The organism is Amycolatopsis sp. NPDC101161, assembly GCF_044768185.1.
Classification (GTDB): domain Bacteria; phylum Actinomycetota; class Actinomycetes; order Mycobacteriales; family Pseudonocardiaceae; genus Amycolatopsis.
Window position 1 is genome coordinate 567729 of sequence record NZ_JBIWPI010000007.1, and the last position, 55698, is coordinate 623426.

General features: G+C 72.0%; 55 protein-coding genes (1 of these 55 cut by a window edge). 21 read left to right on the forward strand and 34 right to left on the reverse strand.

Going from position 1 to position 55698, the window contains the following annotated elements; translation table 11 throughout:
* Positions 1–109: 109 nt before the first annotated feature.
* Genes ACIRSS_RS45335 through ACIRSS_RS45350 form a run of 4 tightly spaced genes read right to left on the reverse strand, consistent with a single transcriptional unit; the run spans position 110 to position 2722 of the window.
* Positions 110–268 carry a DUF6760 family protein gene (locus tag ACIRSS_RS45335; RefSeq protein ID WP_086682608.1) on the reverse strand — a complete coding sequence of 53 codons (159 nt, stop codon included), beginning with the start codon at positions 266–268 and terminating at the stop codon, positions 110–112.
* Positions 265–705 (reverse strand): hypothetical protein, encoded by a 441-nt coding sequence (locus tag ACIRSS_RS45340; RefSeq protein ID WP_400907185.1) that lies wholly within the window; start codon positions 703–705, stop codon positions 265–267. The genes ACIRSS_RS45335 and ACIRSS_RS45340 overlap by 4 nt, the downstream gene beginning before the upstream one ends.
* A 4-nt stretch (positions 706–709) precedes the next feature.
* Positions 710–1153 carry a phage tail protein gene (locus ACIRSS_RS45345; protein WP_086842691.1) on the reverse strand — a complete coding sequence of 148 codons (444 nt, stop codon included), beginning with the start codon at positions 1151–1153 and terminating at the stop codon, positions 710–712.
* Between the two features lie 15 nt (positions 1154–1168).
* A complete protein-coding gene (locus ACIRSS_RS45350) occupies positions 1169–2722 on the reverse strand; it encodes a phage tail sheath family protein (protein ID WP_400907189.1) in 1554 nt (517 codons plus the stop codon).
* Between the two features lie 190 nt (positions 2723–2912).
* On the opposite strand from ACIRSS_RS45350, the gene ACIRSS_RS45355 reads away from it, so the two are divergent.
* Entirely contained in the window at positions 2913–6203 is a 3291-nt protein-coding gene (locus ACIRSS_RS45355) for a hypothetical protein (protein WP_400907192.1), read from the forward strand.
* A 111-nt stretch (positions 6204–6314) separates the two neighbouring features.
* Here ACIRSS_RS45355 and ACIRSS_RS45360 read toward each other — a convergent pair whose 3' ends face one another.
* From ACIRSS_RS45360 to ACIRSS_RS45380, 5 genes are all read right to left on the reverse strand, one after another.
* The gene (locus ACIRSS_RS45360; protein WP_400907195.1) at positions 6315–7052 is read right to left on the reverse strand and encodes a DUF4157 domain-containing protein; all 738 of its coding nucleotides are present in this window, start codon (positions 7050–7052) and stop codon (positions 6315–6317) included.
* Between the two features lie 103 nt (positions 7053–7155).
* Complete coding sequence (locus ACIRSS_RS45365) at positions 7156–9132, reverse strand: ATP-binding protein (RefSeq protein ID WP_400907198.1); 1977 nt, start codon at positions 9130–9132, stop codon at positions 7156–7158.
* Positions 9129–9785, reverse strand: coding sequence for a DUF4255 domain-containing protein (locus ACIRSS_RS45370; RefSeq protein WP_400907201.1), 657 nt, complete (start codon positions 9783–9785; stop codon positions 9129–9131). Before ACIRSS_RS45370 ends, ACIRSS_RS45365 begins: the two co-directional genes overlap by 4 nt.
* Positions 9786–9899: 114 nt before the next feature.
* Positions 9900–10598 (reverse strand): hypothetical protein, encoded by a 699-nt coding sequence (locus ACIRSS_RS45375; RefSeq protein WP_400907204.1) that lies wholly within the window; start codon positions 10596–10598, stop codon positions 9900–9902.
* A 63-nt stretch (positions 10599–10661) separates the two neighbouring features.
* Positions 10662–11153, reverse strand: a complete 492-nt coding sequence (locus tag ACIRSS_RS45380; RefSeq protein ID WP_400907207.1) for a hypothetical protein — start codon at positions 11151–11153, stop codon at positions 10662–10664.
* A gap of 38 nt (positions 11154–11191) precedes the next feature.
* Here ACIRSS_RS45380 and ACIRSS_RS45385 point away from each other — a divergent pair, with 38 nt between their 5' ends.
* Positions 11192–11665 (forward strand): hypothetical protein, encoded by a 474-nt coding sequence (locus ACIRSS_RS45385; RefSeq protein WP_400907210.1) that lies wholly within the window; start codon positions 11192–11194, stop codon positions 11663–11665.
* Position 11666: 1 nt separating this feature from the next.
* Here ACIRSS_RS45385 and ACIRSS_RS45390 read toward each other — a convergent pair whose 3' ends face one another.
* Positions 11667–13082, reverse strand: coding sequence for an amidohydrolase family protein (locus ACIRSS_RS45390; protein ID WP_400907212.1), 1416 nt, complete (start codon positions 13080–13082; stop codon positions 11667–11669).
* 131 nt (positions 13083–13213) lie between these two features.
* Here ACIRSS_RS45390 and ACIRSS_RS45395 point away from each other — a divergent pair, with 131 nt between their 5' ends.
* The 5 genes from ACIRSS_RS45395 (at position 13214) to ACIRSS_RS45415 (ending at position 17866) form a co-directional block, all read left to right on the forward strand.
* Entirely contained in the window at positions 13214–14023 is an 810-nt protein-coding gene (locus ACIRSS_RS45395) for an IclR family transcriptional regulator C-terminal domain-containing protein (protein ID WP_400907215.1), read from the forward strand.
* Between the two features lie 68 nt (positions 14024–14091).
* Positions 14092–15252 (forward strand): CaiB/BaiF CoA transferase family protein, encoded by a 1161-nt coding sequence (locus ACIRSS_RS45400; protein WP_400907218.1) that lies wholly within the window; start codon positions 14092–14094, stop codon positions 15250–15252.
* On the forward strand, positions 15245–16036 hold the full coding sequence (locus tag ACIRSS_RS45405) for a citryl-CoA lyase (protein ID WP_400907221.1): 792 nt from the start codon (positions 15245–15247) through the stop codon (positions 16034–16036). The genes ACIRSS_RS45400 and ACIRSS_RS45405 overlap by 8 nt, the downstream gene beginning before the upstream one ends.
* An 11-nt stretch (positions 16037–16047) precedes the next feature.
* Positions 16048–16908: a dioxygenase gene (locus tag ACIRSS_RS45410; protein WP_400907224.1), complete on the forward strand. Its 861-nt coding sequence runs from the start codon at positions 16048–16050 to the stop codon at positions 16906–16908.
* 4 nt (positions 16909–16912) lie between these two features.
* Positions 16913–17866 (forward strand): zinc-binding alcohol dehydrogenase family protein, encoded by a 954-nt coding sequence (locus tag ACIRSS_RS45415; RefSeq protein ID WP_400907227.1) that lies wholly within the window; start codon positions 16913–16915, stop codon positions 17864–17866.
* Here ACIRSS_RS45415 and ACIRSS_RS45420 read toward each other — a convergent pair.
* Together ACIRSS_RS45420 and ACIRSS_RS45425 are read right to left on the reverse strand one after the other, a co-directional pair.
* On the reverse strand, positions 17863–18396 hold the full coding sequence (locus ACIRSS_RS45420) for a carboxymuconolactone decarboxylase family protein (protein WP_400907230.1): 534 nt from the start codon (positions 18394–18396) through the stop codon (positions 17863–17865). The two genes, ACIRSS_RS45415 and ACIRSS_RS45420, sit on opposite strands and share 4 nt — an antisense overlap.
* A 102-nt stretch (positions 18397–18498) precedes the next feature.
* A complete protein-coding gene (locus ACIRSS_RS45425; protein WP_400907233.1) occupies positions 18499–20229 on the reverse strand; it encodes a glycosyl hydrolase family 18 protein in 1731 nt (576 codons plus the stop codon).
* Positions 20230–20516: 287 nt separating this feature from the next.
* On the opposite strand from ACIRSS_RS45425, the gene ACIRSS_RS45430 reads away from it, so the two are divergent.
* The 4 genes from ACIRSS_RS45430 (at position 20517) to ACIRSS_RS45445 (ending at position 24889) form a co-directional block, all read left to right on the forward strand.
* Positions 20517–23099, forward strand: a complete 2583-nt coding sequence (locus ACIRSS_RS45430; RefSeq protein ID WP_400907236.1) for an FtsX-like permease family protein — start codon at positions 20517–20519, stop codon at positions 23097–23099.
* Positions 23092–23784, forward strand: coding sequence for an ABC transporter ATP-binding protein (locus ACIRSS_RS45435; protein WP_400907238.1), 693 nt, complete (start codon positions 23092–23094; stop codon positions 23782–23784). Before ACIRSS_RS45430 ends, ACIRSS_RS45435 begins: the two co-directional genes overlap by 8 nt.
* Positions 23781–24449, forward strand: a complete 669-nt coding sequence (locus ACIRSS_RS45440) for an ABC transporter ATP-binding protein (protein ID WP_400907240.1) — start codon at positions 23781–23783, stop codon at positions 24447–24449. The genes ACIRSS_RS45435 and ACIRSS_RS45440 overlap by 4 nt, the downstream gene beginning before the upstream one ends.
* A 92-nt stretch (positions 24450–24541) precedes the next feature.
* Positions 24542–24889, forward strand: coding sequence for a VOC family protein (locus ACIRSS_RS45445; protein ID WP_400907243.1), 348 nt, complete (start codon positions 24542–24544; stop codon positions 24887–24889).
* Here ACIRSS_RS45445 and ACIRSS_RS45450 read toward each other — a convergent pair.
* Positions 24886–25725 carry an oxidoreductase gene (locus ACIRSS_RS45450; RefSeq protein WP_400907246.1) on the reverse strand — a complete coding sequence of 280 codons (840 nt, stop codon included), beginning with the start codon at positions 25723–25725 and terminating at the stop codon, positions 24886–24888. The two genes, ACIRSS_RS45445 and ACIRSS_RS45450, sit on opposite strands and share 4 nt — an antisense overlap.
* Positions 25726–25821: 96 nt before the next feature.
* On the opposite strand from ACIRSS_RS45450, the gene ACIRSS_RS45455 reads away from it, so the two are divergent.
* From ACIRSS_RS45455 to ACIRSS_RS45465, 3 genes are all read left to right on the forward strand, one after another.
* Positions 25822–26724 carry a LysR family transcriptional regulator gene (locus ACIRSS_RS45455; RefSeq protein ID WP_400907249.1) on the forward strand — a complete coding sequence of 301 codons (903 nt, stop codon included), beginning with the start codon at positions 25822–25824 and terminating at the stop codon, positions 26722–26724.
* A gap of 162 nt (positions 26725–26886) precedes the next feature.
* The gene (locus ACIRSS_RS45460; RefSeq protein ID WP_400907252.1) at positions 26887–28071 is read left to right on the forward strand and encodes a cytochrome P450; all 1185 of its coding nucleotides are present in this window, start codon (positions 26887–26889) and stop codon (positions 28069–28071) included.
* Between the two features lie 49 nt (positions 28072–28120).
* Positions 28121–29200 carry a GDSL-type esterase/lipase family protein gene (locus ACIRSS_RS45465; RefSeq protein WP_400907255.1) on the forward strand — a complete coding sequence of 360 codons (1080 nt, stop codon included), beginning with the start codon at positions 28121–28123 and terminating at the stop codon, positions 29198–29200.
* Positions 29201–29283: 83 nt separating this feature from the next.
* Here the strand turns inward: ACIRSS_RS45465 and ACIRSS_RS45470 are convergent, their stop codons facing one another.
* The 4 genes from ACIRSS_RS45470 to ACIRSS_RS45485 are packed head-to-tail and all read right to left on the reverse strand — an operon-like array spanning position 29284 to position 31435.
* Positions 29284–29583, reverse strand: a complete 300-nt coding sequence (locus ACIRSS_RS45470) for a hypothetical protein (RefSeq protein ID WP_086682453.1) — start codon at positions 29581–29583, stop codon at positions 29284–29286.
* Entirely contained in the window at positions 29570–29794 is a 225-nt protein-coding gene (locus ACIRSS_RS45475; protein ID WP_400873520.1) for a hypothetical protein, read from the reverse strand. Before ACIRSS_RS45475 ends, ACIRSS_RS45470 begins: the two co-directional genes overlap by 14 nt.
* 46 nt (positions 29795–29840) lie before the next feature.
* The gene (locus ACIRSS_RS45480; protein ID WP_400907257.1) at positions 29841–30296 is read right to left on the reverse strand and encodes an Lrp/AsnC family transcriptional regulator; all 456 of its coding nucleotides are present in this window, start codon (positions 30294–30296) and stop codon (positions 29841–29843) included.
* Positions 30293–31435 (reverse strand): M24 family metallopeptidase, encoded by a 1143-nt coding sequence (locus tag ACIRSS_RS45485; RefSeq protein ID WP_400907260.1) that lies wholly within the window; start codon positions 31433–31435, stop codon positions 30293–30295. The genes ACIRSS_RS45480 and ACIRSS_RS45485 overlap by 4 nt, the downstream gene beginning before the upstream one ends.
* Positions 31436–31619: 184 nt before the next feature.
* Here ACIRSS_RS45485 and ACIRSS_RS45490 point away from each other — a divergent pair, with 184 nt between their 5' ends.
* Positions 31620–32567, forward strand: coding sequence for a 5'-3' exonuclease H3TH domain-containing protein (locus tag ACIRSS_RS45490; RefSeq protein ID WP_400907263.1), 948 nt, complete (start codon positions 31620–31622; stop codon positions 32565–32567).
* Here ACIRSS_RS45490 and ACIRSS_RS45495 read toward each other — a convergent pair.
* The 4 genes from ACIRSS_RS45495 to ACIRSS_RS45510 form a co-directional block, all read right to left on the reverse strand.
* The gene (locus ACIRSS_RS45495) at positions 32564–33781 is read right to left on the reverse strand and encodes a GNAT family N-acetyltransferase (protein WP_400907266.1); all 1218 of its coding nucleotides are present in this window, start codon (positions 33779–33781) and stop codon (positions 32564–32566) included. The genes ACIRSS_RS45490 and ACIRSS_RS45495 overlap by 4 nt on opposite strands.
* 56 nt (positions 33782–33837) lie before the next feature.
* Positions 33838–35040, reverse strand: a complete 1203-nt coding sequence (locus ACIRSS_RS45500) for a GNAT family N-acetyltransferase (RefSeq protein WP_400907269.1) — start codon at positions 35038–35040, stop codon at positions 33838–33840.
* A gap of 72 nt (positions 35041–35112) precedes the next feature.
* Positions 35113–35883: a DUF4333 domain-containing protein gene (locus ACIRSS_RS45505; RefSeq protein ID WP_400907272.1), complete on the reverse strand. Its 771-nt coding sequence runs from the start codon at positions 35881–35883 to the stop codon at positions 35113–35115.
* A gap of 160 nt (positions 35884–36043) precedes the next feature.
* A complete protein-coding gene (locus ACIRSS_RS45510) occupies positions 36044–38842 on the reverse strand; it encodes a DEAD/DEAH box helicase (protein WP_400907812.1) in 2799 nt (932 codons plus the stop codon).
* Between the two features lie 149 nt (positions 38843–38991).
* On the opposite strand from ACIRSS_RS45510, the gene ACIRSS_RS45515 reads away from it, so the two are divergent.
* Positions 38992–39555, forward strand: a complete 564-nt coding sequence (locus ACIRSS_RS45515) for a hypothetical protein (RefSeq protein WP_400907275.1) — start codon at positions 38992–38994, stop codon at positions 39553–39555.
* Here ACIRSS_RS45515 and ACIRSS_RS45520 read toward each other — a convergent pair.
* The 7 genes from ACIRSS_RS45520 to ACIRSS_RS45550 all read right to left on the reverse strand — a co-directional run bounded on the left by ACIRSS_RS45520 (position 39552) and on the right by ACIRSS_RS45550 (position 44466).
* A complete protein-coding gene (locus tag ACIRSS_RS45520; protein WP_400907278.1) occupies positions 39552–40433 on the reverse strand; it encodes a diacylglycerol/lipid kinase family protein in 882 nt (293 codons plus the stop codon). The two genes, ACIRSS_RS45515 and ACIRSS_RS45520, sit on opposite strands and share 4 nt — an antisense overlap.
* Positions 40433–41407 carry a twin-arginine translocase subunit TatC gene (tatC, locus tag ACIRSS_RS45525; RefSeq protein ID WP_400907281.1) on the reverse strand — a complete coding sequence of 325 codons (975 nt, stop codon included), beginning with the start codon at positions 41405–41407 and terminating at the stop codon, positions 40433–40435. Before tatC ends, ACIRSS_RS45520 begins: the two co-directional genes overlap by 1 nt.
* A gap of 84 nt (positions 41408–41491) precedes the next feature.
* Positions 41492–41779 carry a Sec-independent protein translocase subunit TatA gene (tatA, locus tag ACIRSS_RS45530; RefSeq protein ID WP_400907285.1) on the reverse strand — a complete coding sequence of 96 codons (288 nt, stop codon included), beginning with the start codon at positions 41777–41779 and terminating at the stop codon, positions 41492–41494.
* Positions 41780–41840: 61 nt separating this feature from the next.
* A complete protein-coding gene (locus ACIRSS_RS45535) occupies positions 41841–42053 on the reverse strand; it encodes a bacteriophage holin (RefSeq protein ID WP_400907288.1) in 213 nt (70 codons plus the stop codon).
* A 10-nt stretch (positions 42054–42063) separates the two neighbouring features.
* Positions 42064–43044: a helix-turn-helix transcriptional regulator gene (locus tag ACIRSS_RS45540; protein ID WP_400907290.1), complete on the reverse strand. Its 981-nt coding sequence runs from the start codon at positions 43042–43044 to the stop codon at positions 42064–42066.
* A complete protein-coding gene (locus ACIRSS_RS45545; RefSeq protein ID WP_400907293.1) occupies positions 43041–44024 on the reverse strand; it encodes a helix-turn-helix transcriptional regulator in 984 nt (327 codons plus the stop codon). Before ACIRSS_RS45545 ends, ACIRSS_RS45540 begins: the two co-directional genes overlap by 4 nt.
* Before the next feature lie 10 nt (positions 44025–44034).
* Entirely contained in the window at positions 44035–44466 is a 432-nt protein-coding gene (locus ACIRSS_RS45550; protein WP_400907296.1) for a winged helix-turn-helix transcriptional regulator, read from the reverse strand.
* A gap of 107 nt (positions 44467–44573) precedes the next feature.
* Here ACIRSS_RS45550 and ACIRSS_RS45555 point away from each other — a divergent pair, with 107 nt between their 5' ends.
* Both ACIRSS_RS45555 and ACIRSS_RS45560 read left to right on the forward strand, forming a co-directional pair.
* Complete coding sequence (locus tag ACIRSS_RS45555) at positions 44574–45548, forward strand: NADP-dependent oxidoreductase (protein ID WP_400907298.1); 975 nt, start codon at positions 44574–44576, stop codon at positions 45546–45548.
* A 21-nt stretch (positions 45549–45569) separates the two neighbouring features.
* Positions 45570–46268 carry an SDR family oxidoreductase gene (locus ACIRSS_RS45560; RefSeq protein WP_400907301.1) on the forward strand — a complete coding sequence of 233 codons (699 nt, stop codon included), beginning with the start codon at positions 45570–45572 and terminating at the stop codon, positions 46266–46268.
* Here the strand turns inward: ACIRSS_RS45560 and ACIRSS_RS45565 are convergent.
* Positions 46265–47287 carry a WD40/YVTN/BNR-like repeat-containing protein gene (locus tag ACIRSS_RS45565; protein ID WP_400907304.1) on the reverse strand — a complete coding sequence of 341 codons (1023 nt, stop codon included), beginning with the start codon at positions 47285–47287 and terminating at the stop codon, positions 46265–46267. The genes ACIRSS_RS45560 and ACIRSS_RS45565 overlap by 4 nt on opposite strands.
* Positions 47288–47350: 63 nt before the next feature.
* Positions 47351–48709, reverse strand: a complete 1359-nt coding sequence (gene pafA, locus ACIRSS_RS45570) for a Pup--protein ligase (protein ID WP_400907307.1) — start codon at positions 48707–48709, stop codon at positions 47351–47353.
* Between the two features lie 199 nt (positions 48710–48908).
* Here pafA and ACIRSS_RS45575 point away from each other — a divergent pair, with 199 nt between their 5' ends.
* The 3 genes from ACIRSS_RS45575 (at position 48909) to ACIRSS_RS45585 (ending at position 52447) form a co-directional block, all read left to right on the forward strand.
* Positions 48909–50333: a bifunctional phosphatase PAP2/diacylglycerol kinase family protein gene (locus ACIRSS_RS45575; protein ID WP_400907815.1), complete on the forward strand. Its 1425-nt coding sequence runs from the start codon at positions 48909–48911 to the stop codon at positions 50331–50333.
* A gap of 103 nt (positions 50334–50436) precedes the next feature.
* A complete protein-coding gene (locus ACIRSS_RS45580; RefSeq protein WP_400907310.1) occupies positions 50437–51639 on the forward strand; it encodes an alpha/beta hydrolase in 1203 nt (400 codons plus the stop codon).
* Positions 51640–51670: 31 nt separating this feature from the next.
* Positions 51671–52447, forward strand: a complete 777-nt coding sequence (locus ACIRSS_RS45585; protein WP_400907313.1) for a class I SAM-dependent methyltransferase — start codon at positions 51671–51673, stop codon at positions 52445–52447.
* A gap of 37 nt (positions 52448–52484) precedes the next feature.
* On the opposite strand, the gene prcA is transcribed toward ACIRSS_RS45585, so the two are convergent.
* From prcA to dop, 4 genes are all read right to left on the reverse strand, one after another.
* Positions 52485–53288, reverse strand: a complete 804-nt coding sequence (gene prcA, locus ACIRSS_RS45590) for a proteasome subunit alpha (protein WP_400907316.1) — start codon at positions 53286–53288, stop codon at positions 52485–52487.
* Positions 53289–53342: 54 nt separating this feature from the next.
* Positions 53343–54197, reverse strand: a complete 855-nt coding sequence (gene prcB / locus ACIRSS_RS45595; protein ID WP_400907318.1) for a proteasome subunit beta — start codon at positions 54195–54197, stop codon at positions 53343–53345.
* 111 nt (positions 54198–54308) lie between these two features.
* On the reverse strand, positions 54309–54503 hold the full coding sequence (locus ACIRSS_RS45600) for a ubiquitin-like protein Pup (protein WP_013226725.1): 195 nt from the start codon (positions 54501–54503) through the stop codon (positions 54309–54311).
* Between the two features lie 86 nt (positions 54504–54589).
* A protein-coding gene (dop, locus tag ACIRSS_RS45605) for a depupylase/deamidase Dop (RefSeq protein ID WP_400907321.1) crosses the window boundary here: on the reverse strand, positions 54590–55698 show its 3' portion. Its footprint extends 394 nt past the window's final position; the window shows 1109 of its 1503 coding nt (coding positions 395–1503); its start codon lies off the right edge, out of view — the gene reads right to left on this strand; it ends in the stop codon at positions 54590–54592.

The following is a 55698-nucleotide window of genomic DNA, read 5'->3' on the forward strand; positions in this document are numbered from 1 at the left end:
CGGATGCTCGTCGAGCACCCGCTGGATCGGTGGCACACCGCGCCACTCCGCGCGCGTCACCGGCAACGCGGCCGGGGGCGCCTCCTTCCTGTTCCACCACATCGCCGTGTCACCGTCCCTGGCTCATCCGGGTGTTGATCCGGGCGATCTCGGCGACGTAGGTCAACCGGTCGGGGTGTTCGAGGTCGAGGATGTCGTCGAGCGACCAGTGCAGGTGGTAGGCGACGTACGCGACTTCCTCGTGCAGCCGGCCGGCCGCGTACGTCACGATTCCCCCAGGCGGCCACCGGCGACGTCGACGACGAAGCTGTGGCCGCACTCGGGGCACGCGACGCCCGCCCGGGTGTGGCCTTCGCTGTTGATCCGGCGGTACATGTCCTGCAGGAACGCCAGGTCCGAGGCGAACAGGTTCTCGATGACCCCGGCGTGCACGTCGGTGATGTCGCCGATCCGGGTGACGACCCGGGCCAGCAGCACCACGGTGAGGAACGCCGAGTTCTCGCGCACCCGGTCGTCGCGCAGCGGGATCAGCTCGTCCCGCGCGGTCGCCAGCCGCATCACCCCGGAGTGGTGGACCTTGCCCTCGTCGTCGACGTACCCGCGCGGGAGCTCGAACGCGAACTCCGTCCGCAGCTTCGGCCGCTCGGCCTGAGGCTCCTCCGAGGGGGCTTCCTCGAGCGGCGCCGACGCCATCACCCTGCGCATCGGCTCACTCGACTTCCATCTGCTCGTAGGTGATGACGAGCTTCTCGGTGAGCACGCTCGTGTCGCCGGCCTTCAGCGCGCCGATCTCCAGGCTCTTCGGCCAGGCGTTGGTGAGCTTGTAGCGCTTGAGCGCGGTGCCCTCGTAGTCGTAGACGATGATGGCGCCGCCCTTGCGGGCCGTCGCCATCTTGCCGAAGTGGGCGTCCTTGACCCACTTCTCGAAGCTGTTGTCCTCGGTGAGGCCGCGGGTCAGCGTGACCTCGCCCGCCTTCGGGCGGCCGGGCAGCTTCTTGATGACGTACTTGCCGTCGACGGTGTTCTGCTTGAGCTCGATGACGTCCTGCTCCATCTTGAGGCCGGAGACCTCGGAGATCTGCTTGATCTGGACGCCGTCGATCTCGAGCCCGAAGGAGTGGCCTACCGCCTTGTCAAGATCGGGAAGTGCCATTGCGAAGCCCTTTCATCACTCGTTGACGAGGCTGGTGCCGCCGGACATCTGGGCCAGCCGGAAGATCACGAACTCCGCCGGTTTCACCGGGGCGATGCCGACTTCGCAGATCACCTGGCCGAGGTCGATGCCCTCGGCCGGGTTGGTCTCGCGGTCGCACTTGACGAAGAAGGCCTCGTCCGGGGTGAGCCCGAACAACGCGCCTTTGCGCCACTCCATGACCAGGAACGCGCTGATCGTGCGCCGGATCCGGGCCCACAGCGCGTCGTCGTTCGGCTCGAACACGACCCACTGCGTGCCGCCGAGGATCGACTCCTCGAGGTAGTTGAACAGCCGCCGGACGTTGAGGTAGCGCCACGCCGGGTCGCTCGAGAGCGTCCGCGCGCCCCAGACCCGGATGCCCTTGCCCGAGAACGAGCGCACGCAGTTGACGCCGATCGGGTTGAGCAGTTCCTGTTCGGCCTTCGTCAGGTGCGTCTCGAGGGCGAGCGCGCCGCGGACGACCTCGTTGGCCGGTGCCTTGTGGACGCCGCGGGTGGCGTCGGTGCGAGCCCACACACCGGCCATGTGCCCGCTCGGCGGGATGTACGTATTGGTCCCGGTAGCGGGGTCGAGCACCTGGACCCAGGGGTAGTACAGGGCGGCGTACTTCGAGTCGTAGCCAGCCGCGTCCATCCGCCAGCTGCGGATCTCCTGCGGGTTGAGCGACGGCGGCGGGTCGATGATCGCCATCCGGTCGCCCATGAGCTCGCAGTGGGCGATCATCGCCAGCTGCACGGCCTTGACGGTGTCGAGGTCCAGCAGCTCGCGCTGGTAGGCGGCCATCAGGTCCGGCGCCGCGACCATGGTGATCTCGTCGATCGCTTCGAGGCCGCCGAACCCGGTGCGGTCGGCGACGTCGCCGACGTAGTCGCCGGCCCCGACGCGGCGCGGCACCGGCGGCTCCTGCGGTTCCTTCGGCGGCTCGGTGAGCGTCGCGGTGCCCTTCTCGGGCTTGGTGAGCGTGCCGCCGGTCGCCGCCTCTTCGACGGTGATGAAGCTCGACTTCTCCCGCACCGCCGTGACGACGTTCTCCTTGGTGCGCTTGGTCGTCACGTTGTGGGTTTCGACGACCTTGCCGTCCTGCTTGACGAGCACCGTGAACCGGTCGTCGGCGGGGTTTTCGCCGGTCGGCTCGGCCACCTCGACGGTGATCTCGCCGGCCTGCTTGCCCTCCGGCAACTCCTTGGCGACGAAGCGGTAGCCGCCGAGCACGGCCTGGCGCGCGGTGAGCTGCTTCGGCCCGGAGCCGTTGTCCTGGGCGCGCGAGCCGCCGACGCGGACGATGTAGCAGTTGGTGCCGCCGTTGAGGAAGTAGCCGTAGACGGACTGGGCCAGGTAGCAGCCTTCGACGAAGTCGCCGAAGGTCTGGGTGAACTGGCCCCAGTTGGAGACCAGCGTCGGGGTGTTGAAGGGACCGTCCGCCGCGAAGCCGACGAAGGCGGCGACGGCGGTGCCCACGCCCTCGATCGGCCGTGCGCCCGCCTCGATCTCCTCGACGTACACCCCCGGCGTGAGATAGGTGGGCATGCGGGCCTCCCTGGTCGACGCACAAGTCTTGACATCGGCGATCGTGCTGCCCGCGCGCCTGCGGCGGTACGACCGCACGGATAGGCCCGCGGGAACCGATCTCTGCCCTTAAAGGCAGCTGCCCGTTCGGGCAGGCCGGGCCGCCCGTCCGGCCGTTGGCAACCCGCCGCCGCGGGCCGAGAGTGGAGTCATGCCAACGCGGCGGGACAACGCGCCACGGGAACCGTCCGCGCAGCCCGCGCGGGCGGCCGGGCCCGCGCGCCGGGCGTCGCCGCCGGTGCTGCTGCGCCTGCAGGCCTCGGCCGGCAACGCCGCGGTGACGGGGCTGGTCGCGCTGCAGCGGCAAGGCTGTCCCGCTCCCCCGGTCGCGCCCCCCGGTGTCACGCCCGCGGCCGACCCGAAGTTCCAGTCGCTGGCGAAGGACGTCGGCGCGCAGGGCAAGGCGGCGAAGGCGCACCCGCCCGCCGGCGCGGAGGTCAAGAAGGCGCAGGACGCCGCCGTCGCGCCCGCCGACGACAAGGACGCGCAGGCCAAGGCCGCCCAGGCGGACAAGATGGCGGCGGCGAAACCGGCGGGGTTCGACAAGGCGGCGTTCATCGCCGCGGTGAACGCCGCCATCGCCAAGCAGGCGCCGAAGAACCTCGACGAGGCCGACAAGTTCGCCTCGTCCGGCAAGGCCGACCAGGTCAAGACCGAGGTGCTGGGCAAGGTCACCGGCGGCAAGGACGCTTCGGCCAAGGACGTCGCCGACCGGACGAAGGAAGCGCCGGACCCCAGCCGTGCGGTCGAAAAGCCGGTCACCCCGCTGCCGCCGGGCCCGGCGCCACCCGCGCTGGCGCCGCCGGACCCGCGCAAGGCCACCCCGGACAAGGCCCCGCCCGAGCAGACGGACCTGCGCGCCGACCAGTGCGAGACGCACGGGGCGATGGCCGCCGCGGGCGTCACCGACGAGCAGCTGGCGCAGTCCAACGAGCCGGAGTTCACCGGCGCGCTGGCGGCGAAGCAGGAAGGCGAGCAGCACACGGCGTCGGCGCCGGAGGCGGTCCGCTCGTCGGAGGCCGGGCAGCTGGCGGCCGTCACCGGCGCGGCGCAGGCGTCCGGGCAGGCCGCGATGGCGGGCATGACGGGCGCGCGTTCGTCGTCGGCCCAGCGCGGGCAGGCGGCCAAGTCGGCGACGAAGACGAAGGACGAGCAGGACCGGGCGCGGATCACCGGGGAGATCAAGGCGATCTTCGACGAGACGAAGACGAAGGTCGAGGGCGTGCTGGGCGCGCTGGACGACCAGGTGGCGAAGAAGTTCGAGGCGGGTGAGGCGCAGGCCAAGGCGGCGTTCACCGCCGACCACCAGGCCCGGATGAAGCGCTACAAGGACGAGCGCTACGACGGGATCACCGGCGCGGCGCGCTGGGCGTACGACCTGTTCGCCGACCTGCCCGCCGAAGCGAACAACCTGTTCCTCGAGGCCAAGAAGGTCTACGAGGTCAAGATGCAGGGGGTCATCGGCGAGATCGCGGACTTCGTCGGCGAGAGGCTGGGCGAGGCGAAACAGCTGATTCTCGACGGCCGTTCGAGGGTCAAGCAGAAGGTCGAGTCGCAGTCGCCGGCATTGCGCAAGATCGCGGGCGAGGCGGCGAAGGAGTTCGGCGGGCAGTTCGACGACCTGGAGAAGTCGGTCGACGAGAAGCAGCAGTCGCTGGTCGAAGACCTGGCGCAGAAGTACACCGAAGCCCGCACGGCCGTCGACGAGGAGATCAAGGCGCTGCAGGCGGAGAACAAGGGCCTGTGGAGCAAGGCGAAGGAGGCGGTCGGCGGCGCGATCGAGACGATCCTCTCGCTGAAGAACCTGCTGCTCGGAGTGCTGTCCCGCGCCGCGAACGCGGTCGAGCTGATCATCAGGAAGCCGATCGAGTTCCTCGGCAACCTGGTCAACGCGGTGAAGACCGGGGTGATGAACTTCGGCGCCAACATCGTCCAGCACCTCAAGGAGGGCCTGAAGGGCTGGCTGCTGGGCAACCTGGCGAGCGCGGGCATCGAGATCCCGGAGGCACTGGACGCGAAGGGCATCTTGAAGATGGTCCTGTCGATCCTCGGCCTGACGTGGGCGAGCGTCCGGGCGCGGATCCTGCGGTTCATCCCGGAGCCGGTGCTGGCCAAGCTGGAGCAGACGTTCGAGGTGGTCAAGATCCTGATCACCGAGGGCGTGCCGGGACTGTGGCGCTGGGTCGTTTCCAAGCTCGGTGACCTGAAGGAGATGGTGCTCGGCCAGATCAAGGAATTCGTCATCGAGAAGATCGTCAAGGCGGGAATCACGTGGATCATTTCCCTCCTCAACCCCGCGGCGGCGTTCATCAAGGCCTGCAAGGCGATCTACGACATCGTGATGTTCTTCGTGGAGAAGGCTTCGCAGATCAAGGAGTTCGTGGATTCGGTTTTGGACTCGGTGGAGTCGATCGCCCGGGGTGGGGCTGGGGCCGTGGCCGGGTTGATCGAGCGGACGCTGGGCAAGGCGTTGCCGATGGTCTTGGGGTTCTTGGCGAGTTTGCTGGGGTTGGGTGGGATTTCGGAGAAGATCAAGTCGGTGCTGGAGAAGGTCCAGGCTCCGGTGGGCAAGGTGATCGACTCCGTCGTGGGGACGGTCGTCAAGGCGGGGAAGAAAGTCTGGTCGAAGCTCAAGGGCAAGAAGAAGGAACAGAAAGATAGACCTGACGATGTCCGAACTCAAGTCAACGCGGAGATAGCGAGCAAGCTGCCCCGGTCTGCAGACGCGGGCGAAGTGCGGTCGATTCTGCAGGGGATCTACAACAAGTACCAGCCAAAAGGTCTCAAACGCCTGGCGCTCGAGCGTTCAGAAGGCAAGGCCGGCGTCTTCGACGTCATGGTCACCTGCTCGCCCTCCGCGGCAGCGGCAAAAGTACTCGCGAACATGCATCTGAAGCTTGATGATCTCGACTTCAGCGAAGGCACGACGTGCATCGCCACAGTCAATGGCCAGCACATCACGACCTCGCGCGCCAAGGGGCGCCACGCCGAGCGCAAGTGTCTGACCATGATCAACCGGAAGTGGAAGCATGTCACTACCCCGGGGAAGCCCGTTGACATCGTCCTACAAGTAACCCGATCGCCATGCAGTGAGTGCACGACCGCGATCATGAGCTTCAAGATGCTGAAGGAAGCAGGCCAAGACGAGAGAGGGCGAGTTCGGCCGAAGCATGACATCAACCTCACGATTCAGGTCGCGAGCATTTATGAAGGAGAAGGGAGCGCTGTTGGGTCCACCTCGAAGGAGGACCTCAGCGAGCTTCGTGATTCCCACAAGGTCAAGATCGAAGTATGGGACATTCTAGCGGCCATGAAGCAAAAACTTGGACGCGAAGTCGACGATAGCGATATCGGCACTGAGACCAAGCGCAAGCTCGCTCAAAAGGCGCAGACACTGAACGAAGAACTACAAAATCTAAGTGCCGTCCGCATCGGTCACTGAACCCTGCCAACTTGGGCACATCCGCCACGTCGATCCGTGCGACAGGCTGCCGTTTCGATTGTCCGCACTGAGCATCAACAGTAGAAATCCTGGCGAACAGATTCCGATCGACTATGAAGCGTCTTCTTCCGACTCTTCCTCACGCTGCACGAACGTCTGCGCCATCTTTTCCTCTTCGCCCTCTTCGGCGGCAGGAGCCTCTTCCTCGCGCTGAACAGTCATCCGCTGCACCGGCTCCTCGTGCGCCGCGCCGTCCTCGCAACGCTGGACCCCGGCCGGCGCCGACATCAGCCGATCCGCATTGGCCACTGCCTCGCGCTCAAACCGGTCCGACGGACTCGAAACCTTCACCCCGCCCCCGACATCCGTCCCCTCAACGGGACCACTCCGCTGCTGAACCACATGAGTCAACTCATGCGCCAGCATGTGCTGGCCACCCGCGGAAGACGGGTCGTACTGGTCCCGCTGGAAGACGATGTTCGACCCCACCGTGTAAGCCTGCGCACTGACCGACTTGGCCGACTCGTGCGCCGCTCCGTCGGTATGGACCCGGACGTCGGAAAAGTCCGCACCGAAGCGGGACTCCATGTCTGCGCGCGTCGAGGTGTCCAAAGGCGAGCCACCACCCGACGAGACGACGTCGTGGACCGGCGAACGCTCCTCCTCCACCAGGGACGCCGTCCCGGCGTTGCCGACCGCGCGCTGCAGGCCCAGCATCCCCTCCGGGCCCAGGACGTCGCACCGGCCGGCGGCCGCGGCGCGGCCGAGGATGTCCGAATCCTGCGAAACCCGATCACCCCGGGGTCGCGCACTCGGTTCGACGTCGTTCTCGTGACTGTGCCCGCGCATGGCCGCTCCCTCCGCCGCCCGTTCAGCTTGCCGCGACGACGATCGCCGCACCAGATTGGCGTGCGCGGCCACAAGGGCGGGAAACGCTGCCCGAATGGGCAGCTCAGCCCTCCGTCACCAGCGCCAGGTACGGCCCGAACTCGCGGTCCAGGCACAGCCGGCCCAGCTTGCGGTACTCCCGGGCGACCGCGCCGACCAGGTCGTTCATCGCCACCGGGCGGCCCGCCTCCGCCGCCAGGTACGCGCCCGTCACCGCGGCCGAGCGGATGTGCCCGCCCGCCAGCTCGAACGCCCCCGCCAGGAACCCCAGGTCCAGGTCCGACGCGCGCGGGAGCCGGGTGCCGAGGCAGCGGTCCCACAGCCGGTGGCGGAGCTCGACGTCCGGCAGCGGGAAGTCCACGATCACGTCGAGCCGCCGGGTGAACGCCTCGTCGAGGTTCGCGCGCAAGTTCGTCGCCAGCACCGCGATGCCGTCGAACGTCTCCATCCGCTGCAACAGGTACGCGCTTTCGATGTTCGCGTAGCGGTCGTGCGCGTCGCGGACCTCCGACCGCTTGCCGAAGATCGCGTCCGCCTCGTCGAACAGCAGCACCGCGTTGACCCCGGACGCCTCGGTGAAGATCCGCTCCAGGTTCTTCTCCGTCTCCCCGACGTACTTGTCCACCACCGTCGCCAGGTTCACCGTGTACAGGTCCAGCCCCAGCGACGCGGCCACGACTTCGGCCGACATCGTCTTGCCGGTCCCCGAATCCCCCGCGAACAGCCCCGTCACGCCCCGGCCGCGCCCGCCGCCCGGCCGCATCCGCCACTCGTCGAGCACCTGGTCGCGGTAGCGCGCCCGCGCGGCCAGCTCGTCCAGCAGCGACAGCACCCCGGCCGGCAGTACCAGGTCCGGCCAGCCGACCGCCGGTTCGATCCGCCGCGCGAGCCGCTGCAGCCCGGCGGCGTTCTGGCTGCGCGCGCCCGCGCGCAGGTGCGTCGTCCGGACGAGCCCGCCGTCGGCCAGCGCGGTCACCGACGCGGCCTTCGCCGCGCGCGCGATCTGCCCGGGCCCCAGCACGAAGTGCGCGGTGGCTTCTCCGGGGTCGACGTCTGGGGCGAGCTTGCCCTCGAGCCTGCTGCGCCACAGTTCCGCGCGCCGGGCGGCGGGCAGCGGCGACGCGTCGAGCTGCAACGGCGCGGTCGCGCTCCACCGCGGGTCCCACGCCCCCGTGCCGTGCACGACCAGCGGGACCGCCGGGTGTGCCAGGTCTTCCAGCCGCGGGTCCTCCACCGGGCCGAGCACGATTCCGGCGCCGCGCAGCAACGCTTCCCGCCGCAGCGACGGCGTCAGCTCGAGCTCGGCCTGCCAGCGCGCCGCGTCCACCACCAGCGCCGGGAATCCGGCCGCGGCCAGCGCGCCGACGCCCAGTTCTTCCGCGCCGCCCCCGGGGAGCTCCTTCAGGTAGACCAGCCCGACGCGGTCACCGATCGCGCGGGCGAGCCGGTCGCGGCCGGGCACTTCGACGAGCTCGGTGCCCAGGTGCGCGCAGCCGGCGAGCTCGGGCGCGAGGCGGTCGTCGCCCAGCAGGTGGTTCACCACCCGGTCGGGGACGCGCAGCGTACGGGAGAGGAACGGCCGGTCGTCGTCGCCGATGGTGAGCAGGCCGCAGGTGAGCAGCGGGGAGTCGGCGTCGAGCCGGGCGCGGCCGGCGGCCGAGGCCTCGGGGATCCCGCACAGGCGCAGCGCCAGCCCGGCGGTCGCGCGGCGCCGCGTCACGTCGTCGTTGAGGTAGCCGTAGAACTGCTCGAACCGGCTGTCCAGGTCGGGGGCCAGCGCGACGAGCAGCAGTTCGACGTCGACGCCGGTGAGGCCCGCGCGGTCGGCGAGCGGGCGCAGCCTGCCGTCCGGCACGGAGTCGGCGAACGGGGTGAACGGCTCCCGATGGCTGTCCAGCAGCGCGTCGATCGCCTCGTGCGACAGGTACAGCCCGCGGAACGGGTCGTCGGGGTTCTGGTCGGCCGCGCGGCGGCTGTCGACGGCGTCGCGGATGCGCTGTTCGAGCCGGGCGACCCGCTCGAACAGGTACCCCTGGCTCACCGGGACTTCCGGTGGTCCCGCGCCATGGCGACGCGGCGCTGGCCGTCGACCGCGCCGGCGTCGGACACGTGGTGCCCGACGCGGTCGCCGCCGGTGCCGAGCTGGAGGCCTTCCTTGGCCGGCGGTCCGGCGGGGTAGACGCGTCCACTGTGGATCGGCGCCGAGACGACGACGTCGAGCGACGGTTTGAGCTCGCCCCCGAGCGCGGTCCAGACGTCGGCGAACGCGCGGTCTTCCGGCGGCGGCAGCGCGACGGTCATCGGCACCGGCAGCCCCATTTCGGCCAGCGAGCCGGAGAGCACCTCGGCCGGGACGGCTTCGTGGCGCAGCAGGCCGAGCAGCAGGTCCGACAGCACGCGGTGTTCGTCTTCGGGGCGCTGGGTCCAGGCGGTGACCAGGTAGGACAGCTTGACGTGCTTGGGCGGCAGGTGCCGCGCGGCGATCTGGCCGCGCTGGTCGTACTCGCTGAGCAGTCCCCGCGAGCGGCGGCGCATGTCCTCGCGGACGTCGTAGAGGTAGATGTTGACGGTGGGGGCGTTGCGCCGGGCGGCCCAGTCCTTCGTCGGCGCCTCGAAGGCGATGTCGACCTCGCTGCCGCGCAGCGCCTCGTCCTTCACCAGCCGCCGCAGCGCCTCGTCGACCTCGTGGATCACCGGCGGACCTCCTCGGGCTGGCGGTCTATCCACGATGAGCGCTGAGCGGCCGGTCGGACAGCCGCGCAGCGGCAGACCTTCGGGTACGCCGGGCTGCCCGTACGGGCAGGGCGGTCACCGGACCGGCAGGTAGGCGGCGACGTCGGCGAGCGCGTCGAGGGTGTCGCCGCCGACGTGCCCGGTCGCGGTGTCGGCCTCCGCGACGACCATGCCGTGGCCGTCGGCCCGGGGCTGGTAGTGCAGCCCGGTCATCCGCACCCCGGCGACGCCGAGGACGGCCGCGATCTCGAGGGGCCGCACGTCGCCGCTGCCTTGGACGGCTTCGACCTTCTCGAACGCGGCGGCCTGCTTCGCCGACCGGAAGCCGACCCGCACGACCGAGATGACCGCGGCGTTGCCGTGGCCGTCCCCGACCGCGAGCAGCATCCGGTCCAGCGACGTGCACGGCGTCTTGGCCAGGAAGTCGTGGACCCGGTCGGTCGCGGCCGCGAGGCAGTCGCCCTCGTGCCGGGCCACGCGTTTGAGCTCCTTGAGCTTCAGCCGGCTCCAGGCTTCGTCGGCCTTGCCGCGCTTGGCCGACTCACGCGCCTCCCCACGGCGGGTCTTCAGCGACCGCCCCGGCAGCGAGTCGACGACGTCGCCGGCGGTGTTGCCCGCCAACGCCTCCGCCGCCCCGCCCCCGCCGGCCGCGCCACCGAGCACGCTCACCCCGCCGCCGGCGACCGCCAGGCCGATCGTCGCGGCGACCACGACGCCCGTCCCCTTGTCGCGGATGTAGATCCGCTTGCCGTCCTTGGTGATCCACCGCCCCACGCGCCCATCATCGAGGCGATCTCCGCGCTCGTGGCGCGTCGGCGTGGAACTGACCGGCATTTGTCACGTTCGGAGCAAGTCCAGGACCGCGGCGGACTTCGTCTCGTCGAGGAACCGCAGGCCCATGAAGTTGTCGCCGACGTTGAAGCCGGGCAACGCCCAGAGCTCCTCGTACGGCATCCCGACCCGCTCGTAGCGGCGGAGGCTGTAGACGTTGCTGAACAAGCACTTCCCGGGATCCGGGTTCCACAATCGACGCGCGAAGGCGGGGTTGCGGAAGCCGTGGCCGACTTCGGCGGTGGCCTGGACGTGCTTGCGGCCGGTGAACAGCACGACGTCGCCGGTGGTCACGGTGTCCATGCGGTGGTCGTACTTGTCCTTGGCGCCCCAGAACCGGGCCCGGCCGCCCGGGTGCAGCGCCTTCAGGCGGGCGAGGTCGGCCGGCTCGATCAGGTCGGCGTGCACGCGGAAGTCGACGGTCTTTTCGAGCGACTCGGCTCCGTAGCGGCGGGCGTCGGAGGTGCCGTAGGCGGGCTGGATGAAGACCTGGACCACTTCGGCACGGTACCCGCCGGGGCGGCAGAATATGCGGGGTGGGGATCACCGAACAGCTCGCCGTGCTCGTCGCCGGGCTGAGCAACCGGAACGAAGTCTTCGCCGTCTCCGGCGAGCGGGACGGCACCGCGCTGGCCGAGCACGTCCACGCCCTCGCCGCCGCCGGGGAGGAGCGCTGGGAACCGGAAATCGACCCCAGGAACAAGCCGATCTCCGTCGCGGATGTCGGCGCGGCACTCGAGCCCATCCCGCGCGAGCTGGCGGGACGACGTCTCACCGAGCTGGCCTCGCGCAGCATGGTCTACACCTACGACATCATGGACGGCGCCCGCGCGAAGAAGCTCACCGAAGAACTCGTGACGCTGCTCGGCGAGGACGCCGAGTGGTTCTCGAACCAGGATCCGGGCGGGGAAACCAGCTGGTCGCCGGTGACCCGCTGCACGTTCGACGGGGTGGTCGCCGGGGCGAACGCCACGCACTTCGCCATCCTGCTCCAGCTCGGCGAGGACTGACTCAGCCGCCGTGGGTGGCGTCGCTCTGGTAGTCCGTGTACGTGTACGGGTTGTCCAGGATCTTCGTCTCCGGCACGTCCGGGTTCATCCCCTGCTGCCAGGCCTCCTCCCCCAGCTGCCCGCGCAGGTACTCCACCGTCTCCTCGACGCGCTGCCGCACCGCGGGGAGGTCCACGTCGACCAGGCGGCCGTCGCGTTTGACGATGCGGCCGTTCACCAGCACCGTGTGGACGTCGCCGCGCTGGGCCTGGAACGCCACGTGGCCGTACGGGTTCAGCAGCGGGAACGACACCGGTGAGTGGTCGTTCTTCAGCAGCACCACGTCGGCCTTCTTGCCCACCTCGAGGGAGCCGATGTCCGTGCGCCCCAGGGCGGCCGCGCCGCCGCGGGTCGCCCACTCGACGACCTGCTCCGCGCGCAGCGCCGCGTGCGTCACCGTTTCGCCCTTCGCGTGCGCTTCCAGGTGCTCGCGGGAGCGGTCCGCGCCCAGCGTCGTGCGCATCGCCGAGAACAGGTCGCCGCTCCACCACACCGAGGTGTCCATCGACAGCGACACCGGGATCCCGTACTGCCGCAGCGCCCAGGTGGACGGGTAGCCCTGGCCCGCGCTCTGCTCGCTCTCGGTCGACACCGACGCCGAGCCGCCGGTCGCGGCGATCCGGTGGTAGGAGTCGGCCGACAGCGACGCGCTGTGGACGTAGATCGTCTCCGGGGTCATGAACCCGTGGTCGTGCATCAGGCGGATGCCGTCGTCGCCGGTCGCGCCCCAGACTCCGGCGTGCGTGGTGACCGGCACGCCCAGCTCGCGCGCCACCTCGAACGCCGGCTTCTCCGGGAACTCCGGGTCGCCGGTGACGTCGAAGGCGAGCTGGAAGCCCAGGTCGCCGCTGGTGCGGCGGGAGACGAAGTCGCGGAACTCCGGCGTGGCCGTCCAGTTCGCCGGGGCGTCCTGGATGTTGCCGTAGGCCAGGACGAACCGGCCGGGGACGGCTTCGAGCGCGTCGGCAGCCGCGTCGGCGTGCTGGGTCGTCCGCAGGCCGTGGGACCAGTCGACGGTGGTCGTGACGCCGGCTTCGAGGGCTTCCCACGCGCCGAGCAGGTTGCCCGCGTAGATGTCCTCGGGGCGGAACACCTTGCCCCATTCGAGGTAGTACCAGACGAAGTACTGGGTCAGCGTCCAGTCGGCGCCGTAGCCGCGCATGGCCGTCTGCCACAGGTGGCGGTGGGTGTCGATCATCCCGGGCATGACGATGCCGCCGGTCGCGTCGATCTCGGTCGTGCCCGCGGGGACGTCCAGGGCGGGGCCGATCGCGGCGACCTTCTCGTCGGTGACCAGGACGTCGGCGCCGGGCAGGACGCGGTGGGCGTCGTCGAGGGTCAGCACCGTGCCGCCCCGCAGGACGATCGATCCGGACATGGCTGCCTCCGGTTGCGTACACTCGTCCGCTCTACGGACACTGAAGGGGTGACGTCACCTTCGCCCAGTGCCGGGCCGGTGTCAATCCCCGCCGCTACGCTGCGGGGCAGGACTGCAGAGGGAGGTCGTGCATGCCACGCGAGGGAACGGGTCCCGACTTCATCGAAGCGCTGGCGCGCGGGCTCGAAGTGATCACGGCGTTCGGCCCGCACCAGGCGGAAATGACGCTGGCCGAGGTGGCCACCGCCGCCGGCCTGGCCCGCCCCACCGCGCGCCGGATCCTGCTCACCCTGGAGGAGCTCGGGTACGTCCGCGCCGGCGGGCGCGGCTACGCGCTGACCCCGCGCGTGCTCGACCTCGGCGTCGCCTACGTGCGGTCGATGGGGCTGTGGGACGTCGCCCGCCCGCACCTGGAACGCCTGGTCGCGCGCACGAACGAGTCGTGTTCGATCGCCCAGCTCGACGGGTCCGACATCGTCTACGTCGCCCGGGTCGCGGTGCCGAAGATCGTCGCGCTGGCCGTGCAGATCGGCACCCGCTTCCCCGCTCTGCCGACGTCGCTGGGCAAGGTCCAGCTCGCCGCGCTGGCCCCGGACGAGCTGGACGCGGTGCTGGCCCAGCCGACGCGCTCCGGGCTCGTCCCGCGCTGGCGGCCCGGCCGCGCCGAGCGCGACGCCGAGCTGCGCGAGGTCCGCGCCCGCGGCTGGGCCCTGACCGACGAGCAGCTGGCCCTGGGCATCCGGTCGGTCGCCGCGCCGCTGCGCGACGGCTCCGGGCGGGTCATCGCCGGGGTCAACGTCAACTGCCACGCCGCCGAGACGTCCGTGGACCGGCTCCTGGAGCACCACCTGCCGCTGCTGCTGCAGACCGCCGGGGAGATCAGCGCCGACTTCGCCCGGCTCGACGACGTCCCGCACGTCACCGTCCCCGCCGTGTCTTGACCACCGGGGCCCGCGGCGGCAAACTGCGGACAGACGTCCGTTGGACGGACAGGAAGTGAGGAACCCGGGTGGACACCAGCGCTGCCGGCCCGCTGACCGGGCTGCTGGTCGCGGACTTCTCCCGGGTGCTCGCCGGCCCCTACGCCACGATGCTGCTGGCGGACCTCGGCGCCGAGGTCGTCAAGGTCGAAGGTCCGCAGGGCGACGAGACGCGCACGTGGATGCCGCCGGTGCGCGGCGACGTTTCGACCTACTACCTCGGCGTGAACCGCGGGAAGCGTTCGATCGCGCTCGACCTGCGCGAAGAGGCCGACGCCGCCGTCGCCCGCGAGCTGGCGGCGCGGGCGGACGTGGTGATCGAGAACTTCAAGCCCGGCGGCCTGGCCAAGTACGGCTTGGACTACGACTCCGTGAAGACGACCAACCCGGGCAGCGTCTACGCCTCCATCAGCGGCTTCGGCTCGGGTGCAGGCCGGCACGTGCCCGGCTACGACCTGATGGTGCAGGCGATCTCGGGGCTGATGAGCCTGACCGGCGACCCGGACGGCCCGCCGTACCGGGCCGGGATCTCGGTGTTCGACGTGATGGCGGGCAACCACGCGGTGATCGGCATCCTGGCCGCGCTGCGCCACCGCGACGCGACCGGCGAGGGCCAGCACGTGGAGGTCAACCTGCTGTCCTCGGCGCTGACCGGGCTGGTCAACCACAGCTCGGCCTACGCCGCCGGCGGGGTGGTCCCCTACCGGATGGGCAACGCCCACCCGAGCGTCTTCCCCTACGAGCCGCTGCCGACGGCCGACGCCGACCTGATCGTCGCCGCGGCCAACGACGGGCAGTTCCGGCGGCTGTGCGAAGTCCTCGGCCTGCCGGACGTCCCGGACGACCCGCGGTTCTCCCGCAACGCCGACCGCACGAAGAACCGCGAGGAGCTGCGGCCGATCCTGGTCGAGCGCCTGAAGGAACGCACCGCGGTGGAGTGGTTCGACGCGCTGACGAAGGTCGGTGTCCCGTGTGGACCGATCAACACCATCGACGGCGGGTTCGCGATGGCCGAGCGCTTCGGCCTCGACCCGATCGTCGACGTCGGCGAAGGCGAGCGCGCCGTCCCCACGACCCGGCACCCGATCCGGTTCTCCGCGACCCCGGCCGCCTACCGGCTGCCGCCGCCGGAGCTCGACGAACACGGCGCGGAGCTGCGCGCCTGGCTCACGGAGACCCCGCATGACTGACCGCGTCTACGAGACCGCGCTCGGATCGTCCACGAAGGACAAGATCACCCTGCTCGGCCAGGACCTCGCCGAGGACGTCATGGGCAAGGTCGGGTTCGGCGAGCTGGCGTTCTGGCTGGCGACGCAGCGGCGTCCGTCCACAGGGGAGACTCGGGTCTTCGAGGCGGTGCTGGCGGCGTTGGCCGACCACGGCTTCACGCCGACCGCCATCGTCACGCGGCTGACGTACTTGTCCGCGCCCGACTCGGTGCAGGGCGCACTCGCCGCCGGGCTGCTCGGCGGCGGGTCGCGGTTCCTCGGCGTCACCGAGGACTGCGGCCGGTTCCTGCACGACGTCCTCGCCACCGCCGAAACCCCGGCCGACGAGGCGGGCTGGGACGCCCTGGCCCTGAAGACCGTCGAAAAGTCCCGTGCCGAGAAGAAGTTCATCCCCGGCCTCGGGCACCACGTCCACAAGGACGGCGACCCGCGCACCCCCCGGCTGTTCCGGATCGCCGACGAAGAAGGCCTGCGCGGCCCGCACCTGCAGCTGTTCGCCGCCATCGGCCGCGTCCACCCGCAGGTGCTCGGGAAGACGCTGCCGCTCAACGGCGCCGGCGTCTGCGGCGCGGCGCTGGCCGACCTCGGGCTGCCGCTGGAGCTGCTGCGCGGGTTCGCGCTGCTGGCCCGGACCGCCGGGCTCGTCGGGCAGCTGGCCGAAGAGCTGCGCCACCCGGTCGCCAACGACGTCTTCCTGTCGGTCGACCTGAACAACCGGCCGGTCCCGCCGGACCCGCAACGCTGAGAGGAACGCCGATGCAGCTCGTCACCGAGGACAACATCACCGAGCTCGCCGCCCAGCGGTGGTCGAGCGCGCACGACCCGCGCACGGCGCAGGTCATGGCCGCCCTCGTCCGGCACCTGCACGCCTTCGCCCGCGAAGTGCGGCTCACCGAGCCCGAGTGGATGGCCGCGATGCGGTGGCTGACCGAGACCGGGCAGATCAGCGACGAGAAGCGCGAAGAGTTCATCCTCGCCTCCGACGTGCTCGGCCTGAGCATGCTGGTGGTCCAGATGAACCACGCTTTCGACGCCAAGGCGACCCCGGCCACCGTGCTCGGCCCGTTCCACATCGACGGCTCGCCGGAGAAGGAGTTCGGCGGCGACATGTCCGACGGGCTGCCCGGCACGCCGCTCTACATCACCGGCACCGTCCGCGGCCTCGACGGCTCGCCGGTCGCCGGCGCGATCCTCGACGTCTGGCAGGCCGACGAAGAAGGCGCCTACGAGTCGCAGATCCCGGACATCGACGAGGCCCGGCTGCGCGCGAAGTACGCCACCCGCCCCGACGGGACCTACTGCCTGCGCACGATCGCGCCGAAGGGCTACTCGATCCCGATGGACGGCCCGGTCGGCGAGCTCATCGGCGGCACCGACATCAGCCACTTCCGCCCCGCCCACGTGCACTTCCTGATCAACGCCGCCGGCTACGAGCCGCTGATCACGCACCTGTTCCAGGAAGGCGCACAGTACCTCGACAGCGACGTCGTGTTCGGCACCAAGCAGGAGCTGGTCGTGACCTTCGAACCCCGGGACCCCGGCCCGACCCCGGACGGCGGCGAATCGGCCGAGCCGTGGCTCGAAGCCCGCTACGACTTCGTCCTCCAGCCCGTCTGACGCCGTGCGCGCGGCGGAGATCCGGGCGGCGGGCGCGCCGCCGGTGGTGACCGACCGGACGGCCCCCGAACCCGGGCCGGGCCAGGTCGCGGTGAGCGTCACCGCCGCGCCGGTCAGCCCGCTCGACCTGCTGTGCGCGTCCGGCACGTCCTACTTCGGGCCGCCGGAGCTGCCGTACGTGCCGGGCGTGCAGGGGGTCGGCGTGCTCACGCGGCCGACGCCGACCGAGCCGGCCGGGACCCCGGTCTGGTTCGCCACGACCGCGGGCATGCGCCCCGGGGACGGCAGCATGGCCGAGCACGCGGTCGTCGCGCCCGCCGACCTGGTGGTCCTGCCACCCGGGGCGGACCACGCGCTGGTCGCGGCGCTCGGGCTGTCGGCGGTCGCGGCGTGGATGTGCTTGACCTGGAAGGGAAATCTGGTTCCCGGCGAGACCGTGCTGGTGCTGGGCGCCGGCGGGGTCGTCGGGCAGTCGGCGGTGCAGCTGGCGCGCGTGGCCGGGGCCGGGCACGTCATCGCGTGCGCGCGGTCGGACGCCGCGCTCGAGCGGGCCCGGCGGCTCGGCGCGGACAGCGTCGTGCCGCTGGCCGACGGCGACGACGTCGATTCGCTGGCCCGGCGGCTCGGGGACGTCCCGGTGGACCTGGTCATCGACCCGGTGTCCGGGATCCCGGCCGCGGCGGCGCTGCGCACCCTGCGCCCGGGCGGGCGGCTGGTCAACCTCGGCAGCGCGGCCGGCGACGAGTGCCCGGTGTCCTCGGCGGTGCTGCGCAGCCGGTCGCTGCACATCCACGGCTACACGAACAATGAGCTCGACGCCGACCGTCGCCGCGAAGCGCTGCTGACGGTGGTGGGATACGCGATCGCCGGCGACCTCACCGTCGACCACGAGCGGGTCCCGCTGGCCGAAGCCGCTACCGCGTGGACCCGCCCGGGCCGGATCGTGCTGGTGCCCTAGCGGGCGTAGCCGCCCACGGCCAGCTGCTTGCCGATCTGGTCGTAGACCGCCTGGTCGTCCGGCGCGACCGTGGCCAGGCCGTCGACGTACCGGTTGAACAGGCAGAACGACGCCGCGATCAAGACGGTGTCGTGCAGCTCGGTGTCGGTCGCCCCTTCGGCGCGGGCCGCGGCGACCAGGTCTTCGGTGACCGCGCGGCCCGTTTCGCGCACCGCGAGCGCGATCCGCAGCAGCGCCTTGAGCTTCGCCGACACGGGGGCGTCGTCGATCCCGCCGCACGCGGCGTCGACGACCGCACGGCCGCCTTCGATGGTCTCGGCCGCCGCCGCGGCGTGGCTGCCGGTGCAGAACCGGCATTCGTTGCCGTTGGAGACGACGGTCGCGATCAGCTCGCGTTCCCCGACCGTCAGGGTGCTCGGGCCGCGCAGCAGGACCTGGGCCAGCTGCCCGAGCGGCGCCGCGGTCTCCGGCCGGTAGGCGAAGAGCGCGGTGATGCCGGGCAGCTGCGGGTCGAGCGGGATGTGCGGCATCGGGGTCCTCCTCGCGGGGCGAAAGATCGTCCCCGTGAGTCTTTCGGCCAGGGGCGGCCCGGCCAACCTCCGCGTTGCGCAACCGGGCCGCCGCCGAAAGGATCAGCCGATGGTGAAGTCGTCGGCGTAGAGGGCACTTTGGCCGTACCAGCCGTGGACGTACACCGTCACCGCGCCGGACGCGCCGGTGGTGAACGGCACCGACAGCTGCGTCCAGCCGCTGCTCGAGGTCCACGTGCTGGCGGTCGCGCCACCGCGGACGCCGACGTAGGCGTAGTTGCCCTGCACCCAGGCCTTGAGCGTGTAGGCGTGGTTCGGGGCGAGGGTGACGTTCTGCGCCGCCTCCCCGGTGGCCGACGCCGTCGGCACCACCTGCAGCGCGTGAGTCCCGGAGTGGGCCGGGGACGCGACGACCGCGTCACCGGTGGCGCTCCACGGGCTCAGCGCGCCGGTCTCGAACCCGCCGTTGACGACCCCGCCCGCGGGTGGGGTGCCCTTGACGGTGAGGGTGAAGGTGGCGCTGTGGCTCGCCGACGGCGAAGTGCCGCTGACGGTCAGCGGGTAGACCCCGGGGACCGCGGCCGCGGTGGTGCTCACCGACAGCGTCGCGCTGCCGCCCGCGGTCACCGAGCCCGGGCTGACCGACGCCGTGACGCCGGAAGGCGCGCCGGTGACCGAGAGCGTCACCTGCTGGGCCGAGCCGGACGTGACGGCGGTACCGACGGTCGCGGTGGCTGAGCCACCCGGGTCGACCGAGGCGGACGCCGGGTTGGCGGTGAGGGAGAAGTCGTTGCCGGGCACGGTGGTGCCGCCGGTGAACGGCTCGAAGGCGTGGCTGAAGAACCACGGGTCCTGGGCGATGCCCGAGCAGTTGTCCGCGGCCGCGCCGCCGGGGCAGCCGCCGTTGTCGCGCTGCAGCGCCCAGAACGACAGCTCGTTGATGCCCTTGGACACCGCCCAGTTGTAGACGGTGGCGGCGTCGGCGGTGGTGAACGTCTCGGCGGGGCCGAAGTCGTCGACGCCGATCATCTCGGTGATCCCGACCATGCCCCACAGCTGCGCCTGCGTCTTGCCCGGGTACAGCGAGCCGAGCTGGCTCACCAGGCCGGTCGCCGAGGTCTGGGTGTCGGTGGCCATCTCGTGGGCGGCGTTGTCGTAGTAGTCGAAGGTCATCATGTTGACCACGTCGACGCGGGTGCCGTTGGAGACGGCGTTGCGCAGCACGGCCAGGCCGCTGTCGGCGAGGCCGCCGGTGGTGGTGGGCAGGGTGTAGGAGATCTGCAGCGACCGCCCGGACGCCGCGGCCCAGTCCTGGACCTTCTTGATGGCCTTGTTGCGGCGGTCGATCCCGGCTGAATTGGTGAGCGAGTTGTCCTCGATGTCCATGTCGAGGCGGGGGACGTCGTAGGTGGTGATCACCGACTCGTAGGCGGCGGCGATCGAGTCGACGTTGGTGCAGCTGTCGGCGATCTCGGTGCCGGTGTTGTCGGCGGTGTAGCCGCCGAAGGAGGGGATGACGTCGCCGCCGCGGGAGCGGATCGTGCCGATGTCGGAGCCGAAGACGCCGGTGGAGATGGGCATCCCGGTGTCGCCGTTCCAGTAGACGGTGCAGGAACCCTTGGTGGCGGCCTGGATGAACGCCATGGTGAGGTGCTTGGCCCCGGACTGCTGCGCGAGCGTTGCGGGGCTTTCGCCCGTCCAGGCTTCGAAGTAGGGCGCAAAGACGTGCGAGGGCAGCGGGGTGGCGGCCTGGGCGGTTCCGGCGGCGGCGACCAGCGAGCCGGCCGACAGTGATCCTGCGAAAAGTGCTGACAAGGCCAGGGAAACGGACATTCGAGAGAAAGGTCTGCGTCGACGCATCTGCGCTCCAGTGCCGGGGCGGAAGCCGTGCCGCGGCGTAACACGGCGGGAACGTGTTCAGGATTGGATCAGACCAATATCGACGTCAAGGTCTAGACCACTAAACCGGCCGGATGGCGGTAGCCGTTGCTCGCTGCGCATTCCGCGGCCGATGACCGCCAGTGAGCAACAATCGGATACAAAACCGTGCCAACTCCGGCGATCTGCCGGTAGCGTGCGCGTCCATGCGGGTGAAGTGGGGGAAGAATGGACTGCGCAGAGTGACCAAGCCGTGGCGTGCGGCCCCCAAAGCCGCCCTCACCAGCCCGCTCACCCTGATCGTGGCCGCCGTGACCGCGCTGCTGGCCTGCTTCCTCGGCACCGCCGCGGTCCTGCAGGCCTCCGCCGCCGGCGGCGCGACGATCGCCTACCAGACCGGGATCACCTGCCCCGACAGCTACGGCCCGGTGTTCGGCAAGGGCAACATCCCCGTCCAGGACATCCCGGCCCTGACGAGCGCGGTGCAGCGCCACGCGCCCGCGCACGGCTTCGGCACACCGGTCGTCGGCCAGTACACGAACGTGCTGCCCGGCACGCAGTTCAACGGCGACCCGCACTACAAGGTCCGCCTCGCCTACCGCGGCCAGGCCGGTCTGGACAACCTCACCCTGCAGCAGGGCACCCGCGCCCCCGGTCTGTGGCTGGGCAACGTCGTCGCCGACGCCGAGCACATCGGCGTCGGCGCGAAGCCCGGCATCCGGGGCATCGCGCTGCCGCCGGTCACCGGCATCTACCGCGACCTGCTCGACCCGCCGCCGCGGTGGTGGTGCTCCCAGCAGTCCGGGGCCGTCGTCGACCGGCTCGCCAACGACCCCATCGACTCGATCGTCTTCGCCACCGACCGCAAGACCTTCGACACCGCGGTCGCGGCGATCGGCCTGCCGAAGATGCAGTACTTCCACATCTCCTTCTACGAACCGGCCCCGGCCACCCTCAGCGCGGCCGAAGACCTCGTGCAGCGCTCCCGCGACCTCGTCGCCGACGTCCGCGCCGACCTCACCGCCCAAGGCCTCGGCAGCCTCGTCGCCGCCGACGTCCCGACGTTCGAACGCTCGGTCCAGATCGCCCGGCAGGCCCAGGACAACGTGTTCATCTCGATCCTGCCGCTCGCCCTGATCAGCGTCCTGGTCGGCTGCGCCGGCCTCGGCACCGTCGCCCTGCAGTGGTACCAGCGCCGGCACGCCCAGCTGCGGCTGCTGTCCGCCCGCGGCAGCGGGCCGGGCGCCCTCGGCGGCCTCGCGATCGCCGAGCTCGGCCTGCCGATCCTGCTCGGCGGCGTCCTCGGCGCGGCCGCCGCCCGCCTGCTGCTCGGCGTCTACGGCCCACCCGGCGTGCCCGACCCCGAGGCGCAGCTGCAGGCTGTTCTCGTTGCGGCCGGCGTGCTGGTGGTGTCCCTGGCGCTGCTGGCCCTGGTCGTCGCCGTCCGAGCCCACCGCGAGTTCGAACTCGGCCGCGTCCGCCGCGGCGGCAACCGGATGCGGCTGCTGGGCTACTTCCCGTGGGAGCTCGCGACAGCCGGGATGGCGTGGCTCGGCTGGACCCGCCTCGCCCACTACAGCACCGGCTCACGCCTCGGAAATCCATTACCCCAGGTCGACCCGCTCGCCCTGACCTACCCGGTGTTCGTCGTGCTGACCGTCGGGCTGCTGACCGCGCGGCTGGCGTGGCTGGCCCTGCACGCCTCCCACCGCGCCCGCTTCTGGTCCCGCCCGGCACTGCAGCTGGCCATCCGCCGCCTCGCCGGCGCCCGCGCCCCGGTCACCGGCGTGCTCGTCATCGGCACCCTCGCCATCGGCACGCTGGCCACCGGCATCGGCATCGCCAACGGCCAGGAGGACGCCCTCGACACGAAGTCGGCGATCTTCGTCGGCAGCAACGCCCGCCTCGACACCGACAGCCCCATCGGCATGGGCACCGTCCCGATGCCCGCCCCGCTCGCCGGCACCAGCACCGTCGTCGGCGAGCTGACCGGCACCGGCAGCGTCGTCCTCGTCGTCGACCCCGACACCTTCACCCGGGGCGCCGCCACCGCCGACGTCCCCACCGACGACCTCGCCGGGCTCCTGCGCGAGATCGCGCGACCGGACGCCCGCGGCACCCCGGTGCTGCGCATCGGCCACACCGCCAAGCAGACCGCCCAGCTGCCCGACGGCCTGCGCGACGCCGTCACCGTCGCCGACCTCCCGGTGTTCCCGATGATCGGCACCTCCCCCGGCTACGTCGTCTCCCGCACCGCCCTCGACCACGGCCAGCTCGACCGCGTCCCCAAGTGGAGCGTGCTGACCACCGCGCCGATGGCCGACGCCACCGCCGCCCTGCGCGCCGCCGGCGTGTTCATCCCCAACCGGATCAGCCGCGAAACCGCCCTCGACAGCCTGCCCTTCTTCGTCGTGTCCTGGACGTTCTCCTTCGTCGCCCTGCTCGGCGCCGTCCTCGGCATCGTGGCCATCCTCGCCCTGCTCGTCGCCGTCGAAGTCCGCCGCCGGCAGAACGCCCTCGCCGGCGCGCTCGTCCTGCGGATGGGCATGCGCCCCCGCACCCTGCTCGCCAGCCACCTCATGGAGCTCGGCGCGCTCAGCGGGCTCGCCATCGCCGTCGGCGTGGTCTGCGGTGTCTCCGTCGCCGGGCTGTCGGTACCCCGGTTCGACCCGGCGACGTTCCTCGCCCCCCGCTCGGAACTGCCCGACCCGCTGCCCTTCGTCCTCACCGTGCTGCTCATCGGCGTCCTGGTCGTGGGCCTCGCCGGCTGGATCGCGGTGCGCTCGGTGCGCACCGCCCGGACCGCGGAGCTGATCCGTGCCTGACAAACCGATCTTCACCCTGCGCGGCATCGGCGTCGACTACCCCACCCCGGCCGGCCTCGTCACCGGCGTCGACGACGTCAGCTTCGACGTCCCCGCCCGCGGCATGACCGTCTTCGCCGGCCCCTCCGGCTCCGGCAAATCCACCCTGCTGCGCGTCCTGGGCCTGTTCGAACAACCCGCCCGCGGCACCCTCACCTTCCAAGGCGCCGACGTCCACCGGCTCAAGCACCGCGAACGACGCGCCCTGCGCCGCCACCACCTCGGCCTGGTCTTCCAGAACCCCGCCGACAACCTGCTCGGCTACCTCTCGGTGGCCGACAACCTGCGCGCCGCGGCCGAAGCCGCCGGCACCGAATGCCGCCCCGACGACATCCTCGGCCAGCTCGGCCTGCACGGCACCGGCGACTGGAAGATCTCCGCGCTGTCGGGCGGGCAGCAGCAACGCCTGGCGTTCGGGTGCGTCCTCGCCGCGCGCTCGACCGTCATCCTCGCCGACGAACCCACGTCCCAGCTGGACGAGGCTTCCGCCGACCTGGTGCTCGACACCCTGAACTACCTGGTGGACCAGGACTTCGCCGTCCTGGTCGCCTCCCACGACGACCGCCTGATCGACCTCGGCGCGCGCGTGGCCCGGCTGCACAAGGGCACACTCGAACGCGTCGAAGAACGGGAGCCGCAACGATGACCGTCGTGGAAGCCGTCGGACTGCGCCGCAGCTTCGCCCACCCCAGCGGCGACATCGAAGTGCTGCGCGGCCTCGAACTGCGCGTCGGCGCCGGCGAGCTCGTCACCGTCTCCGGCCGCTCCGGCTCCGGCAAGAGCGCGCTGCTGGCCCTGCTGTGCGGGTTCGACTCCCCCGACTCCGGTTGCGTCCTGCTCGACGGCGTCCCGATCAGCGGCGCGCCCCCCTGGCACACCTGCGCGGTGTTGCCCCAAGCCCTCGGCCTGGCCAACGAGCTCACCATCGCCGAAAACGTCGCCCTGCCGCTGCGCCTGCGTTCCGATGTCCCCCGCCCCTCCCGCGCCGCGATCCACGACCGCGTCACCGGACTGCTCGACGAACTCGGCATCGGCGACCTCGGCGACCGCTACCCCCTCGAAGTCTCCTTCGGCCAGCAACAACGTGTCGCCCTCGCCCGGGCCGTCGCCGGCCGCCCCCGCGTCCTGCTCACCGACGAACCCACCGCCCACCTCGACGCCGGCAGCACCCCCCGCGTCCTGCGGCTGCTGCGCCGCTGCGCCGAAGAAGGCGCCGCGGTCATCGTCGCGACCCACGACGACGAGGTCCACCGCATCGCCGACCGCCGCGTCCGCCTCCTCGACGGCGTCCTCACCGCCCTGCTCGACTGACCGCTCCAACCGATCAGGAATCGAGAAGCGCTGGTCAACGGCCCGGCCATAGCGTCATAGCCGTACCGCAGACCACGACTTCAGGAGCACCGATGAGCACCCAGGGGATCAAGACCGTCCTGCACCCCGTCACCGACCTGGCCGCCGCCAAGGCCGTCTACACCGCCCTGCTCGGCACCGAACCGCAGGCCGACGCGCCCTACTACGTCGGCTACGACGCCGAAGGCCAGCACATCGGCCTCGTCCCGAACGGCGCCCAGCAGGGCATGACCGGCCCGGTCACCTACTGGCACGTCGACGACATCGCCGCGAAGCTCGCCGAAGTGACCGCCGCCGGCGGCAAGGTCAAGGACGAGCCGAAGGACGTCGGCAACGGCCGCCTGGTCGCGACCTTCACCGACCCCGACGGCAACGTCCTCGGCGTCCTGCAGGACGCCTAGTCCAACGCGGTGGCCCGGCTGACCTCTTCCCAGGCCGCCAGGTCCGCCGCGAGCGCCCGGTGCTGGGCGCGGATCGCCTCCACGGCATCCGCGCCCAGAGCCAGGTGCAGAGGAGCGTCTTCACTGCCCACCGCGCGCACGATCGCCGCGGCCGCCTTCGCCGGATCGCCGGGCTGCGTGCCGTCCATGTTCTCGACCGCGGCCCGCGTACCCGACGTCGACACCGCGTAGGCGTCGATCGTGCGGGAACGGTGCATGCGCCCACCCCCGAACTCCGTCCGGAACGCGCCCGGCTCGACGATCAGCACCCGCACCCCGAACGGCCGCACCTCCTCGGCGAGCGCCTCCGAAATGCCTTCCAGCGCGTACTTCGCCGCGCAGTACGCGCCGAACCCCGGCGGCGCCAGCTGCCCGCCCATCGAACTGATCTGCACCACCGTCCCGCTGCCCTGCGCCCGCAAGTGCGGCACCACCGCCTTCGTCACGGTGACCGCGCCGAAGAACATCACCTCCATCAGCGCCCGCAGCTCGTCCACGGTCAGCTCCTCCACCGCGCCGACCGAACCGTTGCCCGCGTTGTTCACCACGACGTCGATCCGGCCGAACTCCTCGAGCGCCGTCTTCACCGCCGCGTCGACCTGCCCGGCATCGGTCACGTCCAGCGCCGCGGTCCGCACCCGGTCACCGCCCCGCTCCCGCAACCCCGCCAAGGTCTCCGGCCGCCGCGCCGTCGCCAGCACCCGGTCACCCGCCGCCAGCGCCGCCAGCGCGATCTCCCGGCCGAACCCGGCCGAGCAGCCGGTGATCAGCCACACGCGGCCGTCGGTGTCCGTCATCTTCGTTTCCTCCCAGTGGGTTCCTGCCCCCATCCTGAGGACGAGCACCACCGCACCGCCAACACCGATCCCCTGCCACGGCTACAGTCGGAGCCTGTGACCCCCGAGCTGCGCCAGCTGCGCTACTTCGTCGCCGTCGCCGACGAAACCAGCTTCACCCGCGCCGCCGCCGGCCTCCACATCGCCCAGCAATCCCTCTCCCAGCAGATCACCGTCCTCGAACGCGGCCTCGGCACCCGCCTGTTCGACCGCGACCCCCGCGGCACCCGCCTCACCGCCGTCGGCAAGCTCTTCCTCCCCGAAGCCCGCGCCGTCCTGGCCCGCGCCGACGAAGCCCTCACCACCCTCGGCCGCGCCCTGCGCGGCGAAATCGGCAGCATCCGCCTCGCCTTCCTCACCACCACCGCGAACTACCTGCTGCCCCCGATCCTGCGCGCCGTCCGCGAGCGCTACCCCGACCTCGACGTGACGACCGCCGAGGCGTCGATCGCCGAACTCGTCGACGGCCTGCGCGACGGCCGCTTCGACCTCGCCTTCACCCGCCCACCCCTCGTCGACGGCCTCGCCTCCCGCACCCTGCTCACCGAAGAGGTCTGCGCCGTCGTCCCGGCCGACCACCCCCTCGCCACCCGCACATCCCTCGAACTGGCCGACCTCGCCGGCGAACCGTGGGTGCTCACCCCACGCAGCAGCTGGGAACCCTGGCACCGCAGCTACGACGCCGACTTCGCCGCCGCCGGCTACACCCCGCGCGTCGTCCAGCGCGCCGCCACCGTGCAGGGCCTGCTCGGCCTCGTCGCCGCCGGCGTCGGCGTCACCCGGCTGACCCGCTCGTCCCACAGCCTCCGCCGCACCGGCGTCGCCTTCGTCCCCCTCACCGGCGACGTCGCCCGCACCGAACTCGTGTGGGTACCCGGCCACGACAACCCCGCCATCCCGGTGCTCACCGACCTCGCCGTCGAACTCGCCGCGACCACCGACCTGACCGAAGCCGGCTGAATCGTCCCGTTGTCACCCAAAGTTGATCGGCAAGCCCATTTCGTCGACGAAAACGATCACCTTTTCTTGTTGCCGATCAACCGAAAATCTCCATAACCTGTTCGAAGCCGACGAATCATCGATTCCGGCCGGAGAAATCGGTTTCAGCAAAGGAGTCCCGGGATGACCTCGCCCCCAGTCCGCCCCCCTTCCCTGGCGGACGGCGGATCCGCGCTCTTCCGCTGGGTCGACGACATGCGCGAGAACACCCCGGTCATCGCCGACGAACACGACACCTGGCACGTGTTCCGCCACGCCGACGTCCGCCGGATCTTCACCGATCACCAAACCTTCTCCTCCGACCCCGGACTGCTCCTGCCCGACACCGCCGAAGCCGTCCGCGGCAATATGGCCGCCGTCGACCCACCGGTTCACCACCGCCTGCGGAAACTGGTCAGCAAAGCGTTCACGCCGAAAGTCGTCGCCGATCTGGAACCGCGGATCATCACCGCCACCGACACCCTGATCACCGCGATGGCCGACCGCGACGACCCCGACCTCATCCGCGACCTCGCCTACGCGCTCCCCGTCGTCGTCATCGGCGACCTCATCGGCATCCCACCCGAAGACCGGACCCTCTACCGCGGCTGGGCCGACGCCCTCCTCGGCGGCGGCGCACCCCGCGAAGACGGCACCTCCCTCACCGAAGTCATGGAGGACTACCTCGCCGACCTGCTCTCCCAACGCCGCCGCCACCCCGAAGACGACCTCTTCAGCGGCCTCGCCCACGCCGAAGTCGACGGCGAACGGCTCGCCGACCACGAAGTCCTCAACTTCGCCTCACTCCTGCTCGCCGCCGGCCACATCACCACCACCATGATGCTCGGCAACACCGTCCTGTCCCTGCACGACTTCCCCGACGCCGCCGCCGCGGTCCGCCACGACACCACCCTCATCCCCAGCCTGCTCGACGAAGTCGTCCGCCACCGCCCGCCGATCATGCGGCTGCTGCGCATCACCACCACCGACGCCCACCTCGGCGGCGTCACCATCCCCGCCAAGACGATGGTCACCCCCTGGGTCCTCGGCGCCAACCGCGACCCCCGCCACCACCCCGACCCCACCGCGTTCGACCCCCGCCCCCGCAAGGAAACCAACCTCGCCTTCGGCGGCGGCGTCCACTTCTGCCTCGGCGCCCCGCTCGCCCGCCTCGAAGGCCGCGTCGTCTTCGAACAGCTCCTGGACCGCTTCGCCGACATCCGCGTCCGCGACGGCGTCCAGGTCGGCTACCCCTCACCGATGATCTTCGGCGTCCGCGAACTCCCCGTCGAGCTCATCCCGCGCCGAACCACCGCCCGCACGGCGTGATCGGCAACGCACCCCCGGCCCGGGCACCCCATCCGTAGAATCGACGACGATGCGACGTCTCAAGTGGTACTGGGGGGCCTTGGTCCTCGCCTGCGTGGCCCTGCTGGCCGGCTTCTTCGTCTTCTTCGGTTCCGAAAGCCAACCCGGACGCCCCCAACCCCGCCAAGGCCCACCCGGCACCGGCCCCCTCACCGTCGTCGCGCTGGGCGACAGCACCGTCTCCGGCGAAGGCGCCGGCCAGTACACCGCCACCACCAACGGCCAAGGCGGCAACTGGTGCCACCGCTCCCCCAACGCCTTCGTCGACAAGATCGCCGTCCCCGGCATCACCGCCCACGTCAACCTCGGCTGCTCCGGCGCCCCCGCCGAACAGGTCGCGCTCGGCGACGTCAAGCAGTGGACCGAACCTTCGCAAGCCCAGCAGCTGGCCGCCCTCGTCAAGGACCACCGCGTCGCCGCCGTCGTGATCGCCGTGGGCGCCAACGACGAACCCAAGTTCTCCAACCAGGTCACCGAGTGCTTCAAAGCGTGGTTCAACCCCGGCGGGCCGCCGTGCAGCACCGCGCTCAAGCAAACCTGGCAGTCCAAAGTGGACGCGATGGTCCCGAAGGTCGCCACCGCCGTCGCCGACGTCAAGAGAGTCTTGGCCGCAGCCGGGTACGTGCCCGCGGACTACCAGCTCATCGTGCAGTCCTACGCCGCCCCGATCGGCCCGGACCTGCCGGAGGACCTGCGCACCCTCAACGGCTGCCCGTTCCGGGTCGAAGACCTCCGCTGGATCTCCCAGACCGGCATCGGCGTCCTGTCCTCCGGCCTCAAGGCCGCCGCCCAGCAGACCGGCGCCCGGTTCCTCGACCTCGCCAAGGCCGGCGTCAAGCACGAGGCGTGCAGCGGCGGCGCGAACCCGGCAACCGAGTGGTTCACCCGCCTGACACTCCAGCTGGCCGACCTCGGCCAGGCCGATCGAGCGGGCCACGCGCTGCAGGAGTCGTTCCACCCCAACGCGGCCGGCCACGCGGCGATCGCGAACTGCATCACGGAGTTCATCGCGGCCCGCGAAGGCAACGCCTCCTGTCTGGCGGGCGCCGACGGCAAGCTCCACCCGGCCCCGGAGGTCGTGGCCCGCTGAGGCCCGGGCCTCTTCTGTGCTTTTGTCGGGTGCTTGCTGACGTGGTTTTTCAGATCCGCCGGGTGGTATAGGGCGTTATACAGTTAAAGATCGAGGGCGGCCCGCAGAGCGATGTCGATGCGTTCCTGGACGTCCTGGTCGATCTCGGCGAGGCGCTCGTCGAACCATGGCCGGTAGAGCCGAGTGAGGTTGAGCGTCGACACCCAATAACGGGCGTCGATCGCCACGCCGAGGATGTCCATCGGGTCGCGTTCGAGGAGCTCCGTGCCGAGCAGCCAGGGGCGCTCGGACTCGTTCACCCCGTCCGAGGACAGCAGCACGACGGTGCGCTGCCGGGCCGGTTCGGTCGGGGGGTGGTACGTCCAGACTTCACCCCTGCGCACGCAGATCCTTCTCGGCCGCGCTCAGTTCGGCCTCGTCCGATTCCGCGACGGCCGGCTCCGGCCTCTGCGGGGTGTAACCCGTGCGCACCGCCTCGCGCCTGGCCGCCTTCGACAGCCAGGACGAGACCGAGATTCCGTGGGCTTTCGCGGCGCGCTCGGCGAATTCCAGAGCCCCGCTGTCCAGCGAAAGAGTCACCTTACGTGTTGCCATACCTTTTACCGTACCAGTGCCCCGGCCGCCGGGCGGAGCACCGGTGTCAGAACGTCGGCGAACGTCCCTCGAACGGCGTAGAGAGCACCACCGTCGTCCGGGTCGACACCTTCGCGGCCTCGCGGATCCGGCGCAGCAGGTCCTCCAGCCCCAGCGGCGACGGGACGCGCACCAGCAGGATGTAGGACTCGTCGCCGGCCACCGAGTAGCAGGACTCGATCTCCTTGATGTGCTGGATCCGCTGCGGGTAGTCGTCCGGCGCGGCCGGGTCGTTGGGCGTCAGCGAGATCAGCGCCGTCAGGGGCAGGCCGATCTGCTCGCCGTCGAGCCGCGCGGTGTAGCCGAGGATGACTCCGCGCTGCTCGAGGCGGCGCACCCGCTGGTGCACCGCCGACACCGACAGCCCGACCCGCTCCGCGAGATCGGTGAAGCTGCGCCGCCCGTCGGCCGCGAGCTCCTGGACGATCGCCTGGTCCAGCGGCTCCAGGCCGCCGGCCGTCATGCGTCCAGCACGACGAGCTCGTGCGGCTGGTTGTTGACCGGCTCGACGCCGTCCTCGGTGACGATCACGATGTCTTCGATGCGGGCGCCCCACCGGCCCGGCTGGTAGATGCCCGGCTCGACGCTGAAGGCCATGCCCGGCTCCAGCGGCAGCGCGTTGCCGGCGATGATGTAGGGCTCCTCGTGCACGTCCAGGCCGATGCCGTGGCCGGTGCGGTGGATGAAGTACTCGCCGAACCCGGCCTCGGCGATGACGTCGCGCGCGGCCGCGTCCACGGCCTCGGCGGTCACGCCCGGCTTCACCGCGGCCACCGCGGCGGCCTGCGCGCGCTGCAGCACAGCGTAGGTCTCGGCCACGTCGGCGTCGCGCGGCGTCCCGACCGCGTAGGTGCGGGTGGAGTCGGAGTTGTAGCCGGCGGGCAGCGGGCCGCCGATGTCGACGACCACGACGTCACCCTTCTCGATGACGCGGTCGGAGACGTCGTGGTGCGGGCTGGCGCCGTTCGGGCCGGAGCCGACGATCACGAAGTCGGCCTGGGTGTGGCCCTCCTCGACGATGGCCGCGGCGATGTCGGCGCCGACCTCGGCCTCGGTGCGGCCGGGACGCAGCCACTCGTGGACGCGGGCGTGCACCCGGTCGATGGCCGCGCCGGCGTCCCGCAGCGACGCGATCTCGGCGGCGTCCTTGCGCATCCGCAGCTCCCGCACCACCGGGCCCGCCAGGGTCTGCTCCGCGGTCCCCAGCGCGGCGCGGAGGGCCAGGACGTGCAGGGCCGGGGTGAAGTCGCTGACCGCGACGCGGCCGGGCTTGCCGAGCCGGTCCGCGACGAGCTTGTACGGGTCGTCGCCGTCCACCCAGGTCAGCAGTTCGACGCCGAGCTCGTCGGTGGGGACGTCGGCGTAGCCGGGCGCCTCAAGCTTCGGCACGACGAGCGCGGGCGTGCCGTCGGCCGGTACGACGAGGGTGGTGAGCCGCTCGAACGAACCGCCGGCCTGGCCGAGGAGGTACCGCAGGTCGGACCCGGGCGCGATCAGCAGGGCATCGGTGTCCGCGGCGGCCGCGGCGGTGCGGGCGCGGTCCAGGCGGGCCCGGAGGGCGGCGGCGTCGGGGGCGGGCGTGTGGAGGGAACGGCGCGACATGAGGCGAGCCTAGTGGGGCGGGCGAGCCGGCCGGCCGGCGTGGGGCCACGACATGCCGGGCCGGGTGACGCACCTCCCCCACCGGCGCCCCGACTCGGTGGCGGGCGACGCCCGGCCGCCGCTCCCCTCCCCCGCCGATGCGTGGCGCCCCCTCCGGCGCCGTCCGGCGTGGCAGGCTGTGCGGGTGACCGGACCACTTGCCCTGCTCGACTCCGCGAGCCTGTACTTCCGTTCGTTCTTCGCCCTGCCCGACTCGATGCGCGCCGCCGACGGGACGCAGGTCAACGCCGTACGCGGGTTCGCCGACACGATCGCGCGGATCCTCACCGACCGGCACCCCTCACGGCTCGTGTGCTGCCTCGACGCCGACTGGCGGCCGAAGTTCCGCACCGACCTGCTGCCCAGCTACAAGGCGCACCGGGTGGCCGAGGAGACCGGCGGCGGCAGCCCCGACGTCGAAGAGGTCCCCGACACGCTCACCCCGCAGGTCCCGATCATCCTCGACCTGCTCGAGGCCTTCGGGTTCGCCACCGCGGAAGCCGCGGGCTACGAAGCCGACGACGTCATCGGCGCGCTGGCCACCAAGGAGAAGAACGACCCCGTCGAGGTGATCACCGGCGACCGGGACCTCTTCCAGCTCGTCCGCACCGAACCCACGCCCACGTCGGTCATCTACGTCGGCAAGGGCTGGGCCAAGGCCGAGGTGCTCGGGCCCGCCGAGATCGCCGAGCGCTACAGCCTCCCCCGCGAGACCGCCGGGCCCGCCTACGCGGACATGTCGATGATGCGCGGCGACCCCTCCGACGGCCTGCCCGGCGTCGCCGGCATCGGCGAGAAGACCGCGGCGAAGCTGATCACGCAGTTCGGGTCGCTCGACGCGCTCCTGAAAGCCTCCGCCGCCGGCGACAACCGCGTCCCCCTCAAGACGCGGCTGCGGCTCTCCGAGGCCGCCGACTACCTGGCCGTCGCGCCGACCGTGGTCCGGGTCGCCGTCGACGCGCCGGTCGAGCAGTCCCGCCCCGACACCGTGCCCGCCACCCCCGCCGACCCGGACCGCGTCGCCGAGCTGGCCGAGCGGTGGAACCTCGGCAACTCGGTCGAACGCCTCCTCAAGGCCCTGCCCGCCGCCTAGAAGTACGTGCCGCACCACGGCGCGGCGATCGTGGTGAACAGCTCGTCGGCACGCGCCGCCGCACCGGGGTCCACGACCTCGACGCGGCCGGCGTGCGCCAAGGCCGTCGCGCTCCACTGCCCGAGGTAGAGCATGCCGAGGGTGTCGACATCGAGGGCCAGGTCCGCGGCGGCGTCCGTGCGGTGGGCGCCGGCCGGGCCGACCTCGTAGTGCCCGGTGTTGGCCGGCAGCATCCGGTCGCGCACCGCGAGCACCACCGGGTCCGCCGCGCGGTAGGTGCGGGCCGCGAGCGCCGCGGCGACGTCGACCGGACGCAGCCACAGGTCGTCCTCGACGTCGGCGGTCACAGCGTGGCGGTGGTCGGTCAGCATCGGGGCCAGCGGCTCGTCGACCGGGCGGTAGCGGCCGCGGATCCCGGAGACGAGGTCCACCGACAGCAGGAACCGCCAGAGCGCGGCGTGCGCGGCCGGGTTCGCGGCGGTCAGCTCGCGGATCTTCAGCACGGGCCCCGCGTCCGGCGAATCCAGCGTGCGGCGGTCCACGGTGTCGTACACGACGTACCCGTCGTCGCCGTCCGGTCCACTGTGGACGGCAACGACGTGGCTGCCCTCCGGGCCGACGAGCCGGTCGTGCGCGATCGGCCACCACTCGGCCGGCCGGCCGATCATCCCGGCCCGGTACAGCCCGATCTTCCGGTACAGCACGGGGATCTCCCGCACGGCCTCCTCGGGCGTGAGCATCCGGACGTCCCCGCTCACCGGCACGCGGTCGTGGAGCCGGGCCGCGGGCCGCGGCACCCACAGGGTCTTGCCGAGCGTGGCCGAGCCGTAGCCGAACCGGCCGTAGATGGTGGGCTCGCTGGCGTGCAGGGCGGCCAGCGGAACGCCGCGCGCGGCGAAGTCCTCCAGCTGCGCGGCCATCATCGCGGTGAGCACCCCGCGCCGGGTGCGGTCGGCGCGGACGCCGACGCCGTCGACCGCCCCGAGCGCCAGCACACCGCCGCCGGGCACGGCGATCTCCGTGTCGTAGGAACTGGCGATCCCGATCGGGGTGGCACCGTCGAACGCGCCGAACTTGTGCGCCGCGGGCCAGGATTCCCCGTACCGGGCCCAGGACTCGTCGCTGACGCGGTTGGTGTGCAGCGAGCGGCCCAGCAGGTCGAACGTGGCGCGCCGCTCGTCCTCGGCCACGGGGCGGACGTCGAAGTCGGTCATGCCGCCGATCCTGCCGCCCGGCCCCGCCCGCGGCATCTCCATTTCCGGCGACGGCGTCAGTAGTGCGTGCCGCTCCAAGCCGCCACCCGGGTCCCGAACAGCAGGTCGGCGGCCGCCGGCGCGGCCGGGTCCCGGACCTCGATCCGGCCCGCCTCCGCCAGCGCCGACGCGCGCCACGTCCCGAGGTACACCATCGCGAGGGTGGTGACGTCCAGGCGCAGCGCCGCGGGCTCCTCGGTGCGCTCGGCGCCGTCCGGGGTGATCCGGTAGGCCCCGCTGTTGGCCGGCAGCAGCGGGTCGGTCACCTCGACGACGACCGGCTCGGCGTGCCCGTACTCCCGCGCGGACAGCGCCGCCGGGACGTCGACCAGGCGGACCCAGTGCTCGTCCCCGATCCGGTCGACCGTGCTCCGGCGGTGGTCGGCGAGGATCAGCTCGATCGGCTCGTCCAGCGGCCGGGCCTCGGCGACGATCGTGTCGACGAGGTCGACGCCCAGCAGGAACCGCCACAGCCCGGCGAACGCCGCCGGCGTGCCCGGGAACAGGTCCACCAGGCGCAGGCTCTTCGTCCACGGGTGCGCCTGCAGACCGTCGACGAAGTAGGTGGCGAAGCCGTCGGGCCCGTCCGGCCCGTGGTGCACCAGCGCCTTGACCGGCTGCGGGCTGCGCCGGGCCTGGCCCTCGTACAGCCGCCACAGCACCTCCGGCCGGGACATCGCCCCGGGACGCCGCGCCAAGCCCTCGTAGACGCCGGGAAGCACCTCCAGCGCCTTGTCCAGCTCCAGCAGCTCCACTTCGCCGGTCGCCGGCGCGGCGGGGTCCAGCCGCGCGCGGTTCCGGTCGACGGTGTAGCTGCGGTACCGGGTGGCCAGGCCGTAGCCGAACCGGCCGTAGATCGGCGCTTCGGACGCGAGCAGGCTCGCGAACACGACCCCACGCCCGGCGAAGTCCTCGAGCTGCGCGGACATCAGCGCCCGGAGCACGCCCCGGCGGGTCCGGTCGGCCCGGACGCCGACCCCGGTGACCCCCGCCATCGGCCGCCGCGCGCCCCCGGGCACCGTCAGCTCGGCGTCGAACGAGCGGGCCGTGCCGATCAGGTCCGGGTCGAACGCGCCGATCGTCCCGCCGGGCTGGAACGCCCGGGACGCGCGCTCCCAGTCCTCGTCGTCACTCGGCGGCACGTGCAAGCTCGCGCGGAAGAGGTTGCTCGCCGCGCGGTGCTCACCGGGGTCCAGCGTCCGGATCTCGAAGTCGCTCATCTCCGGATCATCTCCGGAAACGACGCGATCCGGCCACCGCAATTCCGCGGCGGCCGGATCGGCGTGGCGAAGCTACTTCGTGGCGGGCGGGGAAACCTCGTAGTTCCCGCCGTCACCCTTGACCGTGATCGGGATCTGCGTCGGCTTGCCCGCGATGGTCGCGGTGCACTCGAACTTCGCGCCGTCCTCGACCTTCTGGTCGGCCGGGCAGGTCACGCCGGTGACCCCGTCGATCTTGTACGTCTCGGTGAGCAGCTTCTGCACGTCGGTCTGCATCTGCGTGTTGTTGAAGACCTGCGTCTTGAAGAAGCCGGGCGCCACGAAGCCGAGGACGCCGACCACCGCGACGACCACGACCAGCACGATGACGCCGATCAGCAGGCCCTTCTTCGACTTCGCCGGCTGCTCGCCCTCCGGCGCGCCCTGGCCGGGGTACTGCTGCTGGCCGTAGTCGTACTGGCCCGGTTGCTGCTGGCCGTACTGCGGCTGCTGCTGAGGCCCGCTCTGCGGGTACGCCCCGCCCGGCTGCTGCCCGTACTGCGGCTGGGCCTGCGGGCCGCTCTGCGGGTAACCACCCCCGGGCTGCTGCCCGTACGGCGGCGGCTGCTGACCCCACTGCGGCTGCTGCGGCGGCGTGTACCCCCCGGGCTGCTGGCCCCACTGCTGCGGTTGCTGGGGCTGCTGCGGCTGGCCCCACTGCTGCTGCTGGTTCGGGTCGTACGAAGGCGGCTGCTGCTGCCCCCACTGCGGCTGCTCCTGCGGGCCGCTCGGGGGGTACGCGCCGCCCGGCTGCTGCCCGTACTGGGGCTGCTGTGGGTCGTTGCCGCCATACGGCGTGCTCATCGTCTGCCTCCGCCTGCTTCGCTCATCTCACTGTCCACCCCGAAACCGCCGTAAAGCCGCGTACGCACGGTGTTGCAGGCGATCCAACCACAGGTCGGAGCCGAGCACACGTGTCCACGCTCGATGCGCTGCCCCGTCCGGAGCAGGGCTAACACAGAGTTCACGCGGCGCCCGCGGCCACGACACCCCGCCGCAGCGCCTTCACCGCGTCCGCCGCCGCCGCGCCCACCGGGTCGGCCTTGCCGAGCACGTCCCGGATCTGGTCGAGCAGGTCGATCACCTGACGCGACCAGCGCACGAAGTCACCCGCCGACAGCTCCTGCCCGTTGGCCTCGGCCGCGGTCAGCACCTTCTCCAGCGACTCCCCGCGCGCCCAGCGGTAGACCGGCCACGCGAACCCCGCGTCGGGCTCGCGGGTGCGGTCGAGCCGGTGGCGCCGCTCGTCCTCGGTGAGGTCCACCCACAGCTTCACCGTCTCCTGCCACGCCTCCGGCACCGCACCACCCGGCAGCCGCGGCTCACCCGCGGTGTCACGGCGGGCTTCGAACACCAGCGTCGAGACGACCGCCGCCAGCTCGGCCGCGCCCAGCCCCTGCCACACGCCGTGGCGGATGCACTCCGCGGCCAACAGATCGGACTCGCTGTAGAGCCGGGTCAGCCGGCGCCCGTGCTCGGTGACGCGGTCCTCGCCGTCCCCGGCCGACTCCGGCCCGAGATACCCGCGCTCCCCCAGCAAAGCGAGGATCCGGTCGAACGACCGCGCCAGCGAGTGCGTCGTCGCGGCGACCTTCCGTTCCAGCTGCTGGGTTTCCGCCGCGAGCCGCTGGTACCGCTCGACCCAGCGGAGGTTCGCCTCGCGCTCGGCCAGCCCGTGGCACGGGTGCGCCCGCAGCGCCCGCCGCAACGCCGCCAGCTCGCCGTCCTCGTTCGCCCCCGACCGCCGCTTCTGCCTGCCTGGCAAGGAAATCCCGGCGTTGCGCAGCGTCGAGGCGATGTCCCGGCGCGTCTTCGGCGACCGCAGCTCGATGTGCTTGGGCAGCTTGATCCGCCCCAGCGCCTCCACCGGCGCCGGGAAGTCGGCCACCGACAGCGGCCCCGACCACCGGTCCTCGGTCACCACCACCGGCCGCGGCTCCCGGATCGGGTCCAGCCCCGGGTCGACGACCACGGCCAGCCCCGCCCGCCGGCCCGCGGGCACCGCGATGACGTCACCCTTGCGCAGCTTCTCCAGCGACTCCGCCGTCCCCGCCCGGCGCACCGCGGTGTTCTGCCGCGACAGCGCCTTCTCCCGCGTCGAGATCTTCGCGCGCAGCTCGACGTACTCGAGCATCTCGTCGAAGTCGCCGGTGATGGCGGCCGCGTAGCCCTTCAGGGCCTCCTTGTTCCGCTCGATCCGCCGGGCCGTGCCGACCACCGACCGGTCGGCCTGGAACTGCGCGAACGACTGTTCCAGCAGCTCCCGCGCCTCCGCCGCGCCGACCTGGGCGACCAGGTTGACGGCCATGTTGTAACCGGGCCGGAACGACGACCGCAGCGGGTAGGTCCGCGTCGAGGCCAGCCCGGCGACCTGCTTCGGGTCGACCCCCGGCTGCCACGCCACGACGGCGTGCCCCTCGACGTCGATCCCCCGCCGCCCCGCCCGGCCGGTCAGCTGCGTGTACTCCCCCGGCGTCAGGTCGACGTGCGCCTCGCCGTTGTACTTGACCAGCCGCTCCAGCACGACCGTGCGGGCCGGCATGTTGATCCCGAGCGCGAGCGTCTCGGTCGCGAACACGACCTTCACCAGGCCGCGGACGAACAGCTCTTCGACGGTCTCCTTGAAGGCGGGCAGCAACCCGGCGTGGTGCCCGGCGATCCCGCGCTCCAGCGCCTCCCGCCACTCCCAGTAACCGAGCACGCCCAAGTCGCCTTCGGGCAGGTCCGCCGTCCGCTCCTCGATGACCTGACGGATCTCCTCGACCTCGCCCGGCCCGTTGAGCCGCAGCCCCGACCGGACGCACTGGGCCACCGCGGCGTCGCACCCGGCCCGGGAGAAGATGAACACGATCGCCGGCAGCAGCCCGGCCCGGTCCAGCTGCTCCACGACGTCCACCCGCGACGGCGGCCGGAACCGCGGCATCCGCGACTGCGGGCCCCGGCGCCCGCGCGGCCCGCCGCGGAACCCGGCGGGCGCGTACTGGCGGCCGATCTCCTCGGTGCGCCGCAGCAGGGTCGGGTTGATCCGCAGCTCCGCCCCGGGCGCGTGGACGTCGTCCCCGGCGAACAGGTCGAGCAGCCGGTTCCCGACCAGCATGTGCTGCCACAGCGGCACCGGCCGGTGCTCGTCGACGACGACGGTCGTGTCGCCGCGGACCTCGACCAGCCACTCGCCGAACTCCTCGGCGTTGCTGACCGTCGCCGACAGCCCGACCACCCGGACGTGCTCGGGCAGGTGCAGGATCACCTCTTCCCACACCGCCCCGCGGAACCGGTCGGCGAGGTAGTGCACCTCGTCCATGACGACGTAACCGAGGTCGGTGATCGTCGAGGAGCCCGAATAGAGCATGTTCCGCAGCACCTCGGTGGTCATCACGACCACCTGGGCGTTGCCGTTGATCGAGGTGTCGCCGGTCAGCAGGCCGACCGCGTCCGCGCCGTAGCGGGCGACGAGGTCGCCGTACTTCTGGTTCGACAGCGCCTTGATGGGCGTGGTGTAGAAGCACTTGCGCCCCTCGGCGAGCGCCAGGTGCACGGCGAACTCCCCGACGACGGTCTTGCCGGCCCCGGTCGGCGCGCAGACGAGCACGCCGTGGCCACCCTCGAGGGCCTCGCACCCGCGGATCTGGAACTCGTCGAACTCGAAGGACGCCTCCGCGGCGAAGCGGGTCAACTGGGGGTACCGGCCCCGGCGCGACGAGGCCGCATAGGCCTCGGCCGGGGAGGGAGAAGGGCTACTGGCCACCTCGTCAGGGTTCCACATCCCCCCGGCGGTCCGCACGCCGCGTGACCGTCGGCGGTCCCTGCTTCTTTTTCGCGCGAGCACCGCGCGGCGGTGCTCGCGCCCATCGGCCGCCGTATAGGTCGTTATACACAGGGAACCGGTGCGGGTGCGGCGGCGTCGGAGGCTGCATGACCGAACGGTGTCCGAGCTGCGGGCAGCTGGACCAGGTGCAGCACGTGCCCGCCGTCTACCAGGGCGGGCACGCGTTCTTCCGCGGGCAGGGGCCGACGGTGGCGGTGCCCACCGGGGACGGGCTCGTCTACACGAGCAGCCAGGTCAGCGGGGTTTCGGTGTCGGCGGTGGCCCGGTCGCTGGACCCCTTCCCTCCCCCGCGCCGCAGCGGCGGCCTGGTGGCGGCGGTCATCGCCCTGGTGCTGGTCGGGAGCTGTTTCCTGGCGTTGCCGCTCTCGTCGCTGGACGACCCGCCGCCGGGCGGGGCGCTGGGGATCGCGGTGATCTCGTTGCCCGCGTTGTGCGTGTACGTCGCCGCGGGTGTGGTGATCTGGCTGTACGTCCGGCGGCTGCGGGCCCACCGGCGTCAGCGGCGCGGGGTGCCGGCGGCGCGGCAGGTGTGGGAGCAGGGCTGGTTCTGCCACCGCTGCGGCGGGGTGTACTTCGCCGACGCCGGGCGGCTGCTGACGCCGGCGCACTTCCGGCAGCTCGTGGCCCGCGCCGGCGGTTACGAGCGTTAGGCCAGCACGGTCAGCGCGCCCGGGACGCAGCTGACCGTCACCGGCACGCTCCCCTGCGGCTCGCCGTCGGCGTAGGCCGGCCAGCTGTTGCCCGCCAGGGTGACCGACCGGGCGCGCAGGGTCCGGACCGCCGGGTGCGTGAGGTGCTTGCCCGTGCGCAGGCCGGGCAGCATGCGGATCAGGCCGCGGCGGGTCAGGTCCCCCACGACCGTCACGTCGAAGACGCCGTCCTCGGGGTCGGCCGTCGGGCAGATGGGGACGCCACCGCCGTAGAAGCGGGTGTTGCCGACCGCCACCAGGGTCGCGTCGAGCTCCAGGCGTTCGGTGCCGGTGTCGACGACGACCGGGCGGGAGCGGAACGCGGCCAGTTCGGCGAGGATCGCGACGTCGTAGCGGCGCGGCCCGGACGGCCAGCGCATCCGGTTGGCGCGCTCGTTGACGCCGGCGTCGAACCCGGCGCACAGCACCGTCGCGAACCAGGTGTCGCCGAGGCGGCCGAGGTCGATGCGCCGCCGGGCGCCCGATTTCAGGGCCGCCACCAGCGCCTCGACCGCGGGCAGCGGCTCGCCGGGAACGCCGAGGGCCCGGGCGAAGTCGTTGCCGGTGCCCGCCGGGACCAGGCCGAGCGCGACGTCGTGGTTCGCGCAGAACTGGACGCCCTGGTGGGCGGCGCCGTCACCGCCCAGGACGACCAGGACGTCGAGGCCGGCGTCGTGGGAGGTCCGCATCAGCTCGCGGGACTCCTCGACCGTGTTGGCGACCAGCACGTCGAGGCGGTCGACGGTGGTGCGCAGCCGGTCGGCGACGGTGTCGGCGATCCGGGCGGCCGCGCCGTGTCCCGAAGCGGGGTGCACGGCGAGCGCGGCGTGGAGCCCCACTACGTGATGTCGTCGGTGCCGGAGGACCGGCCGCCGGACGCGGTCGGGGCGGACGGTTCGTCGTCGATCGTGCTCGGCGTGTAGTTGAACGGAGCGGCCTCGTCGTCGTCGAGCTGGTCCCAGCCCTCGTCCGCGCGGTCGCGGTCCTTCTTGCGGTCGTGGATGCGGGCGAGCTGGATGGACAGCTCGAACAGCAGCGTCAGCGCGCCGGCCAGGCCGAGCATCGAGAACGGGTCCGAGCCGGGGGTGACGAAGGCGGCGAAGACGAACAGCCCGAACACGATGCCGCGGCGCCACTTCTTCAGCTGCCGGTACTTGACCACGCCGACGCGGTTCAGCATCACCACCAGCAGCGGGAGCTCGAAGCTGATCCCGAAGATGATCAGCAGCGACAGCATGAACGAGATGTACTTGTCCGCGGTCAGCGCGGTGATGAACTCTTCCTGCCCGAAGCCCATCAGCAGCTGCAGGGCGTGCGGGAAGAGCAGGTAGGCCAGCACGGCGCCGGCGGCGAAGAGGACCGAGGCGAACCCGACGAAGGTCAGCGCGTACTTGCGCTCCTTCGAGTACAGGCCGGGCGCGATGAACGCCCAGACCTGGTAGAGCCACAGCGGCGAGAACAGCACGGCCCCGGCGGCCAGACCGACCTTCAGCTGGATCATGAAGGCCTCGAACGGCACGGTCTGCAGCAGCTGGCAGCCCTGGTAGCCGTTGAGGCGCCGGTTCGGCGGGATGGCGCAGTACGGGTCCTTGACGATCTCGCCGAGCGACGGGATCGGCCCGACCTTGGTGCTGAACCAGAAGAACCCGACGATGCCGCCGATGACGACGGCGAGCAGCGCGAAGCCGAGACGGCGGCGGAACTCGTAGATGTGCTCGATGAGCGTCATCGTGCCGTCGGGGTTCATCCGGCGGCTGCGCTTGCGCCGCTTCGACCGGCGGCTGGTGCCGTTTCCGGAGGCGGGTTCCGCCACGGGGTGTTCCGTTCTCGTCGGAGTCCGGCGGAGCGCGCCGGGCCGGCGCGCTCCGTGGACCAGGGACCGGGTGTGGCCCAGCCGTCAGCTGGCGTTCTTCTGCGGCTGGTCGGCCGCCTGCTGCTTCTTCAGCTCGTCGAGCTGCCGCTGCAGGTCGGCGACCTGCTGGTCGGTCGCGCCGGTGGGGGCGGGCGTGGCCGGGATCTGCTTCGTCTCGACCGGCTCGGCGTCCTCGTGCGAGGTGCTCTTGTCGCCCGCGAGGTCCTTGGTCTCGGCCTTGAAGATCTTCATGGACTTGCCGATCGACCGCGCCGCATCGGGAAGCCGCTTGGCCCCGAACAGCAGCACGACGAGCAGCACCAAGATGATCAAATGCCATCCTTGCAATCCGTTGGCGAACAAGATGGCCTCCTATCTGCGTCTGGTAGGGATGTTACTGGTTTTCCGGTTTCCGGCGGCGCTCCGCGAAGGCGACGCGCAGCGCGGCCGACCGGGCGCGGAGCAAACCGGCCCGGTCCTGGGTGTTCGTAGCCACCATGCTTGCGGTCTGCCGGAAACCACGCAAGACCTTGCCGGTTCGCACCAGCAGGACCACGAGCAGCAGCAGGCCGAGCGCGGCGAGCGCGACGGTGGGCAGGTACGGCACGTCGATCACCCTAGTGGTCGCAGGTTGACGGAAGGTGACGGGCTCGGGCCACGGCGTCGGCCGCGCGGCGTCGGACGTCCGACGCGAGGTCGGCCGGGCTCTCCACCAGCACTTCTCCGCCCAAGCCCAGCACGAGGCGCACCATCCACGACTGGTCGGCGTAGCGCATCCGGATCCGCAGCCGGCCGCCGTCGAGCTCGTCGAGCTCCTCGCACGGGTAGTACTCGGCTACCCAGCGTGCGTCCGGGTCGAGGACCAGCACCGCCTCCCGCTGGTCGGGACGCTCGCGGAAGACGCCCTCCGAAATGTCGGTCGGGTGCGCGTGCGCGGGCGGGCGCGAGGGCTCGTCGAGGATCGTCAGGTCGTCGATCCGGTCGAGCCGGAACAGCCGGACGCCCTCGGCGCGGCGGCACCAGGCCTCCAGGTAGCCGACCGCCTGGACGATCAGCAGCCGCATCGGGTCGACCGTGCGCTCGGTGATCTGGTCCTTGGACGCGGTGTAGTAGCGCATCCGCACCGCCCGCCGGTCCTGCAGCGCGCGGGCGACCTCCTCGCGGGTCCGCGCGGTCTTCTTGCCCTCGCGCACCCCGCCGCCGACGACCACGCCCGCCGGCTGGGCCTGCCCGGCCGCGGCCTCGATCTTGGCGATGGAACGGCGGACGGCGTCGCCGTCGAGCACCCCCGGCGTCTCGGCCAGTGCCCGCAGCGCGACCAGCAGCGCGGTGGCCTCGCCGCCGGTGAGCCGCAGCGGGCGGTTCATCCCGGCGTCGTGGGTGACGACGATCGTGTCGCCCTCGAAGGACAGGTCGATCAGGTCGCCGGGCCCGTAGCCGGGCAGCCCGCACATCCACAGCAGCTCGAGGTCCTTGCGCAGCTGCCTCGGCGTGACGTCGAAGTCCTGCGCGGCTTCGTCGACGCGGATGCCCGGGCGCGCGAGCAGGTACGGGACGAGCGCGAGCAGTCTCGGCATCCGGTCGGTGGACCCGCTCACCGGCCGCTCCCCTGCCGGGCCACGACGGCTTCGAGCCGGTCCTGGACGGTCTTGGCCAGCACGTCGGGTTCGAGCACGACGACGTCCGGGCCCTGCGCGGTGATCCAGTCGGCCGCCGACTCGGGGAAGTAGAGCCCGATCTCGACGAGGTCGCCCTCTTCGCCGTCGATGGTGGACCGGCCGACGACGGTGCCGCGGCGACGGACCCCGGCGGCGCGGCCGTCGGCGACCCACAGCCGCGCGGTGGTCACCGGCGCCGGTTCGGACTCCCCCGTCACCGAGACGAGCTTGAGCAGGTTGACGCCCTCGGGGCGCTGCACCTCGCCGGGCTTGCCGACGGTCCGGACCTGACCGGTGACGCGGGAAAGGCGGAAGCAGCGGGTCGCGCCGCGGTCGCGGTCGTGCCCGACCACGTACCAGCGGGCCCGCCACGACACGACGCCCCAGGGTTCGAGGGTCCGCATGATGCGTTCGGGCGAGCCGCTGCGGCGGTACTCGAAGCGGACGGCCTGGCCGTTCTGCACGGCGGCCAGCAGCGGCCCGAACGCCGGTTCGGCGCGCACGCGCGGCTCGACGACGGTGGGGGCCTGGTCGTCGACCTCCAGGCCGGCGGCGCGCAGCTTCACGAGGGCGCCCTGGGCCTGCCCGGTCAGCTCCGGCGAGTCCCACAGCCGCGACGCGAGCGCGACGGCGGCGGCTTCGTCGGGGGCCAGGTCGATCTCGCCGAGCTCGTAGTCGCGGCGGGCGATGCGGTAGCCCTCGATGGCGTCGAAGGCGGAGTTGCGGCCGGTCTCCAGGGGGATGCCGAGCTCGCGCAGCTCGGTCTTGTCCCGTTCGAACGTCCGGAAGAAGGCGTCGTCGCTGGCCGCGTCGCCGTACCCGGGCACGATGCCGCGGATCCGCTCGGCAGTGAGGTACTGCCGGGTGGACAGGAGGGCCAGTACCAGATTGACCAGCCGTTCGGCGCGTGCGGTGGACACCCGGTAGAGCCTAGCCCGCGCCGCCCGGCCCGATCGTGAGGTCCGGGGTGCGCGCGTCGTAATCGGCGCGGGCGGTGCTGACGGCGTCGAAGTTCGCCTCGGCCCAGTCCTTGAACCCGGCCATCAGCGCGCGCAGGCTTTCCCCCAGCGGCGTAAGGGAATAGTCGACGCGGACGGGCACCGACGCGGTCACCTCGCGGCGGATCAGCCCGTCGCGTTCGAGCACCCGCAGGGTCTGGGTGAGCATCTTCTGGCTGACCCCGGCGATGCGCCGCGAAAGGTCGCTGTAGCGCCGCGGCCCGTCACCGAGCGCGACGAGCACCAGGCTGACCCACTTGCCGGCGATCTCGTCGAGCAGCTTCCGGGTGGGGCAGGCGGCGAGGTAGGCGTCGTAGGCGGCCTTTTCGGCCAGCCGCCGCTGTTCCGCCGTGCGCGTGGGCACCGGGCGAACCTCCTGGTACGTGGGGAACCTGCGGGTGCGTACTTCCCGATGGAGAGTAGCTCCCCATAGGTTCGCGGGGAAGGTTTCCGGTCGGTGAGGAGTGTTCGATGCGGGCGATCGTGGTCCGGCGGTTCGGGGGTCCCGAGGTGCTGGAGTCGGTGGAGGTGCCGGTGCCGGAGCCCGGTCCGGGGCAGGTCCGGATCCGGGTGGCGGCGGCCGCGGTGAACCCGGTGGATCTCGCGACCCGCACCGGGATCCTGACCGAGGTCGGGGTGATCCCGCCGCGGGAAGTGCTCGGGCTGGGGTGGGACGTGGCGGGCGGGGTCGACGCGGTCGGCGAGGTCGGAGGGGCCGAGATCGGCGGGCCCGGCCGTCGGCAGCCGAGCGCCCGGCCGGCCGGGAGGCGGCCGCCGTTCCAGGTCGGCGATGCCGTCATCGGACTGCGCGACCGGATCGCCACTCCCCTGGGCGCGTACGCCGAGCAGATCGTCCTCGACGCGTCGGCGGTCGCCCTCGCGCCCACCGGTATGTCCGCGGTCGAAGCGGCCACCCTCCCGCTCAACGCCCTCACCGCCGCCCAGGCGCTCGACCTCGCCGAAACCGACGGGACCGTCCTGGTCACCGGCGCGGCGGGCGCGGTCGGCGGGTACGCCGTCTCACTGGCCCACGCCCGGAAGCGGCGGGTCGTCGCCGTCGCGTCCGAGGCCGACGAAGCCCTCGTCCGCGGCTTCGGCGCGGACGACTTCGTCCCCCGAGGCCCCGCGCTCGGCGACCGCGTGCGCGCGCTCGTGCCGGACGGGGTGGACGCTGCCCTCGACACCGCCCTGCTCGGTCTGGACGCGCTCGACGCGGTCCGTGGCGGTGGCGAGTTCGTCGCCTTCGCCGCCGGAGCCGCCCCGATCCCCCTGCGCGGGATCCGCGTGCGGAACGTCTGGATCCGCGCCGACGGCGAACGGCTGGCCGAGCTGGCCGGAACCCTTCCCCCGCGCGTCGCCGGCGTGCTGCCGCTGACGCGGGCCGCCGAAGCCCACGAACGGCTGGCCGCGGCCGGCCTGCGCGGCCGGCTCGTGCTGACCCCGTGAATTCTCCCTAGCCTGGGCGGTATGGATGATCGCGTTCTTCTCATCACCGGCGCCTCGCGCGGCCTCGGGGCCGCCACCGCGCGCCTCGCCGCCGGCTCCGGGTTCAAGGTCGCTCTCGTCGCCCGCAAGGCCGAGTCCGTCACGTCCCTCGCCGCCGAGCTCGGCGAGGACAACGCCCTCGCCCTCGGCGCCGACGTCGGCGACTGGCCGGCCATCTCCGGTGCCGTCGCCGCGACCGTCGAGCGGTTCGGCCGGCTCGACGCGGCCTTCGCGAACGCCGGGATCGGCGTCGGCACCTCGTTCTTCGGCGACGACGACCCCGACCCGCGGGCCTGGGAACCGATGGTGCGCACCAACGTCCTCGGCGCGGCCTACACCGCCCGCGCCGCGCTGCCGGCGTTGCGGGAGTCGGCCGGGCACCTGCTCATCACCGGCTCGGTCGCCGGGCGGTACATCCGCAACGCCAGCCTGTACTCGGTGACGAAGTGGGCCGTGACCGGGCTGGCCGGCGCGATCCGCGAGGAGGCGGTCGGCACCGGCGTGCGCGTCACGCTGATCAACCCCGGCATGACCGACACCGACATCCTCAGCGACGAGCAGCGCAAGAAGCCCAACCTGCACGCGGACGACATCGCCCGCGCGGCGCTCTACGCGCTGTCCCAGCCGCCGTCGGTGGACGTCAACGAGATCATGGTCCGCCCGACCGGCCAGGTGCTCTAGCGAAGCCGGGCGACGCGCCCCTGGACGCCGCTGGCCCAGCAGCTCGACCCGGCGCAGTCGACGCTGTCGAAGCTGCCGGTGTCGAACGCCGTCCAGTGCCGCCCGCCGTCCGGGCTGTAGTCGCTGCCGCCCGGGCCGACGGCCAGGAGCGTCCCGCCGCGCCAGGCCACCCCGGAGCGGTACCCCGCCGGGTACTGCGCCGGGGTGCGCCAGGTCCGGCCGGCGTCCCCGGTCAGCGCGACGGCCGGGCCGGGCGCGGTCGGGTTGGCGAAGTCGCCGCCGATCGCGACGCCCTGGCGCGGGTTCCGGAACGCGAGGGCGAACACGCCGGCCGACGCGCTGCTCGGCAACGGCGTGTCGGAGGCGCTCCAGTGGCGGCCGCCGTCGCCGGAGTGCAGGACGCGGGCGGTCGCGCCGCCGCCGGTGGCGAGCCAGGCGTCGAACGGCCCGGCCGTGGTGACGCACTGGCCGCTGGCGGCGAACCCGGCCTCACCGGGCAACGCAGGCGGGAAGCCGCTGTCGGGGACCTGCCGCCAGCTGCGGCCGCCGTCGAAGGTGGCCTGGACGCGGAACCGGCCGTCGACCGGGTCGCTCATCGCGAGCCCGCGCCACGGGTCGAAGAAGGCGAGGCAGTCGTAGAAGGCCGCGGTGTCGGTGTTCTGGAACGTCTGCCGCCAGTGCGCGCCGCCGTCGTCGGTCCGGTAGACGCGGGAGTCGGTCCCGGACCCGATCGACAGCACCACGGCGTGGTCGGCGTCGAAGGCCTCGATGTCGCGGAACTGGAGGGCCTCGGTGCCGGGCGGTCCCACGGACTTCCAGGTGGCGCCGCCGTCGGTGGTGCGCAGGACGGTGCCCTGCGTGCCGCTGACCCACGCCACCCGCGCGCTGACGGCGGACAGGCCGCGGAACTGGGCGGTCACCCCGGTCGCCTTGAGCTCCCAAGCCGGCCGGTGCTCACCCGCCGACGCCGGGGCGGCGAGCGAAACCAGCAGGGCGCACACGAGCAGCACGACACGCATGCGGGAGATCCTGCCGCACCCGCCCGGCGACTTTCGTAGGGAACACCGGGCGGGCAGGCCGGGCTAGAGCGAGCTGATCAGGCGTTCGACGCGCTCGTCGACCGAGCGGAACGGGTCCTTGCACAGGACCGTGCGCTGGGCCTGGTCGTTCAGCTTCAGGTGGACCCAGTCGACCGTGAAGTCGCGGCCCGCGGCCTGGGCGGCGGCGATGAAGTCGCCGCGCAGCTTCGCGCGGGTCGTCTGGGGCGGGGTGTCCTTGGCGGCCTCGATCTCGCCGTCGTCGGTGACCCGGCGGACCAGGCCCTTGCGCTGGAGCAGGTCGAAGATGCCCCGGCCCCGGCGGATGTCGTGGTAGGCCAGGTCGAGCTGCGCGATGCGCGGGCTGGACAGGTCCAGGTCGTGCTTGTGCCGGTAGCGCTCGACCAGCCGGTGCTTGATCGCCCAGTCGATCTCGGTGTCGATCTTGCCGAAGTCCTGCTGCTCGACCGCGTCCAGCGCCCGGCCCCACAGCTCGACGACGCGCTCGTTCGCCGCGGTCGAGCCGTTGTCCTTGATGTGCTGGACGGCGCGGGCGTAGTACTCGCGCTGGATGTCCAGCGCGGAGGCCTCGCGCCCGCCGGCGAGGCGCACCTGGCGGCGGCCGGTGAGGTCGTGGCTGATCTCGCGGATCGCCCGGATCGGGTTGTCCAGGGTGAAGTCGCGGAACTGGACGCCGGCCTCGATCATCTCGAGCACCAGGTTCGCCGAGCCGACCTTGAGCATGGTCGTCGGCTCGGCCATGTTCGAGTCGCCCACGATGACGTGCAGGCGCCGGTAGCGCTCGGCGTCGGCGTGCGGCTCGTCGCGGGTGTTGATGATGGGCCGCGACCGCGTCGTGGCGCTGGAGACGCCCTCCCAGATGTGCTCCGCACGCTGGGAGAGGCAGTAGACCGCGCCGCGCGGGGTCTGCAGCACCTTGCCGGCGCCGCAGATGAGCTGCCGGGTCACCAGGAACGGCAGCAGCACGTCCGCGATCCGCGAGAACTCACCCGCGCGGGTCACCAGGTAGTTCTCGTGGCAGCCGTAGGAGTTGCCCGCGGAGTCGGTGTTGTTCTTGAACAGGAAGATGTCGCCGCCGATGCCCTCGTCGGCGAGCCGCCGTTCGGCGTCGACCAGCAGGTCCTCGAGGATGCGCTCCCCGGCCTTGTCGTGGGTGACCAGCTGGACGAGGTCGTCGCACTCGGCCGTCGCGTACTCGGGGTGCGAGCCCACGTCCAGGTAGAGCCGGGAGCCGTTCGACAGGAAGACGTTCGATGAGCGTCCCCACGAGACGACCCGCCGGAAGAGGTAGCGCGCCACCTCGTCGGGCGAGAGCCTGCGCTGTCCGTGGAAGGTGCACGTGACCCCGAACTCGGTCTCGATGCCAAAGATCCGCCGCTGCATCCCACCAGAGTAGGCGCTGCACCCCCTCCGACGGTGCGCCGTTCGGGCGTCGACACGCCCCCGGTCTGCCACAGACGGTGAAAACTCCCCGATTCAGGCACGATTGGAGCACTGCTCTTGACGACTTGGGGAAGGCGACTCCTTGACACACCAGCTGATCCAGGCCTTCCGGCGGGTCGGGCGCACCGACCGCGCCCTGATGCGGCGCAGCGCCGCCCTCCCGGCCACGAAAGCCGACGACGCGCTGATGGCGCTGTCCAGATCGGCGAACAAGTCCCGCCTCTGGTGGGGCGTCGCGGCGCTGCTCGCGGCGCGGAAGGGGCCCACGCGGCGCGCGGCGCTGCGCGGGGTCGTCGCGATCGCCGGGGCCAGCGCCGCCGCCAACCTGATCGGCAAGCCGCTCTTCCCGCGCCGCCGCCCGGCCGAGGAGGAGACGCCCGTACGCCGCCGCCTGCGGAAACGCCCGACGTCGTCGTCGTTCCCGTCGGGTCACTCAGCCTCCGCGGCCGCCTTCGCGACGGCGGTGGCGCTGGAGTCGCCGCGCGCCGGCCTCGCCGTGGCACCGCTCGCGCTGGCCGTGGCCTACTCGCGGGTCCACACCGGCGTCCACTGGCCCTCCGACGTGGGCGTCGGCCTGGGCATCGGGGTCGGCGTCGGCCTGGCGACCCGGCACTGGTGGCCGCTGCACGACGACGTCCCGGCCCGCACCGCCCACGACGCGGACGCGCCGGAGATGGTCGACGGCGACGACATGCTCGTGCTGGTCAACCCGAAGTCCGGGCTCGACGGCCAGGACCCGACCGACGAGGCCCGGTACGCCTGGCCGAAGGCCGAGATCCTCTACCCGGACCCCGACCAGGACCTGCGCGGCCAGCTCGAAGCCGAGATCGACGCCCGCGGGACGGTCCGCGCGCTCGGCGTCGCGGGCGGCGACGGCACGGTCGCGGCGGTCGCCTCGGTCGCCGCCGAACGCGACCTGCCGCTCGCGCTGATCCCGGCGGGGACGCTCAACCACTTCGCCCGTGACATCGGCGTCAGCTCGATGCCCGACGCCGACGCGGCGACCGAGCTCGGCAACGCCGTCGGCATCGACCTCGGCGAGGTCGAGATCGAGGGCGGCGACGGCACCGCGCACCGCTGGTTCGTCAACACCGCGAGCCTCGGCGGCTACCCGGAGATGGTCCGGCTGCGCGAGAAGCTCCAGGAGAAGCACCCCAAGTGGCCCTCGGCCGCGATCGCGCTGGCCCGCACGCTGCGCCACGCCCGGCCGCTGAGCGTGCGGCTCAACGGCAAGCGCACGCAGGTCTGGCTGCTGTTCGTCGGCAACGGCACGTACGCGCCGAAGGGCTTCGCGCCCAGCCGGCGGCCCGCGCTCGACACCGGCCTGCTCGACGTCCGGTACCTGCGCGCCGACCTGCCCTACTCGCGGGCCCGGTTCCTGCTGGCGATGGTCACCCGCAGCCTGGCGGCGAGCCACGTCTACCAGGAGCTCGACGTCGCCGAGCTGGACGTCGAGCTGCTGGACGGCCACCGCCGCGTCGCCACCGACGGCGAGGTCGGGCCGCTGGGCAACCGGTTCCGCTTCCGCTCCCGCCCGAGCGCGCTGACCATCTACCGTCTTTAAGAGCGCTTTACCTTTTCTCAACGAACCCTCAGCGTCCCCTGGCTAGCGTCTTGATCGAGTTGCGGGCAACCCTGCCCGCGGCCGGGGGATGAACGGGGTGTGGATGGACTGGTACGGCCTGGCGAGCGGCATCCACCGGGCCGGCACCGATCCGGTGCTGCCCGGCGACATCACCGCCCGCGCCCGTGACCTGGGCCCGTTCGAGTCGCCGCTGATCTGGCTGGCCTTCGCCTCCGCCGCCGTCGCGGTCCTCGCCGCCGTCATCGCGCTGTGGCGCCGGCGCCGGATCCGCCGCTGGGGCTTCACCGCCTTCGGCGTCCTGTTGCTGCTCGCCGGAGTAACTGCCCTGAACAGCTACGTCGGGTACGTCCGCACGTCGGACGACCTCGCACGGCTGCTGCAGAAGGGCCCCGGCCCGGTCAACCTGGCCGGGCGCCTGCTCGACGACGGCAAGGAGGCACCGTCGGAGTCGGACTCGGCGGTGTCGCGCCCCGGTGCGGGCAAGGCGGCCGCCGGCCAGCGGATCGACGTGGTGAACCTCCCCGACCCCGCGCACGGCGTCCCGTCCGGCGCGAACTACGTCGTCCTCCCGCCGGGCTACTCCGCCGACGCGACCCGCCGCTACCCGGTCGTCTACCTGATCCACGGCTACCCCTTCGGCGGCCCGCGCGACTGGCTGACCTCGGGCGACGCGCCCGGCACGCTGGTGGCCCTGCAGCAGGCGCACGTGATCGAGCCGATGATCGTCGTGAGCGTCGACCTGACGGCCGGGGTGCCCAGCACGGACTGGGAGTGCCTCGACGTCCCGGGCGGCCCGCAGCTGGAGACGTACCTGGCGCGCACGGTGGTCCCGGCGATCGACCAGCGCTACCGCACGGTCGCCGACCGCGGCCACCGCGCGCTGGGCGGCATGTCCGGCGGCGGCTACGGCGCGTTGAACATCGGCCTGCACCACGTGGACGAGTTCAGCACGCTGCTGATCGCCCTCCCGTACGACGACCTCAACGACTCGGTGGGGGTGCTGGACGGCAACAAGGCGGCGATCGCGGCCAACACCCCGCGCCGCTACCTGCCGACGATGAGCTTCCCGGCACCGATCTCGGTGATGCTGGCGGTGGGCACGGGCGCGCCGACCGACGTCACGACGGCCCGCCGCATCGCCGACGCGCTGCACGCCCGTGGCCAGGACGCGGTGGTCCACGCCGAGCGCGGGTTCAACCACACCTGGCACACGGCCCGGGCGACGCTGCCGTACCTGCTGGCGTTCGCCGACCAGAACTTCCGGGCCTCGCCCGCCACGTCCTGAAATCCGGTTGAGGCGTCCGAGACCCTGGGGCATGGACCTCGAGACGCACTACCTGACCGGCCCGGCCGAAGACTCCCGCCTGGCTCGCACCCCGCACGGCAGGCTCGAGTTCCTGCGGACGCGGGAACTGCTGCGGCGCTTCCTGCCCTTGCGTTCCCAGGTGCTCGACGTCGGGGGCGGCACGGGCGTCCACGCGGCCTGGCTGGCCGCCGACGGGCATCGGGTGCACCTGGTCGACGTCGTGCCCGCCCACGTCGCCGAAGCGGCGGCGCTGCCCGGCGTCACCGCCGAAGCCGGCGATGCCCGGGACCTCACCGCCGGGAACGCGTCGCAAGACGTGGTTCTGCTCCTGGGTCCGCTGTACCACCTCGTCGAGCCGGCGGGCCGCGCTCGCGCGCTGTCCGAGGCGTGGCGGGTCCTGCGCCCGGGCGGTCTCCTCGCGGCGGCGGGCATCAGCCGCTACCTGTCCGTGCTGGAGGCCGGCGCCGCGGGCACCTTGACCGACGCGCTCGCCGAGCCGGTCCGCGCCGTCGTGGAGACCGGCGCGTACGACGGTCATGTCGGCTTCGTCCCCACCCACTGGCACACCGCGGCCGAACTCCGCGACGAAGTGACCGCGGCGGGCTTCACCGGCACCGCCGTCTTCGGGGTCGAAGGACCTTCCTGGCCCGCACTGGACGAAGCAGGCCTGACGGAGTTCCCGCACCGCGTCGAAGCCGCGGTGCGGGCGGCGAGAATCGTCGAACAGGACCCGCTGCTCATCCACGCGAGCGCGCACCTGCTCGCCATCGCCCGGCGGCCCGCATGACGAAAGCGGGGGCGACGCCCCCGCTTTCGTGAGTTTCTTACTCGCCTTCCGGCTTGCTCTCCGGCTCCTCGCCCACCGGGTCCGGCACCGGCAGCAGCGAGTCCAGCGCCGTGCCCGTCAGGCGGCGGAACGACCGCCGCGGGCGGTCGCGGTCCAGCACCGCCACCTCCAGCTTGATCGGGTCGGCCTCGCCGTTGCCGTTCGCCGAAGCGGACGACGCGGCCGAGGACGCCGAGGAGCTCGACGACGCCGTCGAGGACGTCGACGGCTGGGCCGGCGTCCGCAGCGCGGCCACCGCCACACCCAAGGCCGCCTGCAGGTCCAGGCCGTCCTCGAACGTCTCCTTCAGCTTCGCCGCGATCTTCTCGTTCTGGCCGCCCATCACGATGTACTGCGGCTCGTCGAAGATCGACCCGTCGTAGGTCAGCCGGTACAGCTGGTCTTCCGCCGAGCTCGCCCCGACCTCCGCCACGCAGACCTCCACCTCGAACGGCTTCAGCTGCTCGGTGAAGATGCTGCCCAGGGTCGCCGCGTACGCGTTCGCCAGCGCCCGCGCGCTCACGTCACGCCGGTCGTACTGGTAGCCCTTCAGGTCCGCGTGCCGGATGCCCGCCACGCGCAGGTTCTCGAACTCGCTGTAGCGCCCGACCGCGGCGAAGCCGATCCGGTCGTAGATCTCGGACACCTTGTGCAGCGTGGCCGAGGGGTTCTCCGCCACGAACAGCACGCCGCCCGCGTACTTCAGCACCACGACGCTCCGGCCGCGCGCGATGCCCTTGCGCGCCAGCTCGGAACGCTCCCGCATCAGCTGCTCGGGAGAGGCATACAACGGCATCGTCACGGTGTGCGCTCCAGGTCTTCCGGTGGTTCCACGTTCACTGGTTCTCCGCCCGCGTCAGGAAAGCCGGCGCTGCTGGCGTTCGATCCGCCCCGCCACGACGGCTTCCGCGACCGCGGCGGTCTCCGACTCGGGCAGCTGCACGGCCCCGTGCTCGGCGGTGATCGTCACGACGCTCGGGAAGATCCGCCGCACCAGGTCCGGCCCGCCCGACGCGGTGTCGTCGTCGGCCGCGTCGTACAGCGCCTCGACCGCGACGCGGATCGCGCCCTCGGCGTCGGCGTCCGGGTCGTGCAGCTTCTTCAGCGCGGACTTCGCGAACAGCGAACCCGAGCCGATGCCCGCGTAGCCGCCGTTCTCCTCGTAGCGCCCGCCCGCGGCGTCGTACGAGACGATCCGCCCGGCGTGCTTGGCGTCCTCGGCCTCCAGGTCGTACCCCACGAACAGCGGGATGGCCGCCAGCCCGGCCATCGCCATCTCGAGGTTGCCCTTGACCATCCCGGCCAGCTTGTTCGTCTTGCCGTCCAGCGACAGCGAAACGCCCTCGATCTTCTCGTAGTGCGCGAGCTCCACGGCGTACAGCCGCACCATCTCCACGGCCAGCCCCGCCGTGCCCGCGATGCCCACGGCCGAGTACTCGTCGGTGACGTGCACCTTCTCGATGTCCCGGCTCGCGATCAGGTTCCCCGACGTCGCCCGCCGGTCACCCGCGATCAGCACCCCGCTCGCGAAGGTGCAGGCGACGATCGTCGTCCCGTGCGGCACACCCAGCTCCGCCACGCCCGGCGACACCTTCCGCTGGGGGAGCAGCTCAGGCGCCTGCTCGCGCAGGAAGTCCGAAAACGACGACGTCGCCGACGAGAAGTACGCGGCCGGCAGCGCGGGACCCGAGATGCCCCTGGTGTTGTCCATACGTGCTCAAAAATCCCATCTGTGCGGGCCGAAGCCCCGCGTGCGGCCAGCCGTCACGCGGAGCCCCGGCCGCCGGCTGAACGGTCGGCAAGGGCGCGGCGCCCGAGCGGCTTACTCGCCGCCCTTCTGCACGTAGGCCCGGACGAAGTCCTCGGCGTTCTCTTCGAGCACGTCGTCGATCTCGTCCAGGATCGTGTCCACGTCCTCGCCGAGCTTCTCGCGCCGCTCCTGACCCGCCGCGCCGGTGTCGTCGAACTCCTCGTCGGAGTCACCACCGCCGTGCTTTTCGATCTTTTCCTGGGCCATCTCGCCTCCCGGTCTGGCTGATGTTTCCTAGCCTACCCAGCGGCCCCGACATTCGGGGCAACGCCGCGATCGCTGGTGCGTCACGCCTAGTCCGAACCGGTGAGCGCCTCCACCAGGTCCTCCGCCGTCGCCGACTCGTCGAGCAGCTTGCCGACGTGGGCCTTCGTGCCCCGCAACGGCTCCAGGGTCGGGATCCGCACCAGCGACTCCTTGCCGACGTCGAAGATGACCGAATCCCACGAAGCCGCCGCGATCGACGTCGCGTACTTCTCCAGCGCCCGGCCCCGGAAGTAGGCCCGCGTGTCCGACGGCGGCGTCGTCACCGCGGCCAGCACCTCTTCCTCCGTCACCAGCCGCTTCATCGACCCGCGCGTCACGAGCCGGTTGTACAGGCCCTTCGCCAGCCGCACGTCCGAGTACTGCAGGTCCACCAGGCGCAGCCGCGGCGCGCCCCAGGCCAGCTGGTCCCGCTGCCGGTAGCCCTCCAGCAGCCGCAGCTTGGCCGGCCAGTCCAGCCGGTCCGCGCACTCCTGCGGGTCGCGGGCCAGCGCGTCCAGGACCTCGCCCCAGACCCGCAAGACCTCCTTGGACGCCTCGTCCGCGCCGGTGCGCTCCAGGTTCTGCGAAGCGATCTCGTGGTAGGCGAACTGCAGGTCCAGCCCGGTGTACTTCTTCCCGTTCGCCAGCGCGACCTGCGTCTTCAGCGTCGGGTCGTGGCTGATCTGGTGCACCGCCTTGACCGGCTCGTCGAGCTTCAGGTCGTCGAACCGGATGCCCGACTCGATCAGGTCCAGCACCAGCGCCGTCGTGCCGACCTTCAGGTACGTCGAGTACTCCGACATGTTCGCGTCACCGATGATGACGTGCAGCCGCCGGTACTTGTCCGCGTCCGCGTGCGGCTCGTCGCGGGTGTTGATGATCCCGCGCTTCAGCGTCGTCTCCAGGCCGACCTCGACCTCGATGTAGTCCGCACGCTGGGAGAGCTGGAACCCGGCCTCTTCGCTCTGCTGGCCGATCCCGACCCGGCCCGAGCCGGTCACGACCTGCCGCGACACGAAGAACGGCGTCAGCCCGGCGATGATCGCGGTGAACGGCGTCGAGCGCGCGCACAGGTAGTTCTCGTGCGTGCCGTAGCTCGCGCCCTTGCCGTCGACGTTGTTCTTGTACAGCTGCAGCTGGGGCTGGCCGGGCACGG

Excerpts from the sequence above, each read along its gene's own strand:
- ACIRSS_RS45340 (WP_400907185.1), bottom strand. The coding sequence starts at position 705 with ATGCGCAGGGTGATGGCGTCGGCGCCGCTCGAGGAAGCCCCCTCGGAG.
- ACIRSS_RS45345 (WP_086842691.1), bottom strand. The coding sequence starts at position 1,153 with ATGGCACTTCCCGATCTTGACAAGGCGGTAGGCCACTCCTTCGGGCTC.
- ACIRSS_RS45350 (WP_400907189.1), bottom strand. The coding sequence starts at position 2,722 with ATGCCCACCTATCTCACGCCGGGGGTGTACGTCGAGGAGATCGAGGCG.
- ACIRSS_RS45355 (WP_400907192.1), top strand. The coding sequence starts at position 2,913 with ATGCCAACGCGGCGGGACAACGCGCCACGGGAACCGTCCGCGCAGCCC.
- ACIRSS_RS45360 (WP_400907195.1), bottom strand. The coding sequence starts at position 7,052 with ATGCGCGGGCACAGTCACGAGAACGACGTCGAACCGAGTGCGCGACCC.
- ACIRSS_RS45390 (WP_400907212.1), bottom strand. The coding sequence starts at position 13,082 with ATGTCCGGATCGATCGTCCTGCGGGGCGGCACGGTGCTGACCCTCGAC.
- ACIRSS_RS45395 (WP_400907215.1), top strand. The coding sequence starts at position 13,214 with ATGCCACGCGAGGGAACGGGTCCCGACTTCATCGAAGCGCTGGCGCGC.
- ACIRSS_RS45405 (WP_400907221.1), top strand. The coding sequence starts at position 15,245 with ATGACTGACCGCGTCTACGAGACCGCGCTCGGATCGTCCACGAAGGAC.
- ACIRSS_RS45410 (WP_400907224.1), top strand. The coding sequence starts at position 16,048 with ATGCAGCTCGTCACCGAGGACAACATCACCGAGCTCGCCGCCCAGCGG.
- ACIRSS_RS45420 (WP_400907230.1), bottom strand. The coding sequence starts at position 18,396 with ATGCCGCACATCCCGCTCGACCCGCAGCTGCCCGGCATCACCGCGCTC.
- ACIRSS_RS45425 (WP_400907233.1), bottom strand. The coding sequence starts at position 20,229 with ATGTCCGTTTCCCTGGCCTTGTCAGCACTTTTCGCAGGATCACTGTCG.
- ACIRSS_RS45440 (WP_400907240.1), top strand. The coding sequence starts at position 23,781 with ATGACCGTCGTGGAAGCCGTCGGACTGCGCCGCAGCTTCGCCCACCCC.
- ACIRSS_RS45445 (WP_400907243.1), top strand. The coding sequence starts at position 24,542 with ATGAGCACCCAGGGGATCAAGACCGTCCTGCACCCCGTCACCGACCTG.
- ACIRSS_RS45450 (WP_400907246.1), bottom strand. The coding sequence starts at position 25,725 with ATGACGGACACCGACGGCCGCGTGTGGCTGATCACCGGCTGCTCGGCC.
- ACIRSS_RS45460 (WP_400907252.1), top strand. The coding sequence starts at position 26,887 with ATGACCTCGCCCCCAGTCCGCCCCCCTTCCCTGGCGGACGGCGGATCC.
- ACIRSS_RS45465 (WP_400907255.1), top strand. The coding sequence starts at position 28,121 with ATGCGACGTCTCAAGTGGTACTGGGGGGCCTTGGTCCTCGCCTGCGTG.
- ACIRSS_RS45475 (WP_400873520.1), bottom strand. The coding sequence starts at position 29,794 with ATGGCAACACGTAAGGTGACTCTTTCGCTGGACAGCGGGGCTCTGGAA.
- ACIRSS_RS45480 (WP_400907257.1), bottom strand. The coding sequence starts at position 30,296 with ATGACGGCCGGCGGCCTGGAGCCGCTGGACCAGGCGATCGTCCAGGAG.
- ACIRSS_RS45485 (WP_400907260.1), bottom strand. The coding sequence starts at position 31,435 with ATGTCGCGCCGTTCCCTCCACACGCCCGCCCCCGACGCCGCCGCCCTC.
- ACIRSS_RS45495 (WP_400907266.1), bottom strand. The coding sequence starts at position 33,781 with ATGACCGACTTCGACGTCCGCCCCGTGGCCGAGGACGAGCGGCGCGCC.
- ACIRSS_RS45500 (WP_400907269.1), bottom strand. The coding sequence starts at position 35,040 with ATGAGCGACTTCGAGATCCGGACGCTGGACCCCGGTGAGCACCGCGCG.
- ACIRSS_RS45505 (WP_400907272.1), bottom strand. The coding sequence starts at position 35,883 with ATGAGCACGCCGTATGGCGGCAACGACCCACAGCAGCCCCAGTACGGG.
- ACIRSS_RS45510 (WP_400907812.1), bottom strand. The coding sequence starts at position 38,842 with ATGTGGAACCCTGACGAGGTGGCCAGTAGCCCTTCTCCCTCCCCGGCC.
- ACIRSS_RS45515 (WP_400907275.1), top strand. The coding sequence starts at position 38,992 with ATGACCGAACGGTGTCCGAGCTGCGGGCAGCTGGACCAGGTGCAGCAC.
- ACIRSS_RS45555 (WP_400907298.1), top strand. The coding sequence starts at position 44,574 with ATGCGGGCGATCGTGGTCCGGCGGTTCGGGGGTCCCGAGGTGCTGGAG.
- ACIRSS_RS45560 (WP_400907301.1), top strand. The coding sequence starts at position 45,570 with ATGGATGATCGCGTTCTTCTCATCACCGGCGCCTCGCGCGGCCTCGGG.
- ACIRSS_RS45565 (WP_400907304.1), bottom strand. The coding sequence starts at position 47,287 with ATGCGTGTCGTGCTGCTCGTGTGCGCCCTGCTGGTTTCGCTCGCCGCC.
- pafA (WP_400907307.1), bottom strand. The coding sequence starts at position 48,709 with ATGCAGCGGCGGATCTTTGGCATCGAGACCGAGTTCGGGGTCACGTGC.
- ACIRSS_RS45575 (WP_400907815.1), top strand. The coding sequence starts at position 48,909 with ATGCGGCGCAGCGCCGCCCTCCCGGCCACGAAAGCCGACGACGCGCTG.
- ACIRSS_RS45580 (WP_400907310.1), top strand. The coding sequence starts at position 50,437 with ATGGACTGGTACGGCCTGGCGAGCGGCATCCACCGGGCCGGCACCGAT.
- ACIRSS_RS45585 (WP_400907313.1), top strand. The coding sequence starts at position 51,671 with ATGGACCTCGAGACGCACTACCTGACCGGCCCGGCCGAAGACTCCCGC.
- prcB (WP_400907318.1), bottom strand. The coding sequence starts at position 54,197 with ATGGACAACACCAGGGGCATCTCGGGTCCCGCGCTGCCGGCCGCGTAC.
- ACIRSS_RS45600 (WP_013226725.1), bottom strand. The coding sequence starts at position 54,503 with ATGGCCCAGGAAAAGATCGAAAAGCACGGCGGTGGTGACTCCGACGAG.